This is a genomic window from Rheinheimera sp. WS51, from assembly GCF_050936095.1.
Classification (GTDB): domain Bacteria; phylum Pseudomonadota; class Gammaproteobacteria; order Enterobacterales; family Alteromonadaceae; genus Alishewanella.
In genome coordinates this window covers 1-57,671 of the sequence record NZ_JBOTRC010000004.1, presented here as the reverse complement: position 1 = coordinate 57,671, position 57,671 = coordinate 1, and the positions used below count along the sequence as shown (strand labels likewise).

Genomic DNA, 57,671 nt, shown 5'->3' with positions numbered 1-57,671 from the left:
AGTTATTCGCGCCGTGGATAAAGGCGTAGATGCGTTAGCCATTACCGATCATGATACTGTTGCTGGGCTTGCTGAAGCTAAAGAGAGCATTTCTAAGCAACAATTGCCGTTGCAACTGATAAATGGTGTTGAAATTTCAACAAGTTGGCAAAACTTTGAAATTCATATTGTTGGTTTAAATATTGACCCAACAAATGCATGTTTTTTGCAGCAGCTAGCCAGTCAGCAGCAACGCCGATTAGAGCGGGCTGAAGAGATGGCGCGTCGTTTAGCTAAAAGTAATATTCCGGATGTATTGCCAGCGGTGTTAGCACTTGCTAACGGTGCAGCCCTAACTCGAACACACTTTGCTCGACATTTGGTGAATATTGGTCAAGCCAGTAGTATGAATAATGTGTTTAAGAAGTTTTTAGGCCGAGGCAAAATTGGCTATGTACCAAATAGCTGGGTTGAGATGGCCCAAGCGGTGCAGTGGATCCAAGCCGCGGGCGGAGAAGCCGTGCTGGCGCATCCACTCAAATATAAAATAAACACTAAATGGTTAAAGCGTTTATTAGCCGATTTTGCTGCGGCTAAGGGCGATGCCGTTGAGATTATTTCCCCCCAGCAAACCCCACAACAACGCCGAGATTTATGGGCCTTATGCCAACAGCATGGCTTTTCAGCTTCTGTGGGATCAGACTTTCATCAGCCAACAACTTGGAATGAGCTGGGAAAAAACCTATATTTACCTGACGATGTGCTTCCTGTTTGGCATCATTGGCCGTTAGCACAAACGGCAAAAGGGAATTTAAGCAATTAATTTTCATTAGCCCCTTTGCTAAAAATTAAAAATAGAACGAAAGTAGAGTAACTATGAGCCAATTTTTTCATATTCATCCTGACAATCCACAACAGAGATTGTTAAAACAAGCCGTGCAAATAATTAGGCAAGGCGGTGTTGTTATTTATCCAACAGACAGTGGCTATGCTTTAGGCTGCGCGGTAGGTAACAAAGGCGCTATGGAGCGTATTATACAAATTAGACAAATAAGTGGTGATCACGACTTTACCTTAACTTGCCGCGATTTATCTGAATTGTCAGTCTATGCTAAGGTAGAAAATACCGCTTTTCGTTTAATTAAAAATAATACGCCAGGGGCTTATACCTTTATTTTACGTGGTACCAAAGAAGTGCCGAAACGTTTGTTAAATGATAAAAAGAAAACCATTGGTATTCGCATACCTGAGAACAAGGTCGCGCTGGCTTTATTAGAAGAGCTAGGTGAGCCTATGTTATCAACCAGCTTAATTTTACCCGGCCAACGTTTCGCTGAAAGTGATCCTGAAGAAATGCGCTCTCAGCTTGAAAAGCAAGTCGATTTAATTATGCACGGTGGCATTATTGGGGAAGAGCCAACAACAGTGGTCGATTTATCTGAAGATAGACCGGTTATCGTGCGTGAAGGCCGTGGTGATATTTCGCCTTTTAACTAATAACAGTCAATAATACTGTGAACGAAAATTCAGGCAAAAAGCCAACTGTAAGCTCTTTTGGAGAGAATCCTCAGACTATAAAGACGCTTACAGTACAGCAGCCTTTGCCATTAGCTTTTGTTCGTGGCGAAGCGGTGATGCAGCATCCGGATGATCTTTATATTCCACCAGGTGCGCTAGAAATATTATTAGATGCCTTTGAAGGACCGCTGGATTTTCTGCTGTATATTATACGCAAACATAAATTTGATATCGTCGATTTACCAGTTAACGAAATCACCTTGCAATACATGGAATATATCGACCTAATGCAAGGGCTTAACTTTGAGTTAGCGGCTGAATATTTAGTAATGGCCGCCATGTTAGCGGAAATAAAGTCGCGCTTGTTACTGCCTCGCCATACCGATATAGAAGCCGAGGAAGCCGACCCTAGGGCAGAGTTGATCCGCCGTTTACAAGAGTACGAAATTTATAAGCAGGCTGCGACAGAGCTGGATCAATTACCCCGTGATGAGCGAGATTGGTTTAACGCTAATGCCAGTTTAGATGACAATTTTGCGCCTTTAGTGGTTTTGCCTGATGTTGAACTAGCCGATTTAGCCTTAGCGTTAAAAGACATTGTTAAACGCAGTAAAGACTTTCAGCATCATCATATCAAGCGTGAAAACCTGTCTACCCGAGAACGAATGAGTCAAATATTAGCCTTACTGGCAGAGCATAATGGTTATTTAGCTTTTAGTGCCTGTTTTGAACCTAGTGAAGGCCGAACTGGGGTGGTAGTGAGTTTTTTAGCTATATTAGAGTTAAGTAAAGAAAAGCGGATCGACATTGTTCAAGTTGAAGCTTATGCGCAAATACATGTCAAACTAGCAATAAGTGAGGCATAATGGCGACGAAAATTAATGATGCCCAATTAACCCAATTAATTGAGGCGGCTATTTTCTCTGCAGATAAGCCACTAAGCGCAGCTCAGCTGCAAGCAACCGTATTAGAAGGCTTAGCTGTTAGTAAAAAACGCTTAAACGCAGTGTTAGAGCAACTTATTGCAGATTACGCAGGCCGTGGCGTCAGTTTAAACTTAACTGCGTCGGGTTATCGTTTTCAAACTAAACCTGAGTTAAGTGATTATTTAGCGCGATTATGGCCAGAGCGCTCCCCTAGGTATTCGCGGGCGGTATTAGAAACCTTAGCATTAATTGCTTATCGCCAGCCAATTACTCGGGGGGAAATTGAAGACATTCGTGGTGTGTCAGTAAGCAGCCAGATTATGCGTACTTTAGTTGATCGCGAGTGGGTGAAACTAGTGGGCCATAAAGAAGTACCTGGCCGTCCTGGTCTTTATGCTACTACCGATGTTTTTTTAGATTATTTTGGCTTACAAAATTTAAGCCAATTACCCGAATTGCCTGAGTTTCAGGCTATGAGTATAGATTTAGCAGACACTGTCGGGATGACAGAGGAGATACATTAATGAGTGAAAAAAGTAAAAGCAAAAAAGTTGTTGGTGAAAAATTACAAAAAGTGTTAGCTCGCGCAGGCGTGGGTTCAAGACGAGAAATGGAACAATGGATAAGCAGTGGCCGAGTAACAGTAGATACGAAACCTGCTGTTTTAGGTGACCGAGTTACTGAGACCCAACAAATTCGGGTTGATGGCCATCCGGTACAAATTACCACTAAAGCTGAGCAAATTTGCCGGGTTATTGCTTATCATAAGCCTGAAGGTGAAATATGTTCACGCACTGATCCTGAAGGAAGACCGACGGTATTTAGCCGCTTACCTAATATTAAAGGGGCACGCTGGATTGCCATTGGCCGCTTAGATATAAATACCTCCGGCTTGTTATTGTTTACTACCGATGGCGAGCTAGCCAATAGGCTAATGCATCCACGGTTTGAAGTTGAGCGTGAATACGCTGTTCGGGTATTTGGTGAAGTAAACGATGCCATCATCCAACGCTTAAGAACGGGCGTAGAATTAGAAGACGGTAAAGCTAATTTCAAGAAAATTAAAGCGCTACCGGGTGAAGGTTTAAACCGCTGGTTTCATGTTGTGCTTACCGAAGGCCGTAACCGTGAAGTACGCCGGATGTGGGAGTCGCAAGGCACTGTGGTCAACCGATTAATACGAGTGCGTTATGGTGATTTATTGTTACCAAAACATTTGCCTGCGGGTGGATATGCTGAATACGCCTTAGAAGACGTAAACTATTTACGTAAGCTAGTCAGCTTACCTTTAGAAGAGCAAAGCTTAGTTAAACCTGAAGATCGCAATGAACGTCGCCGCCGTATGGCAGGCATGAGACGTGCGGTACGTAAGCACCAAATTGCCAGTAAAACAGAATCTAAGCGTGGCGATAAACCTGCTGCAGCAGAAAAGCCGGCTGCATCTAAGCCCAGCAAGCCAGTAGCAAAACCAGGGCAAAGACCCACTAAGCCTACTACGGGTAAAACACCTGTTACGCGTAAGCCGCCTAGAAAACCAACTGGCAAAAAACCAACACGCGAGGGTAGAGGTTAATATAAGTTAAAGTGGCTGTAGCTGGAACAAGCTTGATTAAGCTAGTCCTGTACATAGGGTTATGTACAGGACATCAAGCAAACTAGTTTTGTCTGTAAAGTAAAAGCAGAGTATTAGCTAGAATTTTAGTTATAGCCATTAGGATTAGTTGACTGCCAATGCCAGCTATCACGCACCATGTCTTCTAGTGTTTTCTCAGCCCGCCAACCTAGCAAGGTTGCAGCTTTATCCGGTTGGGCATAGCAAGTAGCAATATCACCAGGACGACGCGGCACTATTTGATAAGGCACTGCGACCTTATTAACTTGGCTAAAGGCGTTTACCATATCTAATACACTATAACCGACACCCGTGCCTAAATTAATCGCGGTAATGCCGTTATTTTTATTGAGGTATTGCAAAGCTTTAACATGGCCTAAGGCTAAATCTACCACATGAATATAATCGCGTACGCCTGTGCCATCAGGGGTGGGGTAGTTATTACCAAAAACACTTAACTGGTCACGCTTACCTACTGCTACCTGCGAGATAAAAGGCATTAAATTATTAGGAATGCCGTTAGGATCTTCACCAATGCGGCCACTATGATGGGCACCCACAGGGTTAAAATAGCGCAATAGGCTAATAGCCCAGTCAGGCTCTGCGGCAACTAAATCTTCAAGAATATGCTCAATCATCAGCTTACTTTGGCCATAAGGGTTAGTCGCTGAACGCGGTGTAGTTTCAGGGATTGGTACTTGCTTGGCATCACCATATACTGTCGCTGATGAGCTAAATACCAACTTTTTAATCTTAAACTCGCGCATAACTTGGCATAGCGTCACTGTGCCTGTCACATTATTATCATAGTAATGCAGTGGGTATTGAGTAGACTCACCAACGGCTTTTAAACCAGCAAAGTGAACAACAGCTGTAACCTTATAATGAGTAAATAACTGTCGTAAAGCTTCAGGGTCACGAATATCCCCTTCAATGCTAATGATTTTTTTATCTGTAAGCTGTTGTACTCGATTTAAGGCTTCGGTGGAGCTATTGCTGTAGTTATCAAAACTAATAACATTAAAGCCAGCATTGACTAATTCTAACGCAGTATGGCTGCCAATGTAGCCAGCGCCACCGGTGAGTAAAATATATTCCATGCCTTTTAATCCTTATGGCAGTACTTTCTTAAATGGTTTTACAGTCGACTTTACATAAACGCCTGCAGCTAAGTATGGGTCGGCATCGGCCCAGCTTTGTGCTTGCTCAAGGCTGGCAAATTCTGCTATCACTAAGGATCCAGTAAAACCTGCGCTACCGGGATCATTGCTGTCGATAGCGGGGAGTGGCCCGGCAACAAATAATTTATTTTCCGCTTTTAATTGCTCTAAACGAGCCAAATGCGCTGGTCGAGTAGCTAAGCGCTGAGCGAGACTATTGGCTGCATCTTCAGAGTAAATCATATAAAGCATAGAGAAAAACCTTTTAAAGCACTTAAATTGAAGCTGGAACTTTAGCAGATGCGCTTACTGAAACCAATGACAAAAAATGCAGCCATCAAACCCATCGGAGCAGTGTGGCACTAGGATTTGAGCCATTTGCCTGCTATTGTGCAAAGCACAATAAAAAATTGTATTCTAACAATAAAAACTCAGGGAGTCCGCGTAGCAATGAAACGTGAACAATTTAGCTCAAGTCTCGGCTTTGTATTAGCTGCAGCAGGGTCAGCAGTAGGGATTGGTAACTTAGTTGCCTTCCCTGTGATGGCCAGTAAAAACGGTGGTGCAGCATTTCTTATTATGTATGCTTTTTTTGTGTTTTTTATCTGCTTGCCTGTGATGCTAGCCGAAATGAGTTTGGGTCGTCACACACGGCAAAATCCGTTAGGCGCTTATACTGAAATAGGTAAAAGTGCTGCATGGCGCGGTGTGGGTTGGTTATCGGTATTAACACCTTTTATGATAGCGGTATTTTATTTAGTGATCACGGTGTGGATTTTTGGCTATTTAGCTAAGTCGACTCTGGGGCAATTAACTGAGCTGGCGGCGCCAAATAGCTTTGGTAGCTTTATCAATAGCAATGAACTCTTTATTTATATGGCTATTGTGGTTGGTTTAACCTTCTTAATTTTACAAGGTGGCGTGAAGCAAGGCATTGAAAAAGCCGCTAGGGTATTAATGCCGATGCTGTTTGTGATGCTGATTATTTTAGTGGCTTATGTTTTAACCTTGGATAACGCCATGCTAGGGGTGAAGTTTTTCTTGATACCCGACTTTACTAAAATGACAGGTCAGGTTTTAAATGGCGCGCTAGCCCAAGCTTTTTTCTCGCTGTCTTTAGCTATGGGTATTTTAGTGACCTATGGCTCTTATATTCAAAAGAATAATAATATTGTTCATGCGGGTAAAATGGTTGCGGGCTTATCGTTATTAGTTGCCTGTTGTTCAGGCTTATTAATTTTGCCTGCCGCTTTTTCATTTAATCCAGATATTCAGATGAGTGAGTTATCTGAATCTAGTATTAGTATGATTTTTACCTTTTTACCGAAAATCTTTTTAGCTATGCAAGCAGATATTGGCTATATAGGCGCATCTTTTGTGGCTAGCTTTTTCTTTTTATTAGTGTTTTTTGCAGCCTTAACTTCTTTAGTGTCAATTATTGAAGTACCAGTGGCAAGTTTAATGGATGGCAAAGGTGTGAGTCGCCGTACTGCCTTATATACCTTAGGTGGCTTGATGATAGCACTAGCGATTATCTGTGCTTTATCCTTTGGCCGGGTAGATGTATTTAGTAGTTTAACCAGTTATGGTGCGGGTGCGAATGGCTTGCCAATTAATAAATCTTTTTTTGATTTAATCTACGATATTTTTTATGAAACGATACTGCCGTTAAATGGTTTATTACTGTGTTTATTTGTTATTTATCGTTGGAAAAAAGTGAATTTAGATGCCGAAATAAGCCAAGGTAATAATAGTTTTGCTGGCTCTTTTTTACAGAAGTATATTAACTTTTCGCTTGGGACCTTTATTCCATTTATTTTAGCGGTAATTTTTGTTAATACAGTATCTACTATCTTCTTTGGTAATAATCTTTTATTTAACTAATGTAGTAAATGACTTTTAGCCATATAAAAAGGCAGCGAATTCGCTGCCTTTTTTATGTTTGTTTAATTAAAAATAACAGGTTACTTAGCTAACTTTTGCTGAAGGGTTGCTAGGGTATCCGCTATGTTTAATAACTCTTTTTCACCGGTGCGACGGTTTTTATATTCGATTTGCTGGTTATCTAAGTTACGCTCACCAATTACAATACTGTGAGGAATGCCCATCAGCTCGATATCAGCAAACATAACGCCGGGGCGTTCTTTGCGATCATCAAATAAGACTTCAAAGCCAGCAGCCGTTAATTGGTTATAAAGCGCGGTAGTAGCTTCTTCTATCCGCACTGATTTATGCATATTCATTGGAATTAAAGCAATTTGGAAAGGTGCTATAGCGTCTGGCCAAATAATGCCATTGTCATCATGATTTTGCTCTATTGCGGCGGCAATAATGCGAGATACACCGACACCATAACACCCCATGGTCATTATTTGATGCTTGCCAGCTTCATTAAGCACGCCAGCTTTTAACGCTTGAGAGTAGGTATCACCTAGCTGGAAGATGTGGCCTACTTCAATGCCGCGTTTAATCACTAGGTTGCCTTTACCGCAAGGACTAGGATCACCTGCGACAATATTGCGAATATCGGCTTGCTGATAATTTTTAATATCACGATCCCAGTTAACCCCAGTAAGGTGGTAACCGTCTTTATTCGCGCCTACAACAAAGTCTGCTAGCACAGCGACACTGCGATCGATAATAACCGGTACTTCAACGCCAACCGGCCCTACAGAGCCAGCACTGGCACCTAGTAGGTTATTTAGCTCTTGTTCGGTAGCAAATTGCAGAGGGGCTTTTATCTGTGGCAGCTTTTCGGCTTTAATTTCATTTAATTCATGATCACCGCGTAATACTAGGGCGACAAGTTTGACCTCAGTGTTTGTTGTTTCCTCATCGGTCTCAGCTGCATGGACAAAAAGGGTTTTTGCTATTTGGCTTGGTGCAATATTTAATAATTGTGCAACCTCAGCGACAGTGCCAGCATTTGGTGTCGCGACTTCTGTCATCGTTTGGCTAGGTGCTGGTCGTTCTGTCGTTGGCGCTATAGCCTCGGCCATTTCAATATTAGCGGCGTAATCACTGCCATCAGAAAAGGCGATAGCGTCTTCACCTGATGCCGCTAAAACATGAAACTCATGAGACATGCTGCCGCCTATGGCGCCAGTATCAGCCAATACAGGGCGGAAATTTAAGCCTAAACGATTAAAAATATTACAATAAGCTTGATACATTGCATCATAGGTTTTTTGCAAACATTCTTGGCTTAAGTGAAATGAATAAGCATCTTTCATTAAAAATTCGCGTGCCCGCATTACACCAAAACGTGGCCGGCGTTCGTCACGAAACTTGGTTTGAATTTGGAACAAATTTAATGGTAGTTGCTTGTAGCTTGTGACTTCACGGCGAACTAAATCGGTAATCACTTCTTCATGGGTTGGGCCAAGAGCATAATCACGGTTATGGCGATCTTTAAAGCGCAATAATTCTGCGTCCATTTTATCCCAACGGCCAGACTCTTGCCATAATTCAGCTGGCTGTACCATGGGCATTAAAACCTCAATAGCACCGGCTTTATTCATTTCTTCACGGACAATTTGCTCTACTTTACGTAAAACACGGATCCCGGTAGGTAGGTAGGTGTACATGCCCGAAGCTAAGCGGCGGATCATACCTGCACGCAGCATAAGCTTATGACTAATAACTTCAGCATCTGCTGGTGTTTCTTTAACGGTTGATAGTAAGTACTGGCTGCTGCGCATGGCGATCTCTATATGCAGTGAAAAAATTAGCGCTATTCTAGCAAGCCATCGCAGGCAATTCTATTACTCTTAACGAAGTTTAATGGGATGCTTTATCAACTTGTTACTGACTTGTTGCTCAGCTTGCATACCGCCAACAGAATAGATACTGCCATTAATATCAATTAAGCCATTTAAATCCATAATAGCGGTGCTGTTTTCTGCGTTTAACCACTTCTGCTTATGAACTGAATATAACCATACTTTATTGCTAGGCTCAGCCGGTGTTTGGTTAAAGCTAACGCCAGCATAGTCGTGGCCACTTGTACTGCCGCCGATAAAAGCAAAAACTTTTTCATTACCTACGGTAGTAGCAATTGCAGCCATACGGTAGCGAGCATCGCCTGTAGGATGGGGAATAATGCGCCAATCTATGTTATTGGCATCATGAGCAATAGTACCTAAATAGCAGGCTGTCGAGGGGGTGTATTGACGAGCTTTATCAGCAGAATACGCTAATGTTTGGCCATCACATACCAGCATTTTATTATCTATTATAGCAGCGCTTAAACCAAATAGGCCTTGCCCTGGCAAGGGAGTTGCCTGTGACCAACGTTGAGTAAAGTTATCAAAAACTTGAACTAAATTCACGCTACCATAATTGCTCCAGCCGTTAACAATATAAATATAACGATTCTGGTAAGCTAAAGCCACGCTACTATCAACAGGAACAGGGATATCATTCAGCTTAGTATAACGTTTAGTGATGGGATCAAGTCGGTAGCTATCAGGTGCTGTTTCTTTGCTGCCATCAGCTTTAACAGTATAACCACCAAAGATAAAAAAGTTATTATTCAAAGCAACCGCGCTTGCGGCAACGCGACCATTAAGTTTAGTGGTGCTTGGCACAGGGGGTAATTGCTGCCAATTAAAGTCACCTAAAATATGCATCCAGACCTGATTGTGCAAGTCATTATATTGCTTGCCAGGGGCAAGGCCTAACATGCTTACAATGTAAGTTTTGCCACGTATGGTTGTGCTTGCCACAGCATTGCCGGTAACGGGCTCAGGCAAATCAGGGATAGTTTGAGCGAGGCAAACACTGCTGCCGATGATGGCAAGGGTTACGCTAAGGTAACGGATGGATTTCAGTAACATGGTTGTGCTCTCCGTTAACGGTCCATTTTATATTGTAGTGGTAAAGGGTCATACCGTATTGTTGCTCACCACTACGTAATTTTTTATAAGATGGTCGTGGATCCTGCTTAAGCACTTTTTCAATAAAAACTTGTAAGTCAGGATATTGTTGTTGCTGCTGGCAAAAAAGGGTGGCTTGTTCAGAAAAACTTACTTGCATAGCCGTTTCTGGTGCAGTATCAGCAAAACCACTAGCAGCATTGGCTAATGAGTCGGCATAAGGTAAATAAGGTTTAATATCTAAAATAGGTGTGCCATCGAGTAAATCGATTCCACTTAATTTTATGATTAATTTATCTTTTTTTCGCTCAATGCCTTCAAACTTTACCACAGATAAACCAATAGGGTTAGGCCTAAAAGTAGCACGAGTGGCAAAGACTCCTTTACGGGCATTGCCGCCAAGACGCGGCGGCCTAACCATAGGCGACCAGCCTTTATCTGCAGTTTGGTGAAAAACAAATACCAACCACAAATGACTAAAGCTGTCTAAGCCTCGAACTATGGTCTCATCACTGTATTCTGCTTGCAGAATTAAGCTTCCACGCGCCTCTTCAATTAAGCCAGGCTGACGTGGAATAGCAAATTTTTGTTTATAGGGTGATGATATATAACCAATAGCGTTAAACTGAAATGAATCCATGCGATCCTATACAATGACTTAATAGGCTATTTATTAGCTGATAAGTCTAAAGTATAAATGTCGTCAATACTATCACGGTTTGCATGGCTGACTTTTAAATCGGTTACTCGACCATTGCGCAGACTATAAACCCAACCATGGACGGTTAAAGGTTGGCCTCGCTCCCAAGCCTCTTGAACAAAGCTTGTGTGGCATAAGTTACTCACTTGCTCGATAACATTAAACTCGATAAGACGATTAACGCGGGCATCTTCATCTTCAAGGCTATCTATTTCTTCTTTGTGAATAGAATAAACATCTTTGACATGGCGCAGCCAGTTATCAACAAAACCAACGCGTTGTTTCATCATAGCGGCTCTAACGCCACCACAGCCATAATGGCCTACCACTAAAATATGCTTAACTTTTAACACTTCAATGGCATATTGCAAAACGGATAAACAATTCATATCGCTGTGTAGTACTAAGTTAGCGACATTTCTATGTACAAATAATTCACCTGGTAATAGGCCCACAATTTCATTGGCGGGGACTCGGCTGTCAGAGCAGCCAATCCATAAATATTCCGGTGCTTGTTGTTCAGATAACTGCTTAAAAAAACCAGGTTGCTCTAGTTCAATTCTATCAGCCCATTCTTTGTTGTTAACAAATAGTTGTTTAAAAGTTGGCATGCTATTATCCCGTGCGTAAAATCGTTATAAAATACCTTATTTTAGCCAAAAGTCAGCACCGACCAGCGTTAGTTTAAACATTAATATTAAAAAATATGATTAATTTAAGCTATGCTAAGAGCAAATACTGACGAATAGGCTAACGACTTACTATACTCTTATTAGCTTAATATATGAATGGATTTTAACTGAAAGGAATCGATATGATCCCGGTAATTTTATCTGGCGGCTCTGGCACACGTTTATGGCCTTTATCACGAGCTAAAAAACCTAAACAGTTTTTACCCTTACTAAATGATAAAAGTATGTTGCAAAATACGGTTTTAAGGCTAAAAGGTCTTGAAGGATTGCAACAACCTATGGTGATTTGTAATGAAGATCATCGTTTTATGGTCGCTGAACAATTTAGAGAGCTTGGTCAAGGCACGCCAAGTATCTTGCTAGAGCCACAAGGACGTAATACGGCACCGGCCATTGCTGTTGCGGCACTTCAAGCGTTACAACTTGATACTGATCCGGTGTTATTAGTCTTAGCTGCAGATCATGCCATTAAAGATATTCCAGCTTTTCATCAGGCTATAACTGAAGCTCTACCTGCAGCGCAAGCGGGTAAATTAGTTACCTTTGGTATAGTGCCAACTTCAGCTCATACTGGTTATGGTTATATAAAACAGGGTTATAACCTAGAGCTTGCAGACTCAAACAATGTTTTTACTGTACAGGCCTTTCAAGAAAAGCCTGATGAAGCTACTGCTCAAAAATTTGTTAATGCTGGCAATTATTTTTGGAATAGCGGTATGTTTATGTTTAAAGCCAGTACCTTTTTAGCAGAATTAAAACAGTTTTCACCAGATATTTTATCGGCGGCTGAGCAAGCCTTAAACTTAGCTAAAACAGATTTAGATTTTATTCGTTTAGATAACGATGCTTTTTCAGCAAGCCCATCAAATTCAATAGACTATGCGGTGATGGAAAAATCGGCCAATGCCGTTATGGTGCCTTTAGATGCCGGTTGGAGTGATGTCGGCAGCTGGGATTCGTTATGGCAGATTATGGCAAAAGATGAGTCGGGTAATGCAAGTCGTGGTGATGTCATTTTAGAGCAATGTAGCAACAGCTACATTAATGCAGAAGAGCGGCTAGTAACGGTCATTGGGTTAGATAATGTGATTATTGTTGAAACTAAAGATGCGGTGCTAGTGGCGAATAAAGAACATATTCAAGGCGTAAAAAATATTGTATCTAAGTTACAAAGCTATGGTCGCAGCGAAGTAGAGTTCCATCGCGAAGTCTTTAGGCCTTGGGGCAAATATGATTCGATTACAGAAGGTGATCGGTTTCAAGTTAAGCATATTACCGTAAAACCCGGCGCTAAATTGTCGGTGCAAAAGCATCATCACCGCGCTGAGCATTGGGTTGTTGTTAATGGCACCGCCTTAGTACGCAATGGTGATAAGGAGTTTTTAGTCTCTGAAGATGAGTCTACTTATATTCCGCTTGGCACTATTCATTCGCTAGAAAACCCTGGGAAAATTCCACTGGAATTAATTGAAGTTCAGTCGGGTAGCTACTTAGGTGAAGATGACATTATTCGATTTGAAGACAAATATGGCCGAAATTAATATGCAAAATTTAAGCTGTTTTAAAGCCTATGATATTCGTGGCAAGTTAGGGACTGAACTGGACGAACATATTGCATTTTGCATTGGCCGCGCCTTTGCTAAGCATTTATCGCCTAAAAAGGTCGCGCTAGGGGCGGATGTTAGAGCAACTTCAGAGCAGTTAAAGCTAGCCTTAGCCTTTGGTTTAATCAGCGAGGGGGTGTCGGTAATAGACTTAGGCATGACAGGTACTGAGGAAGTGTATTTTGCTGCTCAGTATTTGGCTATTCAAGGTGCTATAGAAGTCACGGCGAGCCATAACCCTATCGATTATAATGGCATGAAATTAGTGCGTGAAGATGCCAGACCAATAAGTGGTGATACTGGTTTGATTGAGATTAAACAGCTTACTGCAGCCTTATTAGCCGAGCCTTTTGTGGAAGCCGACTTTGCACAGTTTTGTCAGCAGTGTGCTCAGGTATCGCCAGAGCAAAAATTGCAGTTTTCTAAGGCGTCATTCACCGCTGTATCGGTGCTAAAGCCTTATGTTGCTAAAATACTTAGTTTTATCGATGTTACTAAACTTAAGCCATTAACCCTTGTTGTTAACTCTGGCAACGGTGCTGCCGGCCATGTTATTGATGCAATTGAACAGCAGTTTAATGAGCAAAATATTCCGGTTCGCTTTATCAAAATACATCATGAAGCTGATGCGACTTTCCCTAATGGCATACCTAACCCGTTATTAGTTGATAATAGAGCTGCCACTTCAGCCGCTGTTATTGAGCATAAAGCTGATATGGGCATTGCATGGGATGGTGACTTTGATCGTTGCTTTTTATTTGACCATCAAGGACAGTTTATTGAAGGCTATTATATTGTCGGTTTACTGGCTGCGGCATTTTTACGCCGCCACCCAAGCGTAAAAATAATTCATGATCCGCGCTTATATTGGAATACTCAAGCCATAGTTAGCCAACTAGGTGGTGTCGCTATTTTAAGTAAAACTGGGCATGCCTTTATTAAAGAGCGGATGCGTTTAGAAGATGCAATTTATGGTGGGGAAATGAGTGCCCATCATTATTTTAAAGACTTTGCTTATTGTGATAGTGGTATGATCCCGTGGTTATTAGTTGCAGAACTTATTTCAACGAGTGGAGTGTCATTATCAAAGCAAGTGGAAGATATGATAAATGATTATCCATCTTCTGGAGAGTTAAATTTTAAATTACATGATCCTGAATCTAAGATGAATGATATAGAGACTAAGTATAAAGATATTGCCTCGGTTATTGATTATACAGATGGCTTAAGCATGGAATTTGCTAACTGGCGCTTTAATCTTAGACTATCTAATACAGAAAGTGTTCTAAGATTAAATGTAGAATCGAATAGTGATTATGGTTTAATGAAAATGAAGACCGCTGAAATTGAAACTATATTAACGGCTGCTGAATAAGCGATATTGTTTGTTTATAATATGTTACTTTAATATCTTTATTTATTGACATTTATTGATTATGCTTAGGCTATGCTATATCACTGGAGAATACAATGTCATTATTATTAGAGAAACGCGCTTTAAAGAAAGCGGCAAAGGAACTTACATTAGTTAAGCTAACAGAAGTAATAGATATATTAAATGCCGTTTTAGCCGAGCGTCAAAAAGAAGTTGAACTAATTGAACAGTTAGAGAAACTTGCTAAGTCGCAAGGTTTTACCTTAGAGCAGTTAGGTTATAAACAAAGTACAGATGTATTACCTTCAGAAGAAAGTCCAGTAACAGCAAAATCAGATAAAAGACCGGTTAAACCAAAATTCAAAACAATTAATAAAGAAAGCCAATATTTCTATGTAGAAGATGGTCAATTACAGCTGTTACGCACCCATACTATGAAAAAAGGCTTACAGGCTCGAGGAATAAAAATCGTTCCAGTAACAGAAGTAGATAAAAAGTATAGCGCACAAGTTGATAAGCTAATTGCTAATGCTACAGAGCAAGCTGTTGAAAACTTTAATAGTAAAGTTGAAACATGGAATGCTTGGGCACAAGTTAATGGTGGTGAGATTCTTACTAAAAAGTGAAGGTCTACCTAAAAAGTATTGTTCGGCACAATCGGCTTGCCCACGGTTTAAGCTTAAAGTGGGCAAGCTAATTTAAACTTCTTAGCCAAATTTAATTTAGTCAAACTCAACGCGTCGGTTGAGCGTCTAATGATTTACCATTTTCGTTAACACTATCATCACTCATTAAATATAAGTATAGCCACATTAACTCTGCTGGTGTTTTTAGTTTCATGGCATCTTCGGCTGGATATGCGCCACTGCGCATTGAGGTACGTGTCGCCCCTGGGTTTATACAGTTTACTCGAATATTGGTTGATTCGAATTCATCTGCCATAACTTGCATTAGGCCTTCGGTAGCAAATTTAGATACCGCATAAGGCCCCCAGAAAGCGCGACCTTTTCTGCCAACACCTGATGAAGTAAAGACAATGGAAGGCTTCTTAGCTAGGCGCATAACAGGTAATAGAGCTTGGGTCATTAACATTGCTGCAGTGACATTAATTTGCATAATATCTTGCCATGTTTCTAAATCGATATGCTCAAAGGGAGTTAGCACTCCTAAGATCCCAGCATTATGTAATAAGCCATCTAAGCGACCAAATTCATTTTGGATTGTGCTAGCCATATCGCGATAATGTTTAGCAGTAGCCCCTTTTAAATCAAGCGGGATAATAGCAGGCTCAGCGCCGCCATTAGCAATAATCTGATCGTAAACATCCGTTAGCTTTTTAACTGTTCTGCCTAATAAAATAACGGTGGCACCATGAGCAGCATAAGTCAGTGCAGCTTCTTTACCAATACCATCACCTGCACCGGTAATTAAAATAACTTTATTTTTTAGTGCGTCTTTAGACGCTTGATACTGTTGCATAAAGATAATCCGTTTCTATAAAAAACCGCGTCAGCATACGCTTAAAAAGTATAATTTGCATCTTTCTTCATTTTTTGTGTTGTTTTCAACTAGCGATTTCTGTTTTATTGAGTTAACTTTAACTGGTCGTAGCTGTTTATTGTTAATTCAGGTTATAAAAAAATTCAAATTAAGCAGAGTAAGTTAGAGACTTTGCATATAAAAAATAGAAATTAGGATGGGGAGATATTATGAACAAGCTAGCATTAGGCGTAGCTGTTGCGGTTGCATTAGGCTTAACAGCCTGTGGTGATTCGCTACAAGATATAAAAGACGATGCACAGGACAATCCAATTGTCCCTTTATCTAGGGTTGTATTTGATCCCGGTGCTTCGGTTCCACGTTTATCAGTACCTAATGACTTATTATTTCAAGGGACTCAAGACGGAACGTTAACCTTAGATGCGGGTGAGTCACCTGATTATACAAACCCTCAAGTTGCATTAGGTGCATTAGACGGTTGGTCAACTCAGAATCCATTTGCCATTGCTATCGACTTTAGTGCGGGTGTCAGCTTAGATGCTACCTCTGCTAGTCGACCAGATGCAGTTAGAATTTTTGAAGTCTTAATGGGCGATCCTGCTTCTAGCGATGAAAGCTGTCGTGAAGTGCCTAGAGGCTTTGCTTGTAAAGCGGTAAGCCAGTTAACTTTTGGTCAAGACTTTGTTACAGCGGCCAAAGGAAATAGTGTTGCAGTTATTCCATTAAAGCCGTTAAAACCAAAAACAAGTTATTTGGTAGTATTAACTTCAGTATTAGCAGATAGTGAAGGCAATGCGATTGCACCATCAACCTCATATGAGTTAGTGAAACAAGACTTTGCAACAAAGCCACTGAGCTCAGAATCACAACGTAATTTACAACGTTTAATTAATAGCTTTGAAAATTCTGTAGCACAAGAGGGTATAGATAAAGAAACGATTATCTACACAGCCGCTATTACCACGCAATCAGCAGGTGAAGTATTATCTTCTATAAAAGGTTTAATGGCGCCAAGCCCATTAAACAATAATACCCCTCCTGTTTTAATGGCTGCAGATACTGGCATGCTAGTGTCAGATCTCCTTTTCCCTGGTGCAGAAATTGCCGATACACCAGAAGATCCGCGCTTTATGTTTAAACTAGCCCGTTATTATAGTGGCACTATTGACCTGCCATATTATTTAGGTGAGCCAACCGAATCCAACCCTACAGCGCCCTTAAATACCCGTTGGTTAGCCCGTTGTGATAGTGGTGCCATAATTGCAGCATTACCAGACTCGATGAAACCGGCCACACCTGTGTCAGCTAATGATGCTTATTGTCAGGGAGCAAGTAATGGCGCTTTACGTGATTTAACGCAGTACAATGAAGATGGTGAGATTATTTCACAGCTTGATAAAGCAAGACATCTAACCAAGTTTAATACCATTCCAAAAACTAATGCTATGCAAACGCTAGCAGTGCAAGTGACGATTCCTAATAGTGATTATGGTTTAACTATGCCAGAAACTGGTTGGCCGGTGGTTATCTTGCAACATGGTATTAGGTCGAAAAAAGAAGATATGTTAGCAGTAACTGGCACTTTATCTTCACAAGGTTTTGCAACGGTAGCCATTGATCATCCATTGCATGGTAGCCGTGGTTATACAGTAGAAGTGCCACTTGCAGATGGCGGAACGCGAACTGTTGTTATGAATGCGAGTACTAATTCGGCTACAGATTATATGAATTTATCAAATCTGTTAGTAACTAGAGATAATTTAAGACAAAGTATCGCTGATATGCTGGGTTTACGTTTGGGCTTAAATTTTGCTCAAGGCGTACAGTTTGATATGTCAAAAGTGCAGTTTTTAGGTCATTCTCTTGGTGCTATTACGGGTTCATCTATGGTGGCGTTAGCGAACACTACAACAGGTAAGCCAGAATTAGATGCGCTGTATAAAATTAATACCGCAGCATTAGCAATGCCTGGAGGCGCTATCGCTAACTTTTTGTTAGATTCACCGTCTTTTGGTCCGCTAATCAAAGCGAGTATTATGCTAGGCGCTGGTGGTGAAACTGCACAAAACTATATTAAATTTGCAACTGAAATTAATAGCGGTTGTGGTGCGCCGATGGTGCCACCTTTTGCTGCTTGTTATCCTCCATTTGTAGAGTATTTACAGCAAACAGGAAATACTGCGGCACTAACAGCGTTAGATAATGCTTTTAGCCAATTTGCCTTTGCTGCGCAAACAGTGACAGACGCGGGTGATCCTAATAACTATGCCCAGCGTTTAGTAGCAAGCAATACGCCAAGTTACTTAATTGAAGTTGTCGGTGATGGTGGCGATAACTTAGCGGATCAGGTAGTGCCTAATGGTTTTGCTAATCCGTTAGCCGCTTTACAAGCGGGTAAAATGCCGCTTGCCGGAACTGAGCCTTTAGCACGTTTACTTGGTGCGGGTAATTTACCTGCTGCAGAAGGGGCTGTGGCGTTACAAGGTCAAAATGCGATTGCACGCTTTAGTGCAGGCTCGCATAGCTCTATTTTAAGCCCAGAGGCAAGCCCTGCTGCAACAAAAGAAATGCAAACACAGATGGCTAGCTTCTTCTACACTGGCGGTGAAGCTGTACTTATTAGTGATATTAGTGTGATAGCACCAGCTAACTAATTACTTTTAAACTAATCAAAAAGCTCGGCTTGCCGAGCTTTTTCTTTTTCTATAACGGGTTACAATAGGCTAGGCTATTTAAGAGGGGTAAAAGATTGGAATTTATATACGAATATGGTTTATTTTTAGCAAAAACGGTAACCTTTGTTTTAGCTTTTGCTGTCATTATTGTGTTAATTGTCGGCGCAGCAGCGAGCAAATCTAAACCAAATAAGGCTGAGCTTAACTTTACTGACTTGACCGAGCAATATCGACAACGTGTTGAGCAAATGCAGAAAAAGTTACTTAATAAAAAGCAATTTAAAAGTTGGCAGAAGCAGCAATCCAACATAGGTGAAACGCTCAATAAACGCTTATATGTTGTTGACTTTACTGGCAGTATGGATGCAAAAGAAGTTGAGGCACTACGGGAAGAGGTTACCGCTATTTTGTCGGTTGCAACGCCCGAGGATGAGGTTTTACTACGCTTAGAAAGTGGTGGTGGTGTTGTGCATGGTTATGGCTTGGCGGCATCTCAACTTGATAGGTTGCGCCAACAAAATATTCCATTAACGGTAGCGGTAGACAAGGTTGCAGCTAGTGGTGGCTATATGATGGCGTGTATTGGCAGTAAGTTAATCGCCGCTCCCTTTGCCATTATTGGTTCCATTGGTGTTATCGCGCAGTTGCCAAACTTTCATAAGCTGCTACAAAAGCATGACGTTGATTTTGAGCAATTTACAGCGGGCGAATTTAAACGCACAGTGACCTTGTTTGCGAAGAATACCGAATCGGGCAGAGCGAAATTTCAGCAAGAGTTAGAGCAAACCCATCAACTGTTTAAAGGTTTTGTCCAAGATCACCGTTCACAACTTAATATAGATAAAGTGGCTACGGGTGAACATTGGTTTGGTTATCAAGCCTTAGAGTTAAACCTAGTAGACACTTTACAAACCAGTGATGATTATTTGTTATCACAGCTGGCGACCCGACATATTTTTCAAGTGAAGTTTCAGCTTAAAAAAGGTATAGCTGAAAAAATAGGCATTGGCTCAGCCGGTATTTTAGCAATTTGGTGGCAAAAACTAGCACAAATGACAAGGTTATATTAAATGCAGCCAGAGTTTTGGCAGGCCTGTTGGGAAAATAATCATCTAGGTTTTCAATTAGATAATGTTCATCCTATGCTTGAGAACCTATTACCTAAATTGGATTTAGCAATTAAGGGCGTATTTGTGCCCTTGTGTGGTAAATCATTAGATTTAGCTTTTTTAGCGAAGCACTATAAAGTGGTTGGAGCGGAATTATCCGATATTGCCTGTCGAGATTTTTTTGCTGAGCAACAGTTATCGCCGTTGATTACTGCAGATGGAGGTTTTACTCGTTATGAAACCGAGCAAATATGCTTATGGAATGGTGATTACTTTAACTTGCCACAGCAAGCGGTTGCTCAATGCCAGTTTATATATGATCGCGCAGCGTTAGTGGCTTTACCTTTGATGATGCGAAAGCAATATGCAGAAAAAACCTTAAGTTTGTTTAAATCAAGAACCAGAATGTTGTTGATTGCTGTTGAGTATCCTGAGCATGAAAAGGAAGGGCCACCTTTTAGTGTTAGCCAATCTGAGCTTGCAGATCTTTTCCCCTTAGCTGATATAAAGATATTAGCGCAAGTTGATCTTACCGGGTGCGGCTTTGCCAAGCGAAGATTTGCAGTATCAAAACTAATAGAAACCGCTTACTTAATTACTTTTAATTAAAAACGCTAACAACGTTTTTAAAATATGTGGCATAAAAAAGCCATACCAAACTTAGATTGTCGGTATGGCTTTTCGCTTTATTGGCGAGTGGTATTTTGCTATGGTCGAAGACGATTAAAGTCTATATTTTCTTCTTTAACGCCGGCATTAGGATCATTAAATACGTCAATTTCAAACTGTTTTTCACTTTTACCCACAATACAAGACACCATGGCATCACCACAGATATTAACCGCGGTTCTGGTCATATCTAATAATCTATCTACACCAATAATTAAACCAATACCTTCAACGGGTAGGCCAACTTGCTGCAATACCATAGCTAACATAATGAGTCCGACACCTGGAACGCCTGCGGTGCCTACAGAGGCTAGCGTAGCGGTTAAGATAACCATTAAGAAGTCTGTTATGGTTAAATCAACACCAAATACTTGAGCAATAAATACCGTAGCAACGCCTTGCATGATGGCTGTGCCATCCATATTAATGGTAGCGCCAAGCGGTACAGTAAAAGAAGCTACGCTATTTTTAACGCCTAATTTCTTTGTTACAGTTTCCATTGTTACTGGCATAGACGCATTACTACTTGAGGTACTAAAACCAAATAACGCAGCATCACGCATTTTCTTAAAGAAAATAAGCGGATTTAAGCCTGAAACTATCTTTAGCATTAAGCCATAAGTAACAAAGCCATGCAGTAGTAAGACAGATAAAACCACAGCAAAATATTTCGCTAAGCTAGCAATGGTTTCAAAGCCTAAGGTAGTAAATAACTTAGCCATTAAGAAAAAGACACCGTAAGGCGCTAAGTTCATAAGTAAAGTAACTAATTTCATAATGACTTCACTTAAGTCATTAAATACTTCGGTTAAACGTTCACCCGCTTTACCGCTCATTGCCATTGCTAAGCCAAACAACACTGCAAATACGATAATTTGCAGCATATTGCCTTTAGCCATTGACTCAATAGGATTGCTTGGGAAGATATTTATAAATACTTGAGATAAAGAGGGGGCTTCATTTAAGCTAAAGTTAGCATCAGCCTGCATTTGCACACCAAGTCCAGGGCCAATGACTAAAGCGGCAAAAATGGCTAGTGAAATGGCAATAGCTGTGGTTAGCAAATATAAGCCGATAGTTTTACCACCTAAGCGACCTAAGCTAGATGTGTCTGAAAGCGAGCAGGTACCACAAACCAGCGAAACAAAAACCAAAGGAACAACCAGCATTTTTAAGCTGGCGATAAAGATTTCACCACCAACGTGAAAAAGGCCATCGACAAAGAAAGCCTTAATTGCAAAGTCTAAACCGAACAACGATAAAACACGCTCTTCTTGCCCTGCTAGGATAGTTTTAAATAGAAAACCGACTAAAATACCGGCGGCCATACCAATCACAATACGTGCGGTTAAACCTAATTTTTTACCTTCTGCCATAAAATCTGACTAATAATGAGTGCTGAATGAAGCTAAGATTAACAGGTTGTGCTATAGATGGGCAGGTAAAGGTAAAAAAAAATTAAAATAGCAATGACCTTTATACGGTTATTAGTTTAATATACATTGTAAATAAAAAAACTATAAATATTATAAATACAGCTAGGGAGAGTTTTCATGCAGAACATCCAGCGACTTCTAGTCGCGCTATTCGTTTTAGTGCTAGCCGCCTGTGGTGGTGGAGGTACTTTAGATAATGGTAACGGTGGCGGAGATGGCGGCGGTGACACTGCTGTTTACACGCTAGCCCTTACATTAACAGACAGCAGTGGTAACACATCAACAGCCTTATCGCAAACGACACCTCTTACTGTAAAAGCAACATTAAGTGCTACAAATAATGGTGTTGTGGCTAATAGAGTAATTAACTTTGCTGTGAGCGATTCAGCGTTAGCAGCTTTTGGTAATGCCTCTGGTACGGCATTAACTGACGCTAATGGTGTAGCAACGATTAATTTACTTGTTGGTACTAAGTCTGGTGCTGGTCAGGTAGATGCAAGCTACAGCGAGGTAACTGCTAGCACTGGCTTTACATCAGCCGGAGATGGTGGTGATACGGTCGATATTAGTATAGGTAGTGTATCCTTAATCGCCGACTCTTTGCAGTTAGGTTCAAGCTCTGCCGATAAAGTAGAGTTAAGTGCCTTAGTTCGTGACACAAATAATGTTGTTGTTGTGGATGTGCCTGTTACTTTCTCGTCTGATTCAGGTGAATTAGTGCAAATTGATGCTGTGACTGGTGCCAATGGTATCGCTCGTGCAACCCTAACTACTAAAACTGATAAAAATAACCGTAATATCTTAGTTAACGCACGAGTCCAACAAGAAGTTGCGGAATTAACTGTGAAGGTTCTTGGTACTGTTATTGAGGTTTCTGCACCAGGTTCAGTTGTATTAGCAGATACAGCAACTATTGATGTTTTTGTAACAGACTCAAGTGGTGTTGGTATTCAAGGTGTTGCTGTTGCAGTAAGTTCTGAATTAGGTAATACCCTAAGTGAAACTAACCCTGTTACTTCAGGCACAGCGGGTAAAGCTAGCTTTACTTATACAGCTGTGAATAGTGGTATAGATAAATTAACGGTTGCTGCCTTAGGCGCCACTAGTACTGCTGATATCAACGTTAGTGCCGATGCTTTTGCTTTTCAGCAAGTTGCCAGCGAAGGTGATACGGCATTAGAGATTGACTTGAATGCAGCACAAGAGCTTAGCGTAGAGTGGTTAGTTAATGACGCTGCAAATGCGGGACAATTAGTGACCTTTAATACAACTCGTGGTGCTATAGCGAGTTCTGCTGCTGGTTTAGCCAATGCAGTAAGCTCTCAAGATACGACAGATGCAGCAGGTATTGCTAGTAGCTTTGTGCGTTCACAATTTGCTGGATTGGCAACAATCAGTGCCCGTGGCGGCGAAGGCGAAAATGAAGTTAGTGCCAAGAAACTGGTTGAGTTTGTTGCAACTAACCCAACAAAAGTTGAAGTGCAAGCTTTCCCTGTTCAAGTAGGTCCAGGTGAAACCAGTGCTATTCGCGCCATTGTTCGTGATGATAATAATAATCCTGTTAAAGGTCAGACAGTCGTGTTTTCATTAGACAATGCTGCTGGTGGTGCTATTAGTTCAGGCACTGCGGTAACAAATTCACAAGGTGTTGCTTCTACTGTGTTTACAGCAGACTCAAATACCGGTGCGGGCACTGATCAACTGAACCTGCAAATTCAAGGTGCTCTTGAAATTAATAACGCGATTCGTGGTGTAACTGATATTGCTGTAGGTGAGAGAACGTTATTTTTCCGCTTTGGTACCGGTAATGCTATCTCTAAACCGAATAATAGTACTTATTTAAAAGAGTTCTCTATTATTGTTACAGACAGCTCTGGTAATCCGGTTGCTAATCAAGAGTTAAATGTTGCTGTTGTACCTATGACCTTCGGTAAAGGAATTTGGGTTAAATCTACACCTGAAGATTTTAAATCTTGGGTAAGCAATCGTTTGATAACCTGCCCTAATGAAGATGTAGATTTAAATGGTATTTTAGAACCAACGGAGGATACTAATGGCGATGGTTTAATTACGCCAGGCAATGTTGCTTCTGTACCTCAAACTGTTACTGCAGATGCCGATGGTATTGCAACCTTCAATGTGCGCTATCCTCAGGATTATGCCACTTGGTTAGATGTAAGGTTGCAAGTGTCAGGTACGGCTGTAGGAACTGAGAACGTGGCGCATAGGTTATACACGCTACCTGTAGCGGCTGAAGATGTTACAGTAGAAACATCGCCTCCGCCTGCTAACCCGTTAGGTCAAATGGCCGATTGTACAACAGTCGATTAATGATATAGCTTGATATTAAAAAAGGAGCCTTAGGCTCCTTTTTTTTGAGGTTGTAAGCTAGACTTTAGCGCTACCTTGTTTCAGTTATTGTTCCAGTACTTGAGTTAGCTGCTGCTATCCTTGCTGGAACTGATAGACAGAGCCTAAATCTAATAGCTGTGTTAATTCATCTAAAGCAGTGCGTGATTCAACTAATAGTTGTGGATCGGCTAGATCGGCTTCAGATAACTCATCACGGTAGTGTTTATCAACCCACTGATTTAGCTCGGCAAATAGGCTATCGTTCATAATAACACGTTGATTAACTGCAGCTTGTTCTTGTTCACTTAATACTACTCGTAGTCTTAAACAAGCCGGGCCGCCACCATTTTGCATACTTTGTTTTACATCATAATAATGCACTTGTTTAATTGGCGTACCTCTATTGGTTAGCTGTTGTAAGTAGCCATGTACTGTTGGGTTATCGCGGCATTCTGTTGGGGCAATAATGGCCATTTCACCCTTAGGTAAAGTAATAACTTGGGTATTGAATAAATAGGTTTTGATGGCTTGTTCAACACTGACTTCGTTAGTTTTTACTTCAATTAAATGCAACTCTTGGTCATTACCAAACTTGCGCTGTAATTCTGCTAGTTTATTCTGACTATCAACAAAGGCTTGTTGGTGATAAAACAAGACATTTTGATTACCCACAGCAATAACGTCATTATGAAAAACCCCTTGATCAATAACATCTGGGTTTTGCTGCATATAAACCACTTGCTCTTGCTGTAAACCATGCAAGCGAGCAACAGCTTCACAGGCTTCGAAAGTATGACGAGCAGGGTAGCGGCTAGGTGCTAATTTACTACTATCAAAGGCATAACGGCCAAAAACAAAAAGTTCTACACCCGTTTTACCATACTGACTACAAAGTCTGGTATGATTTGCTGCGCCTTCATCACCGAAGTGGTCATTATCGGGTAAGTGTGTATGATGCGAAAAATGATTCGGATCACGGAACATCGCCTGTAATATATTGCCAGTTGTGCTAGGTTCTAGTGAACGATGGAATTTATTTGTTAAATTAGCAGGTGTAAAGTGTACTTTACCATTTGCGGTATCAGCACTAGGTGAGATAGTAGCCGCATTGGCTGTCCACATACTTGATGCCGAGCAAACCGCTTTAAACACAGCAGGAGCTTGCTTAGCCGCTTTTTCAATAACAGCGGCATCTGTGCCAGAAAAACCAAGACGGCGCAGTGTGTGGACATCAGGGCGCTCTTGTGGCGCAAGTACACCTTGAACCATGCCTAAGTCATGTAAGGCTTTCATTTTACTTAGCCCTTGTTTGGCAGCTTGACGTGGGCTAGAGGTGTTTTTAGCATTAGATAATGACGCTATGTTGCCGATAGAAAGGCCTGCATAGTTATGAGTTGGTCCAACGAGGCCATCAAAATTTGCTTCAATAAATTTCATAATGAGTTGTTATCCTTTTGGCATAGCGCAGTTGTTATTATTTTTACAACCTATAATATGCGCAGCATTTACTGGCTATGATACCAGCAGTTAGCGCAAAAATTGAATTGGTTTGCATAATAATCAGTTTATTCACTTGTCACAACCGCGGTTTACGGATATACGTTAAAAAGCAACTTAATGGGCAAGTACTAAAAATTAGTTAGGGATCTCAGGATTAAGATGGCGAAATCACTGGTAATAGTCGAATCACCGGCAAAAGCAAAGACAATAAATAAGTATTTAGGTAAAGACTTTGTAGTGAAGTCTAGTGTGGGTCATATCCGCGATTTACCTACTAGCAGCAATAAAGACAAATCAGCCGCTAAAAAAGACTTAACTAAAGAACAAAAGCATTATCAAGCTTTAGTTGCACGAATGGGCATTGATCCTGAGAACGGCTGGAAAGCGCGTTATGAAATATTACCAGGCAAGGAAAAGGTTGTTAAAGAATTAAAAACCTTAGCTGAAAAAGCCGATACTATTTATCTGGCAACGGATTTGGACCGCGAAGGAGAGGCAATTGCTTGGCATTTAAAGCAAATTATTGGCGGTGATGACGACAGATTTAAACGCGTTGTTTTTAACGAAATAACTAAAAATGCGATTCAAAATGCCTTTGAAGAGCCTGGCGAAGTTAATGAAGATCGGGTTAATGCACAGCAGGCAAGACGCTTTTTAGATCGCGTAGTTGGCTTTATGGTTTCGCCTTTATTATGGAAAAAGGTTGCAAGGGGCTTATCGGCTGGACGGGTTCAATCTGTTGCGGTTCGTTTAGTTGTTGAACGTGAGCGCGAAATTAAAGCCTTTGTGCCAGAAGAATATTGGACAGTATCTGCCGATACCACAACAAAAGCAGCAGAGGCATTGCAGCTTGATGTTACTAAGCAGCAAGGGAAGGCCTTTAAACCATTAAATAAACAGCAAACCCAAGCGGCATTAGCTGTTTTAAATAAAGCCGAGTTTAAAGTTGCTGAACGAGAAGATAAGCCTAGCACTAGCAAGCCTCAGGCGCCTTATATCACCTCAACTTTGCAACAAGCTGCGAGTACCCGTTTAGGTTACGGCGTTAAGAAAACGATGATGTTGGCTCAACGCTTATATGAAGCGGGTCATATCACTTATATGCGTACAGACTCAACTAACTTAAGTGCTGAAGCTGTCGCTAGTTGTCGTGATTATATTGAGCAAAACTTTGGCAAAAAATATTTACCCGATAACCCGCTGTCATACGGCAGTAAAGCCAACGCACAAGAGGCGCATGAAGCTATTCGTCCTTCAGAAGTGACCGTGTTAGCTTCTAGCCTAGGTGATATGGAAGCCGATGCCCGCAAACTTTATGAGTTAATTTGGCGTCAATTTGTGGCTTGTCAAATGCCGCCAGCATTATACGATGTTACGAATGTTATCGTGCAAGCTGGCGAGTTTGAATTGCGTGCTAAAGGCCGTGTATTACGTTTCGACGGCTGGACAAAAGTGCAACCCGTTGCCAAGCGCAAAGGAGAAGAAGATAGCGTGTTACCGGATGTGAAACCGGGTGAAGTGTTAAATTTACAACAGCTAAATGATACTCAACATTTTACTAAGCCAACAGCACGCTTTAGCGAGGCTAGCTTAGTTAAAGAATTAGAAAAACGCGGTATTGGCCGACCGTCAACCTATGCCTCTATTATCTCAACAATTCAAGATCGTGGTTATGTCCGTGTTGAAAACAAACGTTTTTATGCTGAGAAAATGGGTGAAATCGTCACCGATCGATTAATTGAAAACTTCAGTGATTTAATGAACTATGACTTCACTGCCAATATGGAATTGAAGCTAGATGATATCGCTAATGGTCAAGCCGCTTGGCGTAAAGAATTAGATAGTTTTTATACCGATTTTCAACAGAAGCTTAAAACAGCAGAATTAGAGCCAGAGCAAGGCGGTATGCGTGTTAATCAGTTTGTATTAACCAATATCGCTTGCCCAACGTGTGAGAGACCTATGGGAATTCGCACCGCTTCAACAGGCGTGTTTTTAGGCTGCTCAGGCTATAACTTACCGCCTAAAGAGCGCTGTACTCAGACCCTTAATTTAGTGTCGGGTGATGAGGCTATTGCAGTATCTGATGATGACGAGCAAGAAACCGAAGCGCTTCGTCAGAAAAAACGCTGTCAAAAGTGTGGCACTGCGATGGATAGCTACTTAATAGATGAACAGCGCAAGTTGCATGTGTGCGGTAATAATCCGGCTTGTGATGGTTACGAAATAGAGCAGGGCAGCTTTAAAATTAAGGGCTATGAAGGGCCTTTAATCGAGTGTGATAAGTGTGGTGCTGATATGCAGTTAAAGTCTGGCCGCTTTGGTAAATACTTTGGTTGCACTAACACCGAGTGTAAAAATACTCGTAAACTATTACGCAGTGGTGAAGCGGCTCCACCAAAAGAAGATCCTGTGCACTTACCTGAGTTAAAATGCGAAAAGTCAGATACTTACTTTGTATTACGTGACGGTGCCGCGGGTGTTTTTATGGCGGCAGCTACTTTTCCTAAGTCACGTGAAACCAGAGCGCCTTTAGTTTCCGAGCTAGCTAAGTATCGCGATCTTATTTCACCTAAATTTTATTATTTAGCTGATGCACCGCAAAAAGATCCAGAGGGTAATTTAACCGTTGTTCGCTGGAGCCGTAAAACTAAGCAGCAATATGTGATGTCAGAAAAAGAGGGCAAAGCAACAGGTTGGTCTGCTTGGTATGAAAATGGTAAGTGGGTTGTTACGAAAAAATAATTAAAGCTTCATTTTAGCTGCAAAAAAATACTCGCTTAAGCGAGTATTTTTTGCACTAAACACTAAACACTAAACACTAAACACTAAACACTAAACACTAAACACTAAACACTAAACACTAAACACTAAACACTAAACACTAAACACTAAACACTAAACACTACCACTTACGTTTAGGCCCAAATAAGTCATCAATATCTTTATTTTCTTTTTCTTCTTTTTTCGCTCTATCTCGGGTATTGCCTTCTTTTAATTGAGTCGCAATACTTTCTAAGGTCTGGATAACCTCGGATTGGCGCTTAGTTACGTATTCACCTTGATCACCAGATTGACTTAGCGCAGTTAATGCCTTTTCAAAATACTGCCGAGCCGAGCCTAGCATACCGTTAGAACGAGCTTTCATGCCTCGCTTTATTTGGCTTTCAACATTAATTCGTAATTGTAATATTTCTAAGCGTTTATCTTCTTGAATAACAACTTGGGTATCTACATTACCCCTAGCGTGCTCGCCTCGAAGCACAGTCCTAAGCTTCTTAATGCCCTTAATCATATTGATTAGCTGTTGATCGTTATCCGGTAAAGTTAAGGTATCTGTATAATTGCTATCATTGCTTGTATTTGCTTGTGCTAACCGAGCCTCAGTTTCATTAAGTCTATGGCGTAAGTCTTTAGCTTTTGGTTCAAGTTCTACCATGGCTTTTAAACTAAAGCAGATACGTTTTAACAGCATTTGGCTAATAGCAGGCGATAAAGGCACATTAGCTGAATTTAACAACAGCTCTTCGCTATCTTCTAGCATAATCCTACGTTTGCTATATTCAGCACGTTTTAAAGCGGCAATTCGTGCTTTATGTTGCTGGATTGCACTAACAATAACGCCAATTATAACCAGAGTTATTATCAGAATAATGATCAAAGTAAACAGCATTTAAACCTCTGATTTAACAGCTTTATTAGGCTGAAGTAACTATATGTAAAGTATGCATTGTTTGCTATATTTTTGTAGAAATTAAGCGACATATCTTTACTATTTGGCATGCTAATAAAATTAGGAATTTAATTTGTTGGTTTTAATTTAGCAAATAAGCTAAATAAGTACCAATCTAACTCTCTGGGTAATACCCAGCAGCGTAAACTACTTTACTACTATATCTCACCACTGGGTAGGTCGCATCAGTTAATCATAATTTACTGTTAATACTTATATTTATATCTGCATTCCTTAAGGGGATATCGTTATATAAATTGCCTAAAGGAATGACTACTGGTAATTTGTTTATAATCTGATCATTAACAAGTGATCTTAAAAAATAAGTTGGATTCTCTCTAGGCCAAGGTATATTGGTTAGAAGTATGCCAGCATAGGAACGGCCATAAATGAAATTACAACAGCTGCGTTATATTGTTGAAGTTTTAAACAATAATTTAAATGTTTCAGCTACAGCAGAAAATTTATACACTTCACAACCCGGTATAAGTAAACAAGTAAGAATGCTTGAGGATGAACTAGGCATTCAAGTTTTTGGCCGCAGTGGCAAACACTTGACCCATGTTACAGCAGCGGGAAAAGAGGTAATAGAGCTCTCTAGACAAATTTTATCTAAAGTTGAAAGTATCAAAGCGATAGCAAAAGAGCATAATTTACCTGATCAAGGCAAGTTAAATATTGCCACAACGCATACCCAAGCACGTTATGCCTTGCCTAAAGTGATTAGTGGTTTTATGAATAAGTATCCAAAAGTGTCATTACATATGCACCAAGGTACGCCGCAACAGATTTCTGAGGCCGCTTCACGAGGAGATGCTGATTTTGCTATCGCGACAGAAGCGTTACATCTCTATAGTGATCTAGTGATGCTGCCTTGTTATCACTGGAATCGCAGTGTTATCGTGCGTAAAGACCATCCTTTAGTGCAATTAAAACGACCACTGACTATTGCTGATGTGGCTAGTCAACCTATAGTGACCTATGTTTTTGGCTTCACTGGTCGTTCACAGTTAGATAAAGCTTTTGCTGCAGAAGGCTTAGAGCCGCATATCGTGTTTACGGCTACTGATGCTGATGTTATTAAAACTTATGTTCGCTTAGGTTTAGGCGTCGGGGTTATTGCTTCTATGGCCATGGACGAAGAATTAGATGATGATTTAGTTTCTTTGGATGCAAGTCATTTATTTGAAGCATCAACCACTAAAATAGGCTTTAGAAAAGGGGCCTTCTTACGTAGCTATATGTATGACTTTATCCAACGTTTTGCTCCTCACTTAACTAAAGATGTGGTTGAACAAGCTAATTTGTTGCGTAATCAAGAAGAAATCGATGAAATGTTTTTATCTGTTGAGCTACCAGTGCGTTAATACTTTCCTCTATGTTTACCAGTATTGGATGATAAATTAAGCGTTATGGCTCATGATCTCTGTTGAATTAATTTTATTAGCATTAAGCCCTATTTTTCTCGCGTTAATTGCATGGGAATGGTGGCGATATCGCCAGGTTAAGCCTGCGATATATCGTTGGCAAGATTCATTGGCTAATGCCATTTTAGCTTTGATGTATCAAGGCGGAGAATTTATAGCTGTTATTGTTTTAATGCCTGTATTTATCGTTATATATCAATGGCGACTTTTTGAGATAGAGATTAATGTCAGCACGCTATTTTTAGCTTTTTTACTGCAAGATTTTTTATATTATTGGTTTCATCGTGCCTCACACCAAGTGCGCTGGTTATGGGCATCTCATATCGCTCATCATAGCTCGCGTTTAATGAACTTTAGTACCGCCTTTAGGCAAAGCTTAACCTATCCTATTTCTGGGATGTGGCTGTTTTGGACACCGATGATGTTAATTGGCTTTTCTCCTAAAATTGTGCTGGCTGTCGTGGCTTTAAATTTAGCTTTTCAATTTTTTGTTCATACTCAGTCGGTTAAAAAGCTCGGGGTGTTGGAATATATTTTTAATACACCCTCACACCATAGGGTGCATCATGCCTGTAATCCTTGTTATATCGATAAGAATTTTGCTGGAGTATTAATTATTTGGGATCACATCTTTGGCACCTTTATAGCTGAAAGTGAATCAGAGCCTTGCAGATACGGCATTACAGATAATTTTGAGTCAGATAATCCACTACTTATTACTTTTTATGAATGGCAAAAAATGTGGCAAGATCTTCTAGTTGCTAATAACGTTGGTGAAAAATGGCTAAGTCTTTTTGGCCCACCAAGACCTAAAGTCAATATAGATACTACCGACAAATCATTAACAATATCCAACGAAAAGATTGATTAACTTAAGTTATTTATAATTATTTTATAAAAGAAAGAGGCTAAAAATTAAACAATGGACTAAACTTAGCGAAAGCTCAAATGCTTCAAATGCTAGGAGTGCCATATGAACAAAACAATGTTGATGATGGGATCTATATTCTTAGGCGTAGTTGCTTGTAAGCCAGCAATGCAAGTAGATATTGAAGATCAGAATGATGCAATAACAAGTAAAGAACCAAGCTGTGTTATGACAATAGGTATTGATGCATGGGAGCCATATCAATACATGTCGGTAAATAATAAAGCGATTGGTTTAGATGTAGAAATTGCTACAGCAGCATTAAATACTATGGGCTGCTCGCTATTAGTTGAACAGGGCAGTTGGACGGAGTTATTACTGAAACTTAAAGCCGGTGAAGTTGACGCGGTGTTAGGGGCGTCAAAAACTGATGAGCGTCAGCGCTTTGCTTATTTTTCTGATGCCTATCGTAAAGAACGTTTTCAATTATATGTACGAAAAGAAAATATCAATTACCCCTATAAAACAATTGATGCCTTTTTAGACGATGGCCACAAGCTGGGGATTGTCAATCAGTACTATTATGGGGATGATATTGATGAACTTTATGGTCAAAGCAAATATAGAACATTATTCGTTGGCGCAATAATCAGTGAGTTAAATATGGCTCGATTATTAGATGAAGAAATTGATGGTCTGTTAGAAGATAGCTTTGTTGCCGCTTCTATTTTGCGTCGTAAAGGGCTAGATAAGTACATCAAACCACATTCTATTAGTTTAGACAGTTCAGATGTCTTTGTTATGTTTAGTCAAGAATCTGTTACTGAAGAGCAAGTAACAGAGTTTAACTGGGGCTTGACGCAGCTTAAAGAAAGTGGCGAGTATAATAAGATTATCAATAAATATAGCCCTTAACAGCTATTCACTGCTAAGGGAAAACTGCTGTTGTAATATAGCGGCAGTAAAGTTAGTTTTTAAATAAAACCCACGCGGTAAGGTACGAATAGGTTGTCCTTGGCTACCTACCGCGTCGGTAAGTGCTTTACTATTAGCCGCTTTAGGTCTTAATTGTAGATACTTTCCTGTTGCCCCCCGAATATTGGCGATACCGCCCAAGCTAATCAACTCCATTAATTCTTCCCAGTCTTGCTGTAATGCTTGTTGTTGCAAAACGCTAGGCTGCCATAAAAAACCATTACCAATAATGCGCTCAGCTATTGGGATTTGACGCTCTGCTAATATAGGTAACCATAAAATATGTTGTAACTTTTGGCAGACCCAAGAGTTGTGCCATTGCAAGCCGGTAACGCCAGTTAAAGGGGCTACACAAACATAAGTGCTTTCAAGGGGTTTTCCTTGTTGGTTAATGGGTAAGGTTTTAAGCTCAATACCTAAACTAGCAAAATCGACAACAGCTTGCGAGCCGCCATCTGCACCAAGAGCTAATTCTATTAGTTGGCCAACCCAGCCCTTATCTTTGAGTAAGTTTTTTGGCACAGCTTGTTCTAAATTTGCTGCAAGTTGACCTAAAGTTAAGCCAGCGATAGCGCTGCAGCGGGCCATAAGATCATCAGTAGTTTGCGGTGGTGTTAGCATAATATCTATAAAAAGGGCTTTAGTGACAACGCTAGCATTTTTTGGCAAATATATCTGCTTAAAAACAACACAAACTAACTTATACACAGCTGCTTTTTAGTTTTTTGTGATGCGGTATATTATTAAGTGATTGATTTTATTGCTTTAGTTCTTGTTGATGGCTTAAGGCTTTTAGTTGAATATAAACTTATTAAGAGCTTTAGCCTGACTTTACCACAGGGTTATCAACAGATGCTGTGAAAAAGTCCACACTAGGATTGTTAATTTGAAGTAATTTGTGGATAAGTTTGTACAAGTTAACAAAGAAAATAGCGATTGCTCACCAGCGCAGTTTGTGAAAGAATCTTTTTATAGTAGATATATGATCCGCCAGAGGTATCAGTGATCGATTCCGAAGGATTTCGGGCTAATGTCGGCATAGTAATATGTAACAGCCAAGGACAGGTGTTTTGGGCAAAACGATATGGTCAGCATTCTTGGCAATACCCACAAGGTGGCATTAACGAAGGCGAAACGCCAGAGCAGGCAATGTTTCGTGAGTTAAACGAAGAAGTTGGTTTAACGGCTGCAGATGTGCAAATTATGGCAAGTACCAAACATTGGTTACGCTATAAGTTGCCAAAGCGTTTAATTCGTAAAGATAGTAACCCTGTGTGCATTGGTCAAAAGCAAAAATGGTTTTTGTTACGGCTGACCTGTAGTGAAGATGAGGTAAACTTATTAAAAACTACGCATCCTGAATTTGATAGTTGGCGTTGGGTTAGCTATTGGTATCCAGTGAGGCAAGTGGTTGCGTTTAAGCGTGAAGTTTATCGTAAGGTCATGAAAGAGTTTTCCCCTGTTGCTTTGCCATTTATTCGCCGCGAAGGAAAAAGAAAAAGTTAATATCTTGAATTAACTAAAATGAGGCTCTTATGTTAAGCCAGTTAAGACGAATTGTTCAAGATGTGGCACAAGAGCCAGTGCTTAACAATGCGCTTGCTGGCTTAGTCACAAGTATTAAAAACGCTTTACAGACCGAGTGTTGCTCGGTCTATTTAGCCGATGACCAACAACAGCATTTTATGCTAATGGCTACAGATGGCTTAAATCCTGATGCTATTGGTCAGGTAGCTATTGGTTTTTCTGAAGGCCTTATTGGCTGGATAGGTGAGCGTGAAGAGCCAATTAATTTAGCTAAAGCACATTTACATCCTCGTTTTAGAGTTACCCCTGAAGTAAGTGAAGATCATTTTTCGGCTTTCTTAGGCTGCCCTATTATTCATCATCGTAAAGTACTTGGCGTCTTAACCATTCAGCAATCGGTTGATCGTGTTTTTAACGAAGATGAAGAATCGTTTTTAGTTACCTTAGCGGCGCAGTTAGCTTCAGTTCTAACTAATGCTGCCATGCGACAAGCTGCCAGTGAAAGCTCTGCTACTCAAATTCAAACTGGCCATTTAAAAGGTTTACCTGGGGCGCCAGGTATTGCTATGGGGCATGCTCATATTTTAGAGCCAGCTAATGACTTTAACGCTATTTCAGTTAAACGCTCTGATGATCCAGAAAAAGAGTTAGCCTACTTTTATCGTGCCGTAAAGGTGACTAAAACTGAGTTTAATCGATTAGCTGAGCGTATGGCTGGCCATTTACCACCCGATGCTTTAGCTATTTTTGATGTCTATCATCAATTATTGGATGCAGCGAGTTTAGGCCGTGAAATAGAGCAGCAAATAGCTGAAGGTTGGTGCGCAAAAAGTGCTCTTAAGCGTGTAGTTGAAAAGTTTGCTCGTCAATTTGACGACATGGACGATAGCTACTTACGTGAGCGCGGTACAGATATTCGCGATCTAGGCCAGCGGGTTTTAAATAACTTATTAGATACACAAAAACGTAAAATAAAACTGCCTGAGGCAGTAATTCTAGTGGCCGATAATGTTACCGCCACTATGCTCGCTGAGATCCCGCGAGAAAAGCTAATGGCGATAGTTTCTTTAAAAGGCTCGGTTAACTCTCACGCGGCTATAATGGCGCGGGCACTAAATATACCGGCAGTAATGGGTGTTGATGAGTTACCTTTATTGCAGTGGCAAGATCAATACCTAATCGTTGATGGTTATCAAGGTAATGTTCTATTGTCTCCGGTTGAGGCAATTTGTGCTGAATATCGCCGCTTAATTAATGAAGATGCTAAGCTTAATGCACTGTATTTAGAGGAAGTGCATTTACCGTCAGAGTCACTTTGTGGCATGAAGTTTGACCTTATGGTTAACTCTGGCCTGGCTGTTGAATTAGAAACGGCGGATTTAGAACATACTGATGGCGTAGGTTTATATCGCACAGAATTTCCATTTATTATGCGTAGCCGCTTTCCTACAGAGCAAGAGCAAACGGCGTTATATCGCAAGGTGCTAGAAAGCTCACCGAATAAAACGGTAATTATGCGTACCTTAGATGTGGGTGGTGATAAAGCCTTACCTTATTTTAATATTGAAGAAGAAAATCCCTTCCTTGGTTGGCGCGGGATCAGGTTAACGTTAGATCATCCTGAAATATTTCTAGTACAAATTCGCGCTATGTTGCGAGCTAATTTAGCCTTAGATAATTTACATATTTTATTGCCGATGATCTCGGATCTAAACGAGGTTGATGAAGCTCTGCGCTTAATTAAACAAGCTTGTTTTGAAGTGAGTGAAGAGTTGGCTGTTGCATTACCACGGCCTAAAATTGGCGTAATGATAGAAGTGCCATCGATTATATATCAGTTACCCGAACTTGCTCAAAAAGTTGACTTTTGCTCCGTAGGCACCAATGATTTAACCCAATATTTATTGGCGGTTGACCGTAACAACCCTAGAGTTGCAGGCTTATACGATGCCATGCACCCTGCGGTATTAAGAGCCTTATATAATTTAGCGCAACAGGCAAAAGCATTACAGTTTCCTATTAGTGTTTGTGGTGAGTTAGCCGCTGAGCCAGCTGGTGTTATTTTATTGGCAGCAATGGGCTATCGCTATTTTAGTATGAATAGTAGTAACCTGGCGAAAATAAAGTGGTTATTACGCCGAATAGAATTATCAGAACTAGAATTATTACTGCCTCAAGTGTTAGCCTGTAGTTCGGCAAAGTTAGTACGCTTGCATGTACAACGTTTTTTAGAACAAAAGCAGTCACTTAATCAGCTTAGAGCTTAAGCGACATCAAACCAAAATACTTGATAAATAAAGAGATGCAACTTTGCTTACCGTTATCTTAATTACTTTAGTTTTAGGAGCTATAGTTGGTTTCTTAGCTGGTTTACTTGGCATAGGTGGCGGTTTAATTATTGTGCCTGCCTTAGTCATGTTATTGCCAGCTTATGGCATTATTGCCCCCGAGGATGCCATGCTAGTGGCCATTGCTACCTCGTTAGCGTCCATTATTGTTACTGCAAGCTCATCCGTATTAGCCCATCATCGACGAGGTAATGTGCCTTGGTCAATTGCGACTGCGGTATTAATCGGTGCGGCTATTGGTGCTGTGCTAGTTGGCTATTTTGCTCACTTAGTAAGTGGTGACATTTTAAAACGAATTTTTGCAGCCGCGGTGTTGTTATTGTCTTTACGGATGTTAGGCTCGCGCTCTGTTGCTGGCAATAAAACCTTGCCTAATAATGGCTGGTTAGGTTTTATATCGTCTATTTTAGCAGGCATCGCTAGCTTACTTGGCATTGGTGGTGGGGCCTTATTTGTGCCTATGCTTAATTACTTCTCTGTTGATATGCGCCGAGCTATAGGTTGTGCTGCAGCATCAGGGATTGCGATTGCCGTTTTTGGTTCAATTGGTTATGTATTAGCCGGTTGGCAGCATTATTCATTAGCCGATGGCTTTGTTGGCTATGTATACTTACCGGTATTAGCCGGAATTGTCGCAACGTCTGTCTTTATGGCGCCTATAGGTGCGCGCTTAACACAGCGACTGCCTGTATTGGTAATAAAACGGGTTTTCGGTATTTTTCTTATTTTAGTGGCAGCTAAGATGATGTTTAGTTAAGGGTTGTTATGTCAGCTGGGTATATTACATTTCCACAAATTGATCCAATTATCTTCTCCATAGGTCCCATCGCTTTAAGATGGTATGGCTTAATGTATTTAATTGCTTTTGCTCTTGCTTGGTGGCTAGCTAACCGCGCGGCTAAGCAACCTAACTCCGGTTGGACTGAACAGCAAGTGAGTGACTTGTTATTTCAAAGTTTCATAGGTGTTATTTTAGGGGGGCGCTTAGGTTACGTCTTGTTTTATCAGTTTGACTACTTTTTACAAGATCCCAGCTACCTATTTAAAATATGGACCGGCGGCATGTCATTCCATGGCGGTTTTATTGGTGTGCTTGTTGCTATGGCCTGGTTTGCAAAACGCAATAATAAAGCTTATCTACAGTTAGGTGACTTTGTTGCTCCGCTGGCACCACTAGGTTTAGCGGCGGGGCGTTTAGGTAACTTTATTAATGCCGAATTATGGGGCAGACCCACAGATGTACCTTGGGCGGTGTTATTTCCTAACGCTGGGCCTTACCCACGGCACCCATCGCAGTTATATGAATTTATGCTCGAAGGCATAGTGCTCTTTATTTTAATTATTTTATATCGTCGCTTTAATCCACCAAGTGGCTCCTTAGGTGGCTTGTTCTTAGTAGGTTATGGTGCTGCGCGCTTTACCGTTGAGTTTTATCGTGAGCCAGATGCACATCTTGGTATTTTGTCGGCGGGCATGTCGATGGGGCAATGGTTATCATTACCAATGATTATTAGTGGTGTAGGGCTAATTAGCTATGGCTACTGGCGCAAAGCTCAACAAAAAAAACAGGCAGTATAAGTATGAAGCAATATTTAGATCTATGTCAGCGCATTATTGATCAGGGTGTTTGGATAGAGAATAAACGCACTGGAGTTAGGTGTTTAACCTTAATTAATGCTGATTTAGAGTACGATGTCGCAGCGAATGCCTTCCCATTATTAACCACACGTAAAAGCTATTACAAAGCGGCTATAGCGGAATTGCTTGGCTATATTCGCGGTTATGATAATGCCGCGGACTTTCGGGCTATTGGCTGTAATACCTGGAATGCCAACGCCAATGAAAATACGGCTTGGTTAAATAACCCTCATCGTAAAGGCACTGACGATATGGGCCGAGTTTATGGCGTGCAAGGGCGAACGTGGCAAAAGCCGGATGGAACCTTTTTAGATCAGTTTAAAAAAGTGGTCGATAATTTAAGCCAAGGCATTGATGACAGAGCTGAAATAATTACTTTTTATAATCCTGGTGAAATAGAGCTAGGCTGTTTACGGCCTTGTATGCATACCCATACTTTCTCACTATTAGATGACACCTTATATTTAACCTCGTATCAACGCAGCTGTGATGTGCCTCTAGGTTTGAATTTTAATCAGGTGCAGTGCTTTGTGTTATTAGCCTTAGTGGCACAAATTACCGGCCATAAAGCGGGCAAAGTATTTCATAAAATTGTCAACGCCCATATATATGAAAATCAGCTAGAGTTATTGCAAGAGGTTCAGCTGAAGCGTCAGCCATTACCACTTCCGCGTTTACATATTAACTCTAAGATAAAAACCTTACAGGATATAGAAACTTGGGTAACTACAGCAGACTTTGAGCTAGAAGGTTATCAGTATCATGAACCAATAAGTTATCCATTTACGGTTTAAATATTAACGCCATAAATTTTTTCAGATCCAATAAAACTCACTAGTTTAAATATGTAGTCGTATTTAAACTAGTGAGTCCCTCTGTAGTGTTGCGCCAAAAAAATATTAAAAACGACAAGTTTAACTGGCCTAATTATTGCAATGATTAAATATAAATACATTTAATGAAAATACAACTTAGCTTAATTAAGGTGGCGGTATGAAGGCGCTAACATTCGCAGTGATTATTTTTACTGGTTTACTAATAGCCAGCTGTAGCTCGACTAATGTGAACAATCAAACTGCCTCAGGCAGTACTTTGCATCCGGCAAATACAGTTGCTTATTATAGTCAGCTGTTAGCGCTTAATTTAACCAATCAGCTCAATAGCAAGTTAGAGCAGAGTACGATTAAGCCGCGAATAGCCCTAAGCTCTTTTGTGCCGGTAACCAGCTTTTCATTAGCCCAGGTTGATGAATTTGAAAAACAGATGGCGAATCAAATTAGTGAGACAATGCTTAGCGAAATTAAGCAACAGGGTTTTGAAGTTTATGATTACCGTTTACGCGATCAATTAGCTTTAAAGGAAGATCATGAGCAAGCCTTATCACGGCAATTAACCGCTATAGCCAATAGCAGCGCAGCCGATACCTTATTAGTGGGAACTTATAGCCTATTAGCTGAAGGCGTTATGCTAAATGCGCGGTTAATTGCAGTGAAAAATAAACAAGTGTTAGCAGCAAGCAGCCAGCTAGTGCCAACAGCGGTGTTCTGGCAGCAACAGCGAGTTATTCAAGTAGGTGATAAGCTGTACCGTACTGATTCAACAGGAGCAGCAAGATGATGCTAAAACCACTTTTACTTCCGTTATCTATATTATTTTTATCGGCTTGCTCAATGCCGAGCTTTTTGAGCGCAGACCAACAAGCGGTTGATGAAAAGCAAACTGAATCGACATGGCAAGACAATGTAGATAGCAAATTATTGACAGCCAATACATACTCTCAGGCACTAGTGTATCAATTAGTATCTCATTGGCAGGCCGTAGATAAAACGGCCATGGTTGCTGTAACAAATTTTAGTTTTGTCGACTCAGGCTTAGAGCAGGGCAGTGTTTTAAGTCATCACTTAAGCGAGGCGATGATGCATGATTTACATACCTTTGGTGTGCCAGTGTTAGACTATAAAGCGACCGACTTTATAAGGGTAACAGAGCAGGGCGACTTTGTATTAAGCCGTAACTTTCAAGAGCTAAATAATGAATTACCCATACGCTATGTTGTAACAGGCACTATGACTCAGCATCAGCAAGGCATGCTGATTAATGCGCGTTTAGTGCGTATTGATAACAAGCAGGTCATGTCGGTTGGTCGAACCTTTATTCCCGCTGTGGTTGTTAACGCTATTCTAAAACACAATGATCAAGCGCCTTTACAGCTAACCCAAGGTTAGCTTAAAGTTCCAGCTGTGTTTACTGCAATTTCATTAAATGCTTAGTCTAGGTCAGACTTAAGCTAAGCTGCTTTGCAGTGTCGTTTAATCGTTGATAAGGGAAACGAATGATAGATTTTAATAACAAAGGTTTTTTTAAATTAAAGCAAAATGCTGATTATGCAGAAAAAGTACAAGATTTACTAATAGCTGATGAGCAGGTTATCGACTCATTTAAAACAATGCGTGATGGCGTGGTTTTTACCAATAAAAGAATTATTGCCGTTAACGTACAAGGTATTACCGGCAGTAAGAAAGACTTCACTAGCTTGCCTTATAAAAATATTGTGGCTTATTCCGTTGAAACCTCAGGCACCTTCGATTTAGATTCTGAACTAGAAATATACTTTTCTGCTATTGGTAAAGTTAGGTTTGAATTTACCGGCAAAACCTCAATGGTTGATATCGCAAAAACGATAGCCAACAGCATGCTTTAACTTAGGTTATTGTATTTTATAGATAAAATATTTAATTAACTAGGCTGATGGCGTCCCAGACAGGAGTCGAACCTGTGGCCTCGCCCTTAGGAGGGGCGCGCTCTATCCATCTGAGCTACTGGGACTTAAGTTGATATTCTATATAAAAAATTAAAAAATAAGTACCCTTAGTCTTCTTCTTTTCTATGAATACTCACAATATCTGCGGCTTGTATATGCTGGATTAAGGCTGCGGTTGCGGGCTCTGCCATAGCTTGCTGTTGGCTAACTTGGCGTACAACTAAGGTAATATCGCTAAGATGCAAGCGTTTAAGTTCAGGTTGGCCAGGATCGCGCTTCACTTGAATTAGCTGTAATTTGTCGCCAACCTCTAAGCCATGCTTTTTACCAATATTAAACCAGACTTGATTATTAGTAACTTGGGTAATATTGGTTAAAACCGGCTTACACTGTAATTCTTGCTGTATATCTTCTGCCACAATCTCTAAAAGTTGATCAATTTTTTGTCCATAAGGTAACTGCCAAAAAGCGGCACTGTGAGCAGCAGGTGTATTTTTATCTTTATATGGCCACGTAGAGTCTGTTCTATATTCTTGTTGAAATACAATGCTTTGTTCAAATAAATCATAAAGCACGACATTAAGTGCAAAAAAGCGTTGTTTAGTTGCTGTTTGCCAAAAACGGTGAGTTTCTTCGCCTAAAGAGAGATCTTTAATCGTTGCTGTTACGATATATTGGCCACCTTGGCGAAATAACTGGTCAGTATAGGGGTAGCTAAGATCAGATAAGCCAGTACTATAGTCTAATACACTGGTGGTAGCGGCCGGAGCTTTTGCTTGCAGATGGTAATTTAACTGTGTAGTGGCATCTTTATCTAATGAAAATAACTGGCCATATATTGCATCTTCTCGAGCACTTAGCTGCATACGACTAAGTAACAATGGTTTTATATATTGTTCAGTGGTACAAGCAGAGACTTTTTGTGGCTGAATATTAGCCCTAATCACAACCGTTAAGCGATTGCCTTGTTGCTTTTCTGACATCAGCTGCAACTCACTGACTTGATGTTGGCTACTAATTTCAATTAAATCATGCTCTAACACGCCATTAAGTACCTGTTGCGAGCTTTTTATTTCAGCACCGGCAAATAAAGCGGCGCGGCTTAAAGCGTCATTAACTGCATAATGTCTGGCTTGTGCTAAATTGTCATGCTTAATTCTCGCTTCACCTGTGGCTTCATACCAGGCTGCAGAACTTGAGCTGGCAAAGAAAGCTAATACTAAGCTTGATAAAATTGCATTATGTTTCATAAAAATCCTAGCCACTAATGTTCACTAGTATAAGTAAAGCAATAAGCATGCCTTATCTTTGGCTTAGTTATTGCTTTATTAAAACTATTAAGGCTATCGTTAATCTAAACAGTCGATAGCATAAGCAGTTAATAGTCTATACCTTAGAGTCAAGAGTAAAGCTAACTTATCGCTAGCTTAACGATGCTGTAAATGATTATTTTGGAAATAGTAACATGATAATAAATAAAATAATTTTCTCACTGAGTATTAAGCTTGTTGTTGCAATAAGTCTTTTTAGCGTTGTTACAGCTTGTGCAACGAAAACAAGTACTGAAGTGAAAAATGTCGCCATTGTGCCTAAACAGTTTCCTGTTTTACAGGCCGTTGGTTATGCCCCTATCAGTTTACAGAAGGGGCAAACTGAGCAGCAAAGAATGTTGCAGGCAATTACAGCCTCTAAGCTTGATGCATATCGTGAACTGGCCGAAATAGTGCACGGACAAAAACTTGACGCTAAAAACGAAGTTACCAATACTTTTAAAAGCCAAAGCGGAATCGCTTCATCAGTTACAGGACTAATTAAAGGGGCTAAGGTGGTAAAAAGCTATGCGATTAATGATGTGTATATCACAGAGCTGGAATTAGATTTTGAACAAATTTATCAGCTATATAACAAAGTAGGACCAAAGCAGAAGGGTAAGCGTATTCGCTATTATTAGTTTTTAGAAACGTAGTTGCTAAGTAGTGTACGAGCTGAGTAATGACAAACTACATAATTTACGTGCTTAGGCTTTAATACCTTTGCCGATATTGTCTATAGATGGTTTGCCTTTATTGGTATAAGTTAAGCCTGACTTGCCTTGTTGAGATAAAAGGGTATTTTTGAAACGTTCTAAAGTGAGTTGGCTTTGCTCTAATACTTGTTGATTAACGTTGTTTTGCTGTTTGCAATTAGCTAATAACCCATCAATTTTAGTTACTTCTGCGCTAAACCAATCAGCAGCTTTAAGACTAGCAAGCTCAGGAAGCTGTGCCACTGCATTATCGGTCTCGGTAATAGAAGCAAGTAATTGATTCTTTTCTAGCGTAATACGCTCAAGGCTTGCAATATCACGCTCAGATAGAGCGGCAAGTTCTTGCCGTAATAGCAGCAACAACTCATTTAGATGCTGTTGTTGTTGTTCTAGTAGGGTAGAGGCTTTATCTGTATTCATTAGTGGCTGAATAACTCGTTTTCAAACTCTACGATGCTTTTAGCTAGCTGCTCAACATTAATTTTATATTTACCTTCACTGATCGCTTGCTTAATTTTATCCACTTTCTCTTGATCAATGCCGCTGCTGTTATTCGCTTTTTCAGTTAGTTTAGTTAACTGCTGAGCTTGTGGTGTTAAAGACACTGAATCTTGTTTTTGATTCGGCGCTTGAGCCGAATTTTGTTGCACACTTGCTTGCTGACGTTGAGTTTGTTGCTCAACTTTGTCAGTTTTAACTTGTGCATTATTTTGTAAGTTGTTGATATTGATAGCCATGATATAACCTCATTACCTAAGTACAGATCCCTATGTACAGCTTAACGGCTTTACTTAAGAAAACTTTAGTAAAAAATAATTAAAATTTAATGCTTACACTATTTACGCCTGTAACTTCTGCACGAATAGTACGTTTAGATTGGCGGTTAATTATCTCTATTGAATCACCTAAACTGCCATCTTGTTGGGCAATACCGGTGGCCGACACATTTAAGCCTTTATTGCTAATTGATATTGTAACAACATCGTCTTTACACACAAGACAAACATCTTGCAATGTCAGCATTTGGCCCATACTCAAGGTACGTTTAGTTTTAGCGCCAACTATTTGACTCGGCTCTGTGATTAAGCTGCCTCTGACAAAACGTCGTTCTCTTGTTTCTAGTGCCAACATATCGGCAGTAATTTGTGTTCCTGAAGCAATATTTTGTTTTAAAATGACAGCTTGAACAACTTGGTCAATACGAACAGACAAATATAACTTCCAATTATCATCTGTGAGGCATTGGATTAAAATGGTATTTTGTCGTTGACTAATCGGTTGCGACAAACTGAAGTCCAGTGGTGCTGTGCAAGTTTTGTTACCAATACGCTCATCTAAAGGGCTTAATTTAGGAATAAACTCATTATTACTAAGCTGAGATAACTCTTCATTTAACCACGCTTCTGCAGCCGCAGTTAGCTTGGCGGGTGAATATTCGTTCGCTACAACATAATTAGGTAGTAACATCATAATCATAATGAAGTATAATTGGCCTAGTCGTGGTAGAAATTTGTCGTACTTTTTCATATATATTCAGCTATGCTTTATAAGTTAGTGCTAAAGATTGTCAAAAATCAGGCGATATAAGTATTCGTTATAACAGCAAAGCAATAATCACGCCGAAGCTCAGATATAAGTCGATTTATATTAACGATATCAGTTAGAGGTAGTAAATGGCAGGTGTTTTAGACTCCGTTAATCAGCGAACGCAATTAGTTGGTCAGAATAGACTTGAGTTACTGCTATTTAATTTAGCGGGTAGGCAGCGTTATGGCATTAACGTGTTTAAAGTACGAGAGGTTTTACCCTGCCCAGCATTAACGGCTGTACCAAGACGTAATAAATACGTAAGAGGTATTGCTTATATTCGCGGACAAGCAATTTCTGTTATTGACCTTAGTTTAGCAATTGGCGGTAAAGCCATAACTGATGTTAGCAAAAGTTTTATTGTTATTGCTGAATATAATCGCTCTGTGCAAGGCTTTTTAGTTCATGGTGTTGAACGGATTATTAATATTAATTGGGAAAAAATATTACCGCCCCCCAAAGGTACTAGTGGCAAACAAAGTTATTTAACTGCAATTACTGAAATTGATAATGAATTAATCGAAATTCTAGATGTTGAAAAAATTCTAGAAGAAATATCACCTTCAGCTACTACAGTAACTTCACAAATGGATACTCAGCGTATTGCTGCTGATTTAGGTGAGCGCATTATTTTAATTGCTGATGACTCTGCGGTTGCCCGCAACCAAGTGAAGCGAGCACTTGAAAGCTTAGGTGTGCAAATGCACGTTGTTAATAATGGCCGCGAAGCACTTAATTTTTTACAACAAACGGCTCAACAGTGCCAGCAATGTATCACCGAGAAAGTCGGTTTGTTAGTCTCTGATATAGAAATGCCAGAAATGGACGGCTATACCTTAACAGCAGAAATTAAGTCTGATCCTAAATTAAAACAATTACACGTCATATTACATACATCATTAAGTGGTGTGTTTAATCAGCAAATGGTGCAAAAAGTTGGGGCTAATGACTTTATTGCTAAGTTTAATCCCAATGAATTAGCTGAATCCGTACAAAAGTGGCTACTTAAAGCGTAAGGGAACTGTGTGCTAAATAAAGAGTTATATGACATTGAATACAAGCAGTTTCGTGACTTTCTTGAGCTGCAATGTGGCATTGTATTGGGAGAAAATAAACAATATTTAGTGAAAAGTCGGCTGGCGCCTTTGATGCAACGTTTTTCGGTTGACTCTTTATCTGAGCTGGTGCAAAAAACTTTAAACCCGTTAGAAAGACAATTACGAGCCGAAGTTATTGATGCGATGACAACGAACGAAACCTTGTGGTTTCGTGATACCTATCCTTTTGAATTATTAAAAAAACACATTCTTCCTGAACTAGAAAAGCAGCAACGTAATATAAAAATATGGTCAGCGGCAAGTTCTAGTGGCCAAGAACCCTATTCAATAGCCATGTCAGTGCTTGAATATAAACAGCTGCGCTCTGCGTCAGCTAACTTAAATGTGAGTATCTTAGGTACTGATATTTCTAAAACCATGTTGCAACATTGTCAACGAGGCGAATATGATAGCTTAGCGTTAGCGCGAGGTTTATCGCCAGAGCGTCGCAGCCGTTTTTTTGCCGATAGCGGCAAAGGAATGATGCAATTAAAACCGGAAGTAAAACAAAGTGTCAGCTTTCGGCACTTAAATTTACTTGATAGCTATAGCTTACTCGGTAAGTTTGACGTTATTTATTGTCGCAATGTACTGATATACTTTTCTAATGATGTTAAAGCTAAAATTTTAACTAAGTTCGCTCAATCTCTTAATTCTAAAGGGTTTTTAATACTAGGGGCTTCAGAGTCATTATCGACTATCAATAATGACTTTGACATGATCCGTTGTAACCCTGGCATTATATACCGCAAAAAAATATAACTTTTCTTACCTGTATTTCATTTCTGGCCCATAAGTTGCTTCTAGATTACTAAAGGTACCAATAGTAATTCAGAGGTGGCAAAAAAATGGCGATCAGTTTTGAAAAAGCATTTGGCATGCATCCTGAAGCGTTAATGATCCGCGATCGCAGAGCTCAAGTGCTATCTGAAAATATCGCAAACGCTGATACCCCAGGTTATAAAGCGCGTGATATCGACTTTAACCAAGCTATGAAACTGGCTAAAGCTCATCAATCAGGCTCTGTTGGCCGTACCCATGAAAAGCATTTTGCAATTTCAAGTCAATTAGGCGCCGATACGTTATTTCGCAACCCTGATCAACCTGATACTGGTGACGGTAATACTGTGGATATCCATCATGAGCGTAATGCATTTATGCAAAATAGTATGGAATATCAAGCCAGCTTATCCTTTTTAACAGCAAGAATTAATGGCCTGAAAAAAGCCATTACGGGTGGAGGGCAGTAAGCATGAGTATGTATAAAATTTTTGATATCGCAGGTAGCGGTATGGCGGCCCAATCTGTTCGTATGAACACAACGGCCAGTAATATTGCTAATGCTAACAGTGTGAGTAGCAGTGTTGATCAAACTTACCGTGCCAGACACCCGGTGTTTGCTGCAGAGTTATCAGCAGCTAAACAAATGCAGGGTGACGATGGGGTTGGCGTTAAGGTGTTGGGTATTGTTGAGTCAGACGCCCCTCTTAATGTTGAATATTCGCCAAATCATCCATTAGCAGACGAGAATGGTTACATTTATAAACCTAACGTCAATATTATGGAAGAGATGGCTAATATGATCTCGGCCTCGCGCTCTTATGATACCAACGTGCAAACTGCCGATGCTGCTAAGCAAATGGTTATGCGCACGTTAAGACTAGGCCAAGGCTAAAGGATAAGGTTATGACTAGCAACGTTAATAACTCCAACGTTAACAACAGTGCATTAGATGGAATGTATTGGGGTGAAAAAAATAAGGTCGCTGATAAAAACAATGGTGCCTTAAACCAATCAGATTTTTTTGCATTACTAACCCAGCAGTTAGCTTATCAAGATCCAACTAAACCTGTTGAAAATGATCAAATGATAGCGCAGATGACAAACTTTACCATGGCAGATGGTATTAGCTCATTAAATGCTAGTTTTGCAGGCTTTGCCGAAAGTATGACATCAAACCAGGCGTTGCAAGCCTCGTCATTAGTGGGGCGAAGTGTGCTTACTCAATCCGATGAAATTGTATTTACAGGTGATAGCTTATCGCGAGGAAATATTAGCTTAGATAAACCGGCAAATACGATGAAGATTAGTATTGAAAATGATAAAGGCGAAGTTATTCAAAGCTTTAGTGTAGACAACCCTAAAGTTGGTAAAAATGAGTTTATCTGGGATGGTACCCATAATGGCACCGGCTCTGATGTAGAAGCCGAAGGTGATGATGACGTTGCCGACCGAGTTAAAGCGGGCGTTTATAAAATAAAAGTCGATGTTGCTTATGCCGATGGCTCAAATGGTAGCTTGCCGGTAAATGTTTATACCCCTGTTGGTAGCGTGAGTATGAATGGCGGCGCTAATGGCAGCATTATGCTAAACCTGCTGGGTTTAGGCGCGGTGAAATTAAGTGACGTTTTAGAAGTATCTTACGGTTAATAATACAGAATGCTTATAAGCAAGTAGAGGTAGAATATGAGTTTTAATATCGCACTAAGCGGCTTAGCTGCCGCACAAAAAAATTTAGACACCACAGCAAATAATATTGCTAACGTTAATACCACTGGTTTTAAAGAATCACGCGCTGAATTTGCTGATGTCTACGCCACTTCCATTTTTGCTTCAGGTAGAACCAAAGTGGGTGATGGTGTATCAACCTCAACTGTTGCCCAGCAATTTAGCCAAGGCTCGTTGCAGTTTACCAATAACTCGCTAGATTTAGCGATAACAGGTGAAGGCTTCTTTGCTTTAACGCCAGATCGTTCTTCACAAGACTTAACCTACACCCGCTCAGGTGCATTTAAGTTAAATAAAGACAACTTTATTGTTGATAACAACGGCAACTTCTTGCAGGGCTATTCGGTTGATGCGGTAACCGGCGAGAACCAGTCAGTAAGTTTAAGCACGACTCAACCGATATCAATCCCAACATCGGCAGGTGCACCTCGCGCCACGTCGAATATATTCTTAAGCATGAATTTAGATTCAAGAGCAGTGCCAACATCGGGCACGACATTTGATCCAACTGATCGGGCGACCTATAACCATTCGACTTCTGTGACGGTATACGACAGTTTAGGTGAAGCCCACACAGCGACAACTTATTTTAGAAAAGTAGCACCTGCAAGTCCTCCGGTTCCAGGTGCGCCATCAGAGTGGGAAACAAAACTGGTCTGGGATGATAAAACCGCGCCAGGTGAAGAGTTTGATGGTGATACATTGCAGTTCGATTCAAACGGTAATTTATTAACGGGAGTACCTAATCCAACTATTCCAATTGATATGGCTCGATTAAACGATCCTGCTAATGGTTACTTAACTAATGGTGCCCAGTTTTCTGCTGACGTAGTTGTTAACTTTAGGGATGCATCTGGCGTTAAACTGCCTACTCAGTATGCTTCTAACTTTGATGTGCAGAATTTAAGTCAAGATGGTACGACAGTAGGGAATTTAACCGGTGTTGATATTGACTCTTTTGGTCGAGTTTTAGCCAGTTATAGTAACGGTGATACCTCTTACTTGTCACAAGTAACCTTAGTACGATTTGCTAATGTACAAGGCTTAAAGCAAGTAGGAAATACTTCTTGGAAGCAAAGTATTACTTCTGGTGAGCCAATAGGTGGCCAAGCGAATACCGGTACTTTAGGCTCAATTAACTCGTCTGCATTAGAGCAATCTAACGTTAACTTAACGACAGAGTTAGTTGACTTAATTAGTGCTCAGCGTAACTTCCAAGCAAACTCTCGTGCGCTTGAGGTTAACAGCACCTTACAACAAACTGTGTTACAAATTCGCTAAGTTATACTTAAATTACAGCACCGCCTTTTGGCGGTGTTTTTTTTTGCGTTTAATTTAGGTTGTACTTGCTAGCTTTTAAGTCAGATTTATATTGCCTATTTATGTTTTTACATTTGTCATCAGTTTATTTCGTTCCTGTTTATCCTTCTTATTAATGCCGCTGTTAATTCTCTTTTTAAATTGATTTTAGTTTCTGGCACTGTTTTTGCTTTGTTATTGCTAAGTAAGTAATGCTCAAGTTGGAGTAAACAATGGATAAACTGTTATATATCGCCATGAGCGGTGCCAAAGAGAACATGAATGGTATTGCCGTGCGGGCTAATAACCTTGCTAACGCAAGCACCGTTGGTTTTAAAGCGGATTTTGAGCAAGCTCGCTCAATGCAAGCTTTTGGTGCCGGTTTACCCACTCGTGTATTTGCTATGACTGAAAACCCCAGCCAAAACTTTGACGCTGGCGCTATTATGACGACCGATAGAGACTTAGACGTGGCGATACAAGGCGACGGCTGGTTTAGCGTATTAGCAGCCGATGGCAATGAAGCTTATACCCGCTCAGGTAACCTACAAATTAGTGCTAATGGCATGTTAGAGACGGCCACAGGCAATTTAGTTATGGGAGACAATGGTCCCATTCAACTGCCTTTGCCTATTGCTAAAGTAGAAATTGCCCTAGATGGCACTATAAGTGCATTACCACAAGGGGCACCTGCTAATGCAATGGAGCAAGTTGGGCGAATCAAATTGGTTAAGCCATTACATAGTGACATGGAAAAAGGCAGTGATGGTTTGTTTCGGCGTAAAGATGGCCAGCCGGCACAAGCAGATATTAATGTTAGCTTATTAAAAGGTGCAGTTGAGGGCAGTAATGTCAGTGCTGTAGGCGAAATGACTAATATGATTAGTTTGCAGCGTCAGTTCGAGCTGCAAGTCAAAATGATGAAAACCGCTGAAGATATGGATCAGCAACAAAATCAATTATTAAGAATCGTAGGCTAATTGCCTGCCATTAATATGAGCTAAGGCTCAGGAGGCTTATATGCATCCAGCATTATGGATAAGTAAAACCGGTTTAGATGCTAAACAGCGTGATATTTCGGTTATCTCAAATAACTTAGCAAACGCCAGTACTGTAGGCTTTAAAAAAAGCCGCGCTATTTTTGAAGATTTACTCTATCAAAATGTTAATCAGCCTGGTGGTGCTTCATCGCAGAACTCGGAGTTACCTAATGGTTTAATGATAGGTGCCGGTACTAAAGTTGTGGCAACTCAGAAAAACTTTACCCAAGGTAATATGATTACCACAGATAACAGTTTAGATCTGATGGTGCAGGGACATGGTTTTTTTGAAGTATTAATGCCAGATGGCAATATTTCTTATACACGAAATGGCCAGTTTACGGTTGATAACGACGGCAATTTAGTCACCTCAGGCGCGGGGTATCAAGTGCAACCTAACATTGTTATTCCACCTGATGCCAAAAGTATTACTGTTTCTCAAGATGGCCAAGTGTCGGTTCAGTTAGCAGGCCAGGGCGAGCCAGCGGTGCTAGGACAGCTAATGGTGACTAATTTTATTAATCCAGCGGGTCTTGAGCCAATTGGCCAAAACTTATTTAGTGAAACTGGTGCAAGCGGCGATCCTGTGCAAGGAGTCCCAGGCTTAGAGGGCTTAGGCATCATTGTTCAGGGCTCATTAGAAACCTCTAACGTCAATGTGACAGAAGAATTAGTCAATTTAATTGAAAGTCAGCGCGTATATGAAATGAACTCTAAAGTCATTTCATCGGTTGACCAAATGTTAAGTTTTGCTATTCAGCAGTTGTAATAGGAGTAGCCACTATGCAATTCATTAAAGGGTTAACACCAGCCGTTATATTCGCACTTACGTTAAGTGGCTGTGCATCATTACAACAACCCCAAGCTGATGATCCTAACTATGCGCCTATGGTGCCAGAGCCGGCAGAACGGCCTGTTATGCAAAGTGGCTCTTTATTTGCTCAAAATCACTCTAATAGCTTGTATTCAGATAATAAAGCGCGTCATGCCGGCGATATTATTACCGTGCTTTTAGTCGAAAAAACGCAAGCGAGTAAAAAAGCTAAAACGGAAACGAAAAAAGATACTAATACATCTTTTGACCCTATGATTGGCTTAAATGGTGGCCCCGTCTCAATTGGCGGTAATGTGTTACAGTTTGGTGCTGGCTCACAATCTGGCTATAAAGGCGATTCTAAGGCAGACCAAAGTAACAGTTTAACCGGTAACATTTCGGTCAATGTATTACGAGTTCAAAGTAATGGTAACTTAGTGATCCGTGGTGAAAAGTGGTTAACTTTAAATACCGGCAAAGAATATATTCGTTTAACCGGCGTTATTCGAGCTGAAGATGTGGATGTTAACAACACAGTAGAATCGACTAAAATAGCCAATGCCCGCATAGAATATAGCGGTACAGGTAGCCATCATAATGGTCAGTCACCTGGTTGGTTATCGCGATTCTTTAATGGTCCGTTATGGCCTTTCTAGGAGCAAAGTATGAACGCTAATTTTAAAGCCATGATAAAGTCTATTCTGTTAATTAGCTGCTTTAGTCTTACGCTGCCAAGTTATGCTGCGCGGATAAAAGATGTAGCCGACGTGCAAGGGGTAAGATCAAACCAATTAGTTGGCTATGGTTTAGTTGTTGGTTTACCCGGCACTGGCGAACAAAGCCCTTTTACTGAACAAAGCTTTCGTACTATGTTAAGTAATTTTGGTATTTCGTTACCGTCAAATATGCGGGCACAAATTAAAAATGTAGCCGCAGTAAGTGTGAGTGCAGAGCTGCCGGCTTTTGCCAAGCCTGGTCAAACGCTTGATATTACTGTGTCATCAATTGGCAGTGCTAAAAGTTTACGTGGCGGCACTTTAATGCAAACCTTTTTAACCGGCTTAGACGGTAATGTCTATGCGGTGGCTCAAGGCAGTTTAATTGTTAGCGGCTTAGGTGCAGAAGGCTTAGATGGCTCACGTATTTTAGTGAATACGCCAACGGTTGGTCGTATACCTAATGGCGCTATGGTAGAGCGCGAGGTTATTAGTCCCTTTGCCCAAGGTGATTTTATTACCTTAAATTTAAAACGCTCAGACTTTACAACCTCTAAGCGTTTAGCCGATACCATCAATAATTTTATTGGCGCAGATACTGCCCATTCGTTAGATGCTACGTCAGTACAAGTTCGTGCACCAAGAGATATTAATCAGCGTGTTTCATACTTATCAACCTTAGAAAATTTAACTTTTGAGCCAGGCGATAGCTCGGCAAAAATTATTATTAACTCACGCACTGGTACTATTGTTATTGGTAAAGAAGTGCGGTTATTCCCAGCAGCAATTACCCATGGTGGCTTAACAGTGACCATTGCTGAAAATCCAATGGTGTCTCAGCCAGCGCCTTTTAGTGAAGGCCAAACCGCTATTGAAGAAAATTCTATTATTGACGTTAACCGCGAACAGTCTCGTATGTTTAAGTTTGACCCTGGTGTGACATTAGATGACCTAGTGCGTACCGTAAATGCAGTGGGTGCGGCGCCTGGAGACTTAATGGCAATTTTAGAAGCATTAAAAGAAGCCGGTGCTATTCACGGCGAACTAGTGGTAATTTAATATGAGCCAGTCGCCAAATAATGTGTCTTATCATGACTTAACTAGCCTGCAGAATATCCGCAGCCAGTCGAAAAGTGATCAACCCGGTGCATTGCGTCAGGCGGCTGAGCAATTTGAAGCAATTTTTGTCAGCATGTTATTAACGAGTATGCGCAAAGCGGGTGAAGCTTTTGAAGCAGAAGGCATGATGAACAGCCAAACCACTAAGTTTTATCGTGATATGCATGATAGCCAATTAGCCACAGATTTAGCTAAAAATGGCAGCTTAGGTTTAGCCGATTTAATGGTGCAACAACTTAGCCCGTCAGTACCAAAAAAAAGCATGGTCGGTCAGCCTATGCCATTGCCTCAAGCAGAAGCTATGGCCTTACCAACACAGCGCCAAGCGGTAACGCAAATTATGCCAACGGGCTCAACTATGCCGCCTGCGGCGCTAATTAAAGCCCAGTCGAATTTAAACCTTGATGCTGCAAAAGAGAAAGCAATAACTCAGGCGCAGGCTAAATGGCAAATTAATAGCCCAGAAGATTTTGTTAAAGCCTTGCTGCCGGCGGCTAAACAAACCGCTAAAGTGCTAGGCTTAGATCCCATGGCACTTATTGCACAAGCAGCCTTAGAAACAGGCTGGGGCCAACGAATGATAAAAGGTGCCAATGGCCAGCAAAGCTTTAATTTCTTTGGTATTAAAGCCAATAATGGCTGGCAAGGCAAAACAGCGATAGTTAATACGTTAGAATATCGTCAAGGTGTTGCCCAAAAAGAGCAAGCTGCTTTTAGATCATACGCATCACCAGAACAAAGCTTACAAGACTATAGCAACTTTATTCTTAATAATCCGCGCTACCAGCAAGCAGTGCAAGCGACCGATGACACTGAGCAATACTTTACGCAGTTACAAGCAGCGGGTTATGCAACAGATCCTGCTTATGCTAAAAAAATTATGGCGGTTTATCAAAGCCCAGTATTTAATCAATTAAGGCAAGAGCAGCATAGTGAGGCAACTAATGCAGAGTAATGCAGCCGTTGTTTATAAAATAATACTCAAGAAAGTGCAACAGGTGCCGATAAAGACGGTAATAACGTTTAACTTGGCCTGCTATAGCCTATTAGGGAGCTAGATATGTCAGATAATTTACTCAAAATTGGTACTTCTGCCGTATTAGCCAATAATAGTCTGCTTAATACCACAGGTAATAATATTGCCAATATCAATACGCCAGGCTATGTGCGGCAGCGTACTGAGTTTGAAGCTCAGCAATTTGGCTTAGGCGTAGGTCGGGGTACTACAGAGCGGTTGGTTAATGAGTTTACACTGAAGCAAATGCGCCGAGACACATCTAACTTAGCCTTTGCTAGCCAATTTGTTAATGAAGCCAATCGGGTAGATGCCTTATTTTCTAACCCAGCCAATAGCATTGCAACGGGAATGAATGACTTATTTGCGCAAATTCAAACGGCGAATAATGATCCTACCCAGTTATCGAATCGACAGCTTATTATTGGCTCTGCGCAGTCTTTAGTTGATCGTTTTGATGGTATGTCTAATTTAATTTTAGACCAAGAAAAATACGTTAATCAGCAACTAGATATATATGTTACTGAGACGAATAATTTAATTACCCAAATCGCGACATATAATAAAGACATTGCCTCTTACGGCAATGGCGCAACACGACCGGTGCCACTAGATTTGCTTGATAAGCGTGATAATGCCATTTTGAAATTATCTGAAATGCTTGAAGTCACTACTTTAGATGCAGATAACGGCGAAAAACTCGTCTTTATGGCCGGTGGTCAGTCATTAGTGGTAGAGCAAGGCGATTTTCAGTTATTAACGCTACGGGGTGAGCCTGATCCGGCGCGTAAAGAGTTGCAATTACAACTTAACTCTAAAAAATCAGTACTGCGCGATGTTAATGTTAAAGATATTGGCGGTAAACTTGGCGCGGTTGTGGCGTTTCGTGAAGAAATTCTTGATCCCACTCAGCGTCAGCTAGGTCAGTTAGCGTTAACCATAGCTGACTCTATGAATAGCCAAAATAAACTAGGGATGACCTTAAATGGTGACATTGGTAAAAATTTATTTAATTTACCTAGCTTTGAAGGATTAAGCTTCGCGGGCAATTCAGGTAGCCTTAGCTATCAAATTGAGCCCGGTAAATCGGGGCAATTACCTGCGACCGACTTTATGGTAACAGTCACATCGGCAACAGAAGTATTAGTGCAAGCCGTTGACGCTAAAGGTAATGTTATCCCAGGTTCAGAAAAAACGATCTCAGGGTTAAACTTTTCAACTGACGTGACAATAAGCGAGGACGACTCACCGGATCAAGATTTATTTGGTTTAGAGATAACATTAAGCAGTTCGTCGGTAGTCGGCGATAAGTTTTTACTTAACCCGCTTAACACAGCTGCGCGTCGTTTAGATATGGCAACAAACCGACCTGAAGATATTGCTTTAGCAAGCCCAGTGCGTGGTAATGCGGCTAATACTAACTTAGGTAATGGCCAAGTTGAAGAGTTAACCGTAAGCTCAACAGATACCAGTCCAGATCCGTTTTTAGCTAATGCACCTTATACTGTAACGTATTTAGGTGGTGATCAATTTGAAATTACCGATAGTGCAGCGACAACTGTCACGGCGACTTTTACTTCAAACAATTATAACGAAATTTTAAAACAAGCCGGTATTGCTGATGACTTAGGTTTTGATTTTAATATCAGTGGTCAGCCTAAGCCAGGCGATAGTTTTACGTTAGAATTTAATCGCGATGGTTTTAATGATAACCGTAATGGATTAGCTTTTGCTGATTTACAAAATAGTTCAACCATGCGACGCAGTGCAGACTCTACCTCGGGTGCAGCAACAAATAAATATAGTTTTAATCAGTCTTATGCAACTATGGTAGGCAGTATAGGTGAGCGTACTCGGCAAGCTAGAACCAGCGAAGAAGCCAATGCGGCTATTTTAGAGCAAACAACACAATGGTATGAGTCGTTATCTGGCGTTAGTCTAGACGAAGAGGCGGCGAATTTAGTCCGTTTTCAACAAAGCTATGCTGCGGCCTCGAAGATTATATCTACGTCGCAAACCATTTTTGACACCCTATTACAGGCGGTGAGGTAAATTATGCGTCTCTCTTTTAATATGCAATTTAGTCAAAGTTTAAACGGGATCTTAGATGCGCAGAAAAAAATGTCGCGCGCTGAGGAGCAATTGGTTAAACAAACGCGCATTTTATCACCCGCAGATGATCCTGCAGCTTCAGCAAAAGTACTCGGACTAGATCAAAACCTAGCCCAAATTGAACAGTATCAAAAAAATAGCGTGTTATTAAAAAATAACTTAGCGTTAGAAGAAACAGTATTAACAAATATGCGTACGGCTTATGATCGCATTAGCACTTTAGCGCAAGCCGCGGGTAATGGCACGTATGGCGCAGATGAGCGTGAAGCAATAGCGTTAGAGTTACGCAATATTCAAGCTGAAATGTTCGATGCTATGAATACCAAAAATGCTGATGGCAGTTATATTTTTGCCGGTTACCAAGATAAGACTGCAGCTTATGAAAAAGATCCTGTCACTGGCGAATATCAATTTAAAGGGGATGATGGCTTTCGAGCTCTGCAAATATCGCCTTCGATAAAAATGCCAGGTAATGACAGCGGCAAAGCGATTTTTGATGATGTATTAGCTCGACTTAAACCTTCAGCTGCGATTATTGTTGCTGGAGGAGCAACGGCTGCAGGTATAGAGGTTTCTGATCAAACTAAATTTAATGCTTTTTATATTGCAAACTACGATAATTTAACTCCGGCTAATAATACCTATAACATCACAATTGATGCGGCAAATAATTATCAAATCTTACAAAATGGTTCAGCCTTAACGCCTGCAGTAACGGGGACCTTTGTCCCTGGAGAGGATATTTTATTTCAAGGTTTAACAATAAAAATTGATGGCGCTGCAGCGGCACCAGGACAAATAAACTTCGACTTACCGCTACCCGAAAAAAAGAATATTTTAAATACGTTAAACGATTTTATTCAAGTATTAGAAAATCCATCAGTCTCACGTGGAGCGGTTAATGAGGCTATTGCTGATGCTTTAGCCCAAACAGAGGCAAGTGCTAGGCGTATTGATAGCAGCTTAGCTAACCTAGGTGGTAGAAATAACGTACTCGATAGTGTGTTTAATAATAATGAAGACTTAACAATTAAACATAAAGAGTATCGGGCCGATTTAGCCGAGGTGGACTTTGCCGCAGCAATGACAGAAATAAAACGCCAAGAAGTGGCCATGCAAGCTGCGTCATCTACTTTTAGTAAAATATCTTCCTCAACGCTGTTTGATTATATCCGATAAGCCAAATAGCTATCTTGCTGTACTTAAACCCGCTGTTAGCAATAACGCGGGTTTTATCGTCTTTTAGACTCCTAAAGTAACTACTTGTGCAAAAAAATGGATATTTAAAAAAAAATTACTCAAGTTTCCCCGCAAGCGTCCGATACATATTTAACACGGCAAGATACTGGCAATAACTAAAAGTAAAATTGCCAAAAC

General features: G+C 40.5%; 54 protein-coding genes and 1 tRNA gene (1 of these 55 running past the window's edge). 39 read left to right on the top strand and 16 right to left on the bottom strand.

What is annotated here, in order from left to right:
* From rnm to rluB, 5 genes are all read left to right on the top strand, one after another.
* Positions 1-802, top strand: the 3' portion of a protein-coding gene (rnm, locus tag ACRCA4_RS07090; RefSeq protein ID WP_433186165.1) for an RNase RNM. 62 nt of this gene lie to the left of the window's left edge; 802 of the gene's 864 nt are visible here — the last part of the coding sequence; the start codon falls outside the window, past its left edge; its stop codon occupies positions 800-802.
* Between the two features lie 53 nt (positions 803-855).
* Positions 856-1,476, top strand: coding sequence for an L-threonylcarbamoyladenylate synthase (locus ACRCA4_RS07085; protein ID WP_433186162.1), 621 nt, complete (start codon positions 856-858; stop codon positions 1,474-1,476).
* A gap of 137 nt (positions 1,477-1,613) precedes the next feature.
* On the top strand, positions 1,614-2,363 hold the full coding sequence (locus ACRCA4_RS07080; protein ID WP_433186635.1) for a segregation and condensation protein A: 750 nt from the start codon (positions 1,614-1,616) through the stop codon (positions 2,361-2,363).
* Positions 2,363-2,947: an SMC-Scp complex subunit ScpB gene (scpB, locus tag ACRCA4_RS07075; RefSeq protein ID WP_433186159.1), complete on the top strand. Its 585-nt coding sequence runs from the start codon at positions 2,363-2,365 to the stop codon at positions 2,945-2,947. The genes ACRCA4_RS07080 and scpB overlap by 1 nt, the downstream gene beginning before the upstream one ends.
* Positions 2,947-3,996 carry a 23S rRNA pseudouridine(2605) synthase RluB gene (rluB, locus tag ACRCA4_RS07070; RefSeq protein WP_433186156.1) on the top strand — a complete coding sequence of 350 codons (1,050 nt, stop codon included), beginning with the start codon at positions 2,947-2,949 and terminating at the stop codon, positions 3,994-3,996. The genes scpB and rluB overlap by 1 nt, the downstream gene beginning before the upstream one ends.
* Positions 3,997-4,121: 125 nt before the next feature.
* Here rluB and galE read toward each other — a convergent pair whose 3' ends face one another.
* Together galE and ACRCA4_RS07060 are read right to left on the bottom strand one after the other, a co-directional pair.
* Positions 4,122-5,135 (bottom strand): UDP-glucose 4-epimerase GalE, encoded by a 1,014-nt coding sequence (gene galE / locus ACRCA4_RS07065; protein ID WP_433186153.1) that lies wholly within the window; start codon positions 5,133-5,135, stop codon positions 4,122-4,124.
* 12 nt (positions 5,136-5,147) lie between these two features.
* Complete coding sequence (locus tag ACRCA4_RS07060; RefSeq protein ID WP_433186151.1) at positions 5,148-5,447, bottom strand: YciI family protein; 300 nt, start codon at positions 5,445-5,447, stop codon at positions 5,148-5,150.
* 198 nt (positions 5,448-5,645) lie between these two features.
* On the opposite strand from ACRCA4_RS07060, the gene ACRCA4_RS07055 reads away from it, so the two are divergent.
* A complete protein-coding gene (locus tag ACRCA4_RS07055) occupies positions 5,646-7,079 on the top strand; it encodes a sodium-dependent transporter (protein WP_433186148.1) in 1,434 nt (477 codons plus the stop codon).
* A gap of 80 nt (positions 7,080-7,159) precedes the next feature.
* Here the strand turns inward: ACRCA4_RS07055 and ACRCA4_RS07050 are convergent, their stop codons facing one another.
* The 4 genes from ACRCA4_RS07050 to can form a co-directional block, all read right to left on the bottom strand.
* Complete coding sequence (locus ACRCA4_RS07050; RefSeq protein ID WP_433186145.1) at positions 7,160-8,896, bottom strand: proline--tRNA ligase; 1,737 nt, start codon at positions 8,894-8,896, stop codon at positions 7,160-7,162.
* A gap of 69 nt (positions 8,897-8,965) precedes the next feature.
* Complete coding sequence (locus tag ACRCA4_RS07045; RefSeq protein ID WP_433186141.1) at positions 8,966-10,033, bottom strand: Kelch repeat-containing protein; 1,068 nt, start codon at positions 10,031-10,033, stop codon at positions 8,966-8,968.
* Positions 10,005-10,712 (bottom strand): tRNA (N6-threonylcarbamoyladenosine(37)-N6)-methyltransferase TrmO, encoded by a 708-nt coding sequence (gene tsaA / locus ACRCA4_RS07040; RefSeq protein WP_433186138.1) that lies wholly within the window; start codon positions 10,710-10,712, stop codon positions 10,005-10,007. The genes ACRCA4_RS07045 and tsaA overlap by 29 nt, the downstream gene beginning before the upstream one ends.
* Positions 10,713-10,738: 26 nt before the next feature.
* Positions 10,739-11,383 carry a carbonate dehydratase gene (gene can / locus ACRCA4_RS07035; RefSeq protein ID WP_433186135.1) on the bottom strand — a complete coding sequence of 215 codons (645 nt, stop codon included), beginning with the start codon at positions 11,381-11,383 and terminating at the stop codon, positions 10,739-10,741.
* A gap of 203 nt (positions 11,384-11,586) precedes the next feature.
* Here can and ACRCA4_RS07030 point away from each other — a divergent pair, with 203 nt between their 5' ends.
* The 3 genes from ACRCA4_RS07030 to ACRCA4_RS07020 all read left to right on the top strand — a co-directional run bounded on the left by ACRCA4_RS07030 (position 11,587) and on the right by ACRCA4_RS07020 (position 15,069).
* Positions 11,587-13,005: a mannose-1-phosphate guanylyltransferase/mannose-6-phosphate isomerase gene (locus ACRCA4_RS07030; protein ID WP_433186132.1), complete on the top strand. Its 1,419-nt coding sequence runs from the start codon at positions 11,587-11,589 to the stop codon at positions 13,003-13,005.
* A complete protein-coding gene (locus tag ACRCA4_RS07025; RefSeq protein ID WP_433186130.1) occupies positions 12,965-14,443 on the top strand; it encodes a phosphomannomutase CpsG in 1,479 nt (492 codons plus the stop codon). Before ACRCA4_RS07030 ends, ACRCA4_RS07025 begins: the two co-directional genes overlap by 41 nt.
* A 95-nt stretch (positions 14,444-14,538) precedes the next feature.
* Positions 14,539-15,069, top strand: a complete 531-nt coding sequence (locus tag ACRCA4_RS07020; RefSeq protein ID WP_433186127.1) for an H-NS family histone-like protein — start codon at positions 14,539-14,541, stop codon at positions 15,067-15,069.
* Between the two features lie 106 nt (positions 15,070-15,175).
* Here the strand turns inward: ACRCA4_RS07020 and ACRCA4_RS07015 are convergent, their stop codons facing one another.
* A complete protein-coding gene (locus ACRCA4_RS07015) occupies positions 15,176-15,922 on the bottom strand; it encodes a YciK family oxidoreductase (RefSeq protein ID WP_433186124.1) in 747 nt (248 codons plus the stop codon).
* Between the two features lie 230 nt (positions 15,923-16,152).
* Between ACRCA4_RS07015 and ACRCA4_RS07010 the strand changes: the two genes are divergently transcribed.
* The 3 genes from ACRCA4_RS07010 (at position 16,153) to ACRCA4_RS07000 (ending at position 20,336) form a co-directional block, all read left to right on the top strand.
* Positions 16,153-18,597 carry a VolA/Pla-1 family phospholipase gene (locus tag ACRCA4_RS07010; protein ID WP_433186122.1) on the top strand — a complete coding sequence of 815 codons (2,445 nt, stop codon included), beginning with the start codon at positions 16,153-16,155 and terminating at the stop codon, positions 18,595-18,597.
* Positions 18,598-18,692: 95 nt separating this feature from the next.
* Entirely contained in the window at positions 18,693-19,688 is a 996-nt protein-coding gene (gene sohB, locus ACRCA4_RS07005) for a protease SohB (protein ID WP_433186119.1), read from the top strand.
* Positions 19,689-20,336 (top strand): thiopurine S-methyltransferase, encoded by a 648-nt coding sequence (locus tag ACRCA4_RS07000; protein WP_433186117.1) that lies wholly within the window; start codon positions 19,689-19,691, stop codon positions 20,334-20,336.
* A 98-nt stretch (positions 20,337-20,434) separates the two neighbouring features.
* On the opposite strand, the gene ACRCA4_RS06995 is transcribed toward ACRCA4_RS07000, so the two are convergent.
* Positions 20,435-21,772 carry a dicarboxylate/amino acid:cation symporter gene (locus ACRCA4_RS06995; protein WP_433186115.1) on the bottom strand — a complete coding sequence of 446 codons (1,338 nt, stop codon included), beginning with the start codon at positions 21,770-21,772 and terminating at the stop codon, positions 20,435-20,437.
* 177 nt (positions 21,773-21,949) lie between these two features.
* Here ACRCA4_RS06995 and ACRCA4_RS06990 point away from each other — a divergent pair, with 177 nt between their 5' ends.
* Complete coding sequence (locus tag ACRCA4_RS06990) at positions 21,950-24,163, top strand: Ig-like domain-containing protein (RefSeq protein ID WP_433186112.1); 2,214 nt, start codon at positions 21,950-21,952, stop codon at positions 24,161-24,163.
* A 114-nt stretch (positions 24,164-24,277) separates the two neighbouring features.
* Here ACRCA4_RS06990 and astB read toward each other — a convergent pair whose 3' ends face one another.
* Positions 24,278-25,621, bottom strand: coding sequence for an N-succinylarginine dihydrolase (astB, locus tag ACRCA4_RS06985; RefSeq protein ID WP_433186109.1), 1,344 nt, complete (start codon positions 25,619-25,621; stop codon positions 24,278-24,280).
* A gap of 222 nt (positions 25,622-25,843) precedes the next feature.
* On the opposite strand from astB, the gene topA reads away from it, so the two are divergent.
* A complete protein-coding gene (topA, locus tag ACRCA4_RS06980; RefSeq protein ID WP_433186106.1) occupies positions 25,844-28,429 on the top strand; it encodes a type I DNA topoisomerase in 2,586 nt (861 codons plus the stop codon).
* A 160-nt stretch (positions 28,430-28,589) separates the two neighbouring features.
* On the opposite strand, the gene ACRCA4_RS06975 is transcribed toward topA, so the two are convergent.
* On the bottom strand, positions 28,590-29,357 hold the full coding sequence (locus ACRCA4_RS06975; protein WP_433186103.1) for a hypothetical protein: 768 nt from the start codon (positions 29,355-29,357) through the stop codon (positions 28,590-28,592).
* A 449-nt stretch (positions 29,358-29,806) separates the two neighbouring features.
* On the opposite strand from ACRCA4_RS06975, the gene cysB reads away from it, so the two are divergent.
* From cysB to ACRCA4_RS06960, 3 genes are all read left to right on the top strand, one after another.
* On the top strand, positions 29,807-30,784 hold the full coding sequence (gene cysB, locus ACRCA4_RS06970; protein WP_433186100.1) for an HTH-type transcriptional regulator CysB: 978 nt from the start codon (positions 29,807-29,809) through the stop codon (positions 30,782-30,784).
* A 52-nt stretch (positions 30,785-30,836) separates the two neighbouring features.
* The gene (locus ACRCA4_RS06965; RefSeq protein WP_433186097.1) at positions 30,837-31,715 is read left to right on the top strand and encodes a sterol desaturase family protein; all 879 of its coding nucleotides are present in this window, start codon (positions 30,837-30,839) and stop codon (positions 31,713-31,715) included.
* A gap of 102 nt (positions 31,716-31,817) precedes the next feature.
* Positions 31,818-32,627, top strand: a complete 810-nt coding sequence (locus tag ACRCA4_RS06960; protein ID WP_433186094.1) for a substrate-binding periplasmic protein — start codon at positions 31,818-31,820, stop codon at positions 32,625-32,627.
* A gap of 3 nt (positions 32,628-32,630) precedes the next feature.
* Here the strand turns inward: ACRCA4_RS06960 and mutH are convergent, their stop codons facing one another.
* Positions 32,631-33,356 (bottom strand): DNA mismatch repair endonuclease MutH, encoded by a 726-nt coding sequence (gene mutH, locus ACRCA4_RS06955; RefSeq protein WP_433186091.1) that lies wholly within the window; start codon positions 33,354-33,356, stop codon positions 32,631-32,633.
* Positions 33,357-33,689: 333 nt separating this feature from the next.
* Between mutH and rppH the strand changes: the two genes are divergently transcribed.
* From rppH to ACRCA4_RS06915, 8 genes are all read left to right on the top strand, one after another.
* Positions 33,690-34,193, top strand: a complete 504-nt coding sequence (gene rppH, locus ACRCA4_RS06950; RefSeq protein WP_433186088.1) for an RNA pyrophosphohydrolase — start codon at positions 33,690-33,692, stop codon at positions 34,191-34,193.
* Between the two features lie 29 nt (positions 34,194-34,222).
* Complete coding sequence (gene ptsP / locus ACRCA4_RS06945) at positions 34,223-36,481, top strand: phosphoenolpyruvate--protein phosphotransferase (protein ID WP_433186085.1); 2,259 nt, start codon at positions 34,223-34,225, stop codon at positions 36,479-36,481.
* Positions 36,482-36,524: 43 nt separating this feature from the next.
* Complete coding sequence (locus ACRCA4_RS06940) at positions 36,525-37,319, top strand: sulfite exporter TauE/SafE family protein (protein WP_433186083.1); 795 nt, start codon at positions 36,525-36,527, stop codon at positions 37,317-37,319.
* An 8-nt stretch (positions 37,320-37,327) separates the two neighbouring features.
* Entirely contained in the window at positions 37,328-38,140 is an 813-nt protein-coding gene (lgt, locus tag ACRCA4_RS06935; protein WP_433186080.1) for a prolipoprotein diacylglyceryl transferase, read from the top strand.
* A gap of 2 nt (positions 38,141-38,142) precedes the next feature.
* Complete coding sequence (locus ACRCA4_RS06930) at positions 38,143-38,994, top strand: thymidylate synthase (RefSeq protein ID WP_433186078.1); 852 nt, start codon at positions 38,143-38,145, stop codon at positions 38,992-38,994.
* 199 nt (positions 38,995-39,193) lie between these two features.
* Complete coding sequence (locus ACRCA4_RS06925; RefSeq protein ID WP_433186075.1) at positions 39,194-39,817, top strand: FlgO family outer membrane protein; 624 nt, start codon at positions 39,194-39,196, stop codon at positions 39,815-39,817.
* Positions 39,814-40,425 carry a FlgO family outer membrane protein gene (locus ACRCA4_RS06920; protein WP_433186072.1) on the top strand — a complete coding sequence of 204 codons (612 nt, stop codon included), beginning with the start codon at positions 39,814-39,816 and terminating at the stop codon, positions 40,423-40,425. The genes ACRCA4_RS06925 and ACRCA4_RS06920 overlap by 4 nt, the downstream gene beginning before the upstream one ends.
* A gap of 107 nt (positions 40,426-40,532) precedes the next feature.
* On the top strand, positions 40,533-40,901 hold the full coding sequence (locus ACRCA4_RS06915) for a PH domain-containing protein (RefSeq protein WP_433186069.1): 369 nt from the start codon (positions 40,533-40,535) through the stop codon (positions 40,899-40,901).
* A gap of 48 nt (positions 40,902-40,949) precedes the next feature.
* On the opposite strand, the gene ACRCA4_RS06910 is transcribed toward ACRCA4_RS06915, so the two are convergent.
* Both ACRCA4_RS06910 and ACRCA4_RS06905 read right to left on the bottom strand, forming a co-directional pair.
* Positions 40,950-41,026, bottom strand: a tRNA-Arg gene (locus tag ACRCA4_RS06910).
* 42 nt (positions 41,027-41,068) lie between these two features.
* The gene (locus ACRCA4_RS06905; RefSeq protein ID WP_433186066.1) at positions 41,069-42,211 is read right to left on the bottom strand and encodes a flagellar assembly protein T N-terminal domain-containing protein; all 1,143 of its coding nucleotides are present in this window, start codon (positions 42,209-42,211) and stop codon (positions 41,069-41,071) included.
* A gap of 215 nt (positions 42,212-42,426) precedes the next feature.
* Between ACRCA4_RS06905 and ACRCA4_RS06900 the strand changes: the two genes are divergently transcribed.
* Positions 42,427-42,912, top strand: coding sequence for an LPP20 family lipoprotein (locus ACRCA4_RS06900; protein WP_433186063.1), 486 nt, complete (start codon positions 42,427-42,429; stop codon positions 42,910-42,912).
* Positions 42,913-42,978: 66 nt separating this feature from the next.
* On the opposite strand, the gene flgN is transcribed toward ACRCA4_RS06900, so the two are convergent.
* The 3 genes from flgN to flgA form a co-directional block, all read right to left on the bottom strand.
* Positions 42,979-43,407, bottom strand: coding sequence for a flagellar export chaperone FlgN (gene flgN / locus ACRCA4_RS06895; protein ID WP_433186061.1), 429 nt, complete (start codon positions 43,405-43,407; stop codon positions 42,979-42,981).
* Positions 43,407-43,724 carry a flagellar biosynthesis anti-sigma factor FlgM gene (flgM, locus tag ACRCA4_RS06890; RefSeq protein ID WP_433186058.1) on the bottom strand — a complete coding sequence of 106 codons (318 nt, stop codon included), beginning with the start codon at positions 43,722-43,724 and terminating at the stop codon, positions 43,407-43,409. The genes flgN and flgM overlap by 1 nt, the downstream gene beginning before the upstream one ends.
* 79 nt (positions 43,725-43,803) lie before the next feature.
* Positions 43,804-44,514 (bottom strand): flagellar basal body P-ring formation chaperone FlgA, encoded by a 711-nt coding sequence (flgA, locus tag ACRCA4_RS06885; RefSeq protein ID WP_433186056.1) that lies wholly within the window; start codon positions 44,512-44,514, stop codon positions 43,804-43,806.
* 146 nt (positions 44,515-44,660) lie between these two features.
* Between flgA and ACRCA4_RS06880 the strand changes: the two genes are divergently transcribed.
* From ACRCA4_RS06880 to flgL, 13 genes are all read left to right on the top strand, one after another.
* Complete coding sequence (locus ACRCA4_RS06880) at positions 44,661-45,590, top strand: chemotaxis protein CheV (RefSeq protein ID WP_433186053.1); 930 nt, start codon at positions 44,661-44,663, stop codon at positions 45,588-45,590.
* A gap of 9 nt (positions 45,591-45,599) precedes the next feature.
* Positions 45,600-46,433 carry a CheR family methyltransferase gene (locus tag ACRCA4_RS06875; protein ID WP_433186050.1) on the top strand — a complete coding sequence of 278 codons (834 nt, stop codon included), beginning with the start codon at positions 45,600-45,602 and terminating at the stop codon, positions 46,431-46,433.
* 86 nt (positions 46,434-46,519) lie between these two features.
* Positions 46,520-46,921 (top strand): flagellar basal body rod protein FlgB, encoded by a 402-nt coding sequence (gene flgB / locus ACRCA4_RS06870; RefSeq protein ID WP_433186048.1) that lies wholly within the window; start codon positions 46,520-46,522, stop codon positions 46,919-46,921.
* Positions 46,922-46,923: 2 nt separating this feature from the next.
* Positions 46,924-47,346, top strand: a complete 423-nt coding sequence (flgC, locus tag ACRCA4_RS06865) for a flagellar basal body rod protein FlgC (RefSeq protein WP_433186045.1) — start codon at positions 46,924-46,926, stop codon at positions 47,344-47,346.
* A gap of 11 nt (positions 47,347-47,357) precedes the next feature.
* Positions 47,358-48,101, top strand: a complete 744-nt coding sequence (locus tag ACRCA4_RS06860; RefSeq protein WP_433186042.1) for a flagellar hook assembly protein FlgD — start codon at positions 47,358-47,360, stop codon at positions 48,099-48,101.
* A 36-nt stretch (positions 48,102-48,137) separates the two neighbouring features.
* Positions 48,138-49,460, top strand: coding sequence for a flagellar hook protein FlgE (gene flgE, locus ACRCA4_RS06855; protein ID WP_433186039.1), 1,323 nt, complete (start codon positions 48,138-48,140; stop codon positions 49,458-49,460).
* Positions 49,461-49,711: 251 nt separating this feature from the next.
* On the top strand, positions 49,712-50,458 hold the full coding sequence (gene flgF, locus ACRCA4_RS06850; protein WP_433186037.1) for a flagellar basal-body rod protein FlgF: 747 nt from the start codon (positions 49,712-49,714) through the stop codon (positions 50,456-50,458).
* A 40-nt stretch (positions 50,459-50,498) separates the two neighbouring features.
* Positions 50,499-51,287, top strand: a complete 789-nt coding sequence (flgG, locus tag ACRCA4_RS06845; protein ID WP_433186034.1) for a flagellar basal-body rod protein FlgG — start codon at positions 50,499-50,501, stop codon at positions 51,285-51,287.
* A gap of 14 nt (positions 51,288-51,301) precedes the next feature.
* Positions 51,302-51,988, top strand: coding sequence for a flagellar basal body L-ring protein FlgH (flgH, locus tag ACRCA4_RS06840; protein ID WP_433186031.1), 687 nt, complete (start codon positions 51,302-51,304; stop codon positions 51,986-51,988).
* A 30-nt stretch (positions 51,989-52,018) separates the two neighbouring features.
* Positions 52,019-53,107, top strand: coding sequence for a flagellar basal body P-ring protein FlgI (locus tag ACRCA4_RS06835; protein ID WP_433186632.1), 1,089 nt, complete (start codon positions 52,019-52,021; stop codon positions 53,105-53,107).
* A 1-nt stretch (position 53,108) separates the two neighbouring features.
* A complete protein-coding gene (gene flgJ, locus ACRCA4_RS06830) occupies positions 53,109-54,122 on the top strand; it encodes a flagellar assembly peptidoglycan hydrolase FlgJ (RefSeq protein ID WP_433186028.1) in 1,014 nt (337 codons plus the stop codon).
* A gap of 105 nt (positions 54,123-54,227) precedes the next feature.
* The gene (gene flgK, locus ACRCA4_RS06825; RefSeq protein WP_433186025.1) at positions 54,228-56,234 is read left to right on the top strand and encodes a flagellar hook-associated protein FlgK; all 2,007 of its coding nucleotides are present in this window, start codon (positions 54,228-54,230) and stop codon (positions 56,232-56,234) included.
* A gap of 3 nt (positions 56,235-56,237) precedes the next feature.
* On the top strand, positions 56,238-57,473 hold the full coding sequence (gene flgL / locus ACRCA4_RS06820) for a flagellar hook-associated protein FlgL (protein ID WP_433186022.1): 1,236 nt from the start codon (positions 56,238-56,240) through the stop codon (positions 57,471-57,473).
* Positions 57,474-57,671: the final 198 nt, after the last annotated feature.

What these genes read in the sequence shown, in the direction of transcription:
- ACRCA4_RS07085 (WP_433186162.1), top strand. Translation starts at nt 856, where the DNA reads ATGAGCCAATTTTTTCATATTCATCCTGACAATCCACAACAGAGATTG.
- ACRCA4_RS07080 (WP_433186635.1), top strand. Translation starts at nt 1,614, where the DNA reads ATGCAGCATCCGGATGATCTTTATATTCCACCAGGTGCGCTAGAAATA.
- scpB (WP_433186159.1), top strand. Translation starts at nt 2,363, where the DNA reads ATGGCGACGAAAATTAATGATGCCCAATTAACCCAATTAATTGAGGCG.
- rluB (WP_433186156.1), top strand. Translation starts at nt 2,947, where the DNA reads ATGAGTGAAAAAAGTAAAAGCAAAAAAGTTGTTGGTGAAAAATTACAA.
- galE (WP_433186153.1), bottom strand. Translation starts at nt 5,135, where the DNA reads ATGGAATATATTTTACTCACCGGTGGCGCTGGCTACATTGGCAGCCAT.
- ACRCA4_RS07060 (WP_433186151.1), bottom strand. Translation starts at nt 5,447, where the DNA reads ATGCTTTATATGATTTACTCTGAAGATGCAGCCAATAGTCTCGCTCAG.
- ACRCA4_RS07055 (WP_433186148.1), top strand. Translation starts at nt 5,646, where the DNA reads ATGAAACGTGAACAATTTAGCTCAAGTCTCGGCTTTGTATTAGCTGCA.
- ACRCA4_RS07050 (WP_433186145.1), bottom strand. Translation starts at nt 8,896, where the DNA reads ATGCGCAGCAGCCAGTACTTACTATCAACCGTTAAAGAAACACCAGCA.
- ACRCA4_RS07045 (WP_433186141.1), bottom strand. Translation starts at nt 10,033, where the DNA reads ATGTTACTGAAATCCATCCGTTACCTTAGCGTAACCCTTGCCATCATC.
- tsaA (WP_433186138.1), bottom strand. Translation starts at nt 10,712, where the DNA reads ATGGATTCATTTCAGTTTAACGCTATTGGTTATATATCATCACCCTAT.
- can (WP_433186135.1), bottom strand. Translation starts at nt 11,383, where the DNA reads ATGCCAACTTTTAAACAACTATTTGTTAACAACAAAGAATGGGCTGAT.
- ACRCA4_RS07030 (WP_433186132.1), top strand. Translation starts at nt 11,587, where the DNA reads ATGATCCCGGTAATTTTATCTGGCGGCTCTGGCACACGTTTATGGCCT.
- ACRCA4_RS07025 (WP_433186130.1), top strand. Translation starts at nt 12,965, where the DNA reads ATGACATTATTCGATTTGAAGACAAATATGGCCGAAATTAATATGCAA.
- ACRCA4_RS07020 (WP_433186127.1), top strand. Translation starts at nt 14,539, where the DNA reads ATGTCATTATTATTAGAGAAACGCGCTTTAAAGAAAGCGGCAAAGGAA.
- ACRCA4_RS07015 (WP_433186124.1), bottom strand. Translation starts at nt 15,922, where the DNA reads ATGCAACAGTATCAAGCGTCTAAAGACGCACTAAAAAATAAAGTTATT.
- ACRCA4_RS07010 (WP_433186122.1), top strand. Translation starts at nt 16,153, where the DNA reads ATGAACAAGCTAGCATTAGGCGTAGCTGTTGCGGTTGCATTAGGCTTA.
- ACRCA4_RS07000 (WP_433186117.1), top strand. Translation starts at nt 19,689, where the DNA reads ATGCAGCCAGAGTTTTGGCAGGCCTGTTGGGAAAATAATCATCTAGGT.
- ACRCA4_RS06995 (WP_433186115.1), bottom strand. Translation starts at nt 21,772, where the DNA reads ATGGCAGAAGGTAAAAAATTAGGTTTAACCGCACGTATTGTGATTGGT.
- ACRCA4_RS06990 (WP_433186112.1), top strand. Translation starts at nt 21,950, where the DNA reads ATGCAGAACATCCAGCGACTTCTAGTCGCGCTATTCGTTTTAGTGCTA.
- astB (WP_433186109.1), bottom strand. Translation starts at nt 25,621, where the DNA reads ATGAAATTTATTGAAGCAAATTTTGATGGCCTCGTTGGACCAACTCAT.
- topA (WP_433186106.1), top strand. Translation starts at nt 25,844, where the DNA reads ATGGCGAAATCACTGGTAATAGTCGAATCACCGGCAAAAGCAAAGACA.
- ACRCA4_RS06975 (WP_433186103.1), bottom strand. Translation starts at nt 29,357, where the DNA reads ATGCTGTTTACTTTGATCATTATTCTGATAATAACTCTGGTTATAATT.
- cysB (WP_433186100.1), top strand. Translation starts at nt 29,807, where the DNA reads ATGAAATTACAACAGCTGCGTTATATTGTTGAAGTTTTAAACAATAAT.
- ACRCA4_RS06965 (WP_433186097.1), top strand. Translation starts at nt 30,837, where the DNA reads ATGATCTCTGTTGAATTAATTTTATTAGCATTAAGCCCTATTTTTCTC.
- ACRCA4_RS06960 (WP_433186094.1), top strand. Translation starts at nt 31,818, where the DNA reads ATGAACAAAACAATGTTGATGATGGGATCTATATTCTTAGGCGTAGTT.
- ptsP (WP_433186085.1), top strand. Translation starts at nt 34,223, where the DNA reads ATGTTAAGCCAGTTAAGACGAATTGTTCAAGATGTGGCACAAGAGCCA.
- lgt (WP_433186080.1), top strand. Translation starts at nt 37,328, where the DNA reads ATGTCAGCTGGGTATATTACATTTCCACAAATTGATCCAATTATCTTC.
- ACRCA4_RS06930 (WP_433186078.1), top strand. Translation starts at nt 38,143, where the DNA reads ATGAAGCAATATTTAGATCTATGTCAGCGCATTATTGATCAGGGTGTT.
- ACRCA4_RS06925 (WP_433186075.1), top strand. Translation starts at nt 39,194, where the DNA reads ATGAAGGCGCTAACATTCGCAGTGATTATTTTTACTGGTTTACTAATA.
- ACRCA4_RS06920 (WP_433186072.1), top strand. Translation starts at nt 39,814, where the DNA reads ATGATGCTAAAACCACTTTTACTTCCGTTATCTATATTATTTTTATCG.
- ACRCA4_RS06915 (WP_433186069.1), top strand. Translation starts at nt 40,533, where the DNA reads ATGATAGATTTTAATAACAAAGGTTTTTTTAAATTAAAGCAAAATGCT.
- ACRCA4_RS06905 (WP_433186066.1), bottom strand. Translation starts at nt 42,211, where the DNA reads ATGAAACATAATGCAATTTTATCAAGCTTAGTATTAGCTTTCTTTGCC.
- ACRCA4_RS06900 (WP_433186063.1), top strand. Translation starts at nt 42,427, where the DNA reads ATGATAATAAATAAAATAATTTTCTCACTGAGTATTAAGCTTGTTGTT.
- flgN (WP_433186061.1), bottom strand. Translation starts at nt 43,407, where the DNA reads ATGAATACAGATAAAGCCTCTACCCTACTAGAACAACAACAACAGCAT.
- flgM (WP_433186058.1), bottom strand. Translation starts at nt 43,724, where the DNA reads ATGGCTATCAATATCAACAACTTACAAAATAATGCACAAGTTAAAACT.
- flgA (WP_433186056.1), bottom strand. Translation starts at nt 44,514, where the DNA reads ATGAAAAAGTACGACAAATTTCTACCACGACTAGGCCAATTATACTTC.
- ACRCA4_RS06880 (WP_433186053.1), top strand. Translation starts at nt 44,661, where the DNA reads ATGGCAGGTGTTTTAGACTCCGTTAATCAGCGAACGCAATTAGTTGGT.
- flgB (WP_433186048.1), top strand. Translation starts at nt 46,520, where the DNA reads ATGGCGATCAGTTTTGAAAAAGCATTTGGCATGCATCCTGAAGCGTTA.
- flgC (WP_433186045.1), top strand. Translation starts at nt 46,924, where the DNA reads ATGAGTATGTATAAAATTTTTGATATCGCAGGTAGCGGTATGGCGGCC.
- ACRCA4_RS06860 (WP_433186042.1), top strand. Translation starts at nt 47,358, where the DNA reads ATGACTAGCAACGTTAATAACTCCAACGTTAACAACAGTGCATTAGAT.
- flgE (WP_433186039.1), top strand. Translation starts at nt 48,138, where the DNA reads ATGAGTTTTAATATCGCACTAAGCGGCTTAGCTGCCGCACAAAAAAAT.
- flgF (WP_433186037.1), top strand. Translation starts at nt 49,712, where the DNA reads ATGGATAAACTGTTATATATCGCCATGAGCGGTGCCAAAGAGAACATG.
- flgG (WP_433186034.1), top strand. Translation starts at nt 50,499, where the DNA reads ATGCATCCAGCATTATGGATAAGTAAAACCGGTTTAGATGCTAAACAG.
- flgH (WP_433186031.1), top strand. Translation starts at nt 51,302, where the DNA reads ATGCAATTCATTAAAGGGTTAACACCAGCCGTTATATTCGCACTTACG.
- ACRCA4_RS06835 (WP_433186632.1), top strand. Translation starts at nt 52,019, where the DNA reads ATGATAAAGTCTATTCTGTTAATTAGCTGCTTTAGTCTTACGCTGCCA.
- flgJ (WP_433186028.1), top strand. Translation starts at nt 53,109, where the DNA reads ATGAGCCAGTCGCCAAATAATGTGTCTTATCATGACTTAACTAGCCTG.
- flgK (WP_433186025.1), top strand. Translation starts at nt 54,228, where the DNA reads ATGTCAGATAATTTACTCAAAATTGGTACTTCTGCCGTATTAGCCAAT.
- flgL (WP_433186022.1), top strand. Translation starts at nt 56,238, where the DNA reads ATGCGTCTCTCTTTTAATATGCAATTTAGTCAAAGTTTAAACGGGATC.